47 protein-coding genes (1 of these 47 only partly in view) are annotated in these 57,123 nt (G+C 73.6%); 20 read left to right on the plus strand and 27 right to left on the minus strand.

Annotated elements, in window-relative coordinates; genetic code table 11:
* Positions 1-126: 126 nt before the first annotated feature.
* The 4 genes from AB0924_RS34175 to AB0924_RS34190 form a co-directional block, all read right to left on the minus strand.
* Positions 127-363, minus strand: coding sequence for a chaplin (locus AB0924_RS34175; protein ID WP_358933916.1), 237 nt, complete (start codon positions 361-363; stop codon positions 127-129).
* A gap of 103 nt (positions 364-466) precedes the next feature.
* Positions 467-2,683 (minus strand): catalase, encoded by a 2,217-nt coding sequence (locus AB0924_RS34180; protein WP_366913569.1) that lies wholly within the window; start codon positions 2,681-2,683, stop codon positions 467-469.
* 412 nt (positions 2,684-3,095) lie between these two features.
* The gene (locus tag AB0924_RS34185; RefSeq protein ID WP_366913537.1) at positions 3,096-4,559 is read right to left on the minus strand and encodes an aminotransferase class I/II-fold pyridoxal phosphate-dependent enzyme; all 1,464 of its coding nucleotides are present in this window, start codon (positions 4,557-4,559) and stop codon (positions 3,096-3,098) included.
* Positions 4,560-4,742: 183 nt separating this feature from the next.
* Positions 4,743-5,099, minus strand: coding sequence for an ANTAR domain-containing protein (locus tag AB0924_RS34190; RefSeq protein ID WP_366913538.1), 357 nt, complete (start codon positions 5,097-5,099; stop codon positions 4,743-4,745).
* Positions 5,100-5,230: 131 nt separating this feature from the next.
* On the opposite strand from AB0924_RS34190, the gene AB0924_RS34195 reads away from it, so the two are divergent.
* Positions 5,231-6,187 carry a helix-turn-helix transcriptional regulator gene (locus AB0924_RS34195; RefSeq protein ID WP_366913539.1) on the plus strand — a complete coding sequence of 319 codons (957 nt, stop codon included), beginning with the start codon at positions 5,231-5,233 and terminating at the stop codon, positions 6,185-6,187.
* A 45-nt stretch (positions 6,188-6,232) separates the two neighbouring features.
* Here the strand turns inward: AB0924_RS34195 and AB0924_RS34200 are convergent, their stop codons facing one another.
* From AB0924_RS34200 to AB0924_RS34215, 4 genes are all read right to left on the minus strand, one after another.
* Positions 6,233-8,773, minus strand: coding sequence for a discoidin domain-containing protein (locus AB0924_RS34200; protein WP_366913540.1), 2,541 nt, complete (start codon positions 8,771-8,773; stop codon positions 6,233-6,235).
* Positions 8,774-8,923: 150 nt separating this feature from the next.
* Positions 8,924-9,724, minus strand: coding sequence for an inositol monophosphatase family protein (locus AB0924_RS34205; RefSeq protein ID WP_366913570.1), 801 nt, complete (start codon positions 9,722-9,724; stop codon positions 8,924-8,926).
* A 71-nt stretch (positions 9,725-9,795) separates the two neighbouring features.
* Positions 9,796-10,971, minus strand: a complete 1,176-nt coding sequence (locus AB0924_RS34210) for an FAD-dependent monooxygenase (RefSeq protein ID WP_358933903.1) — start codon at positions 10,969-10,971, stop codon at positions 9,796-9,798.
* A 118-nt stretch (positions 10,972-11,089) separates the two neighbouring features.
* The gene (locus AB0924_RS34215) at positions 11,090-12,178 is read right to left on the minus strand and encodes a GNAT family N-acetyltransferase (protein ID WP_366913541.1); all 1,089 of its coding nucleotides are present in this window, start codon (positions 12,176-12,178) and stop codon (positions 11,090-11,092) included.
* A 412-nt stretch (positions 12,179-12,590) separates the two neighbouring features.
* Between AB0924_RS34215 and AB0924_RS34220 the strand changes: the two genes are divergently transcribed.
* The 3 genes from AB0924_RS34220 to AB0924_RS34230 all read left to right on the plus strand — a co-directional run bounded on the left by AB0924_RS34220 (position 12,591) and on the right by AB0924_RS34230 (position 15,011).
* Positions 12,591-13,019, plus strand: coding sequence for a PaaI family thioesterase (locus AB0924_RS34220; RefSeq protein WP_358933899.1), 429 nt, complete (start codon positions 12,591-12,593; stop codon positions 13,017-13,019).
* Positions 13,020-13,184: 165 nt separating this feature from the next.
* Positions 13,185-14,408 (plus strand): chitinase, encoded by a 1,224-nt coding sequence (locus AB0924_RS34225; protein ID WP_366913543.1) that lies wholly within the window; start codon positions 13,185-13,187, stop codon positions 14,406-14,408.
* Positions 14,409-14,555: 147 nt separating this feature from the next.
* Positions 14,556-15,011: a hypothetical protein gene (locus AB0924_RS34230; RefSeq protein WP_358933895.1), complete on the plus strand. Its 456-nt coding sequence runs from the start codon at positions 14,556-14,558 to the stop codon at positions 15,009-15,011.
* Positions 15,012-15,100: 89 nt separating this feature from the next.
* On the opposite strand, the gene AB0924_RS34235 is transcribed toward AB0924_RS34230, so the two are convergent.
* Positions 15,101-18,475: a pyruvate carboxylase gene (locus tag AB0924_RS34235; RefSeq protein ID WP_358938777.1), complete on the minus strand. Its 3,375-nt coding sequence runs from the start codon at positions 18,473-18,475 to the stop codon at positions 15,101-15,103.
* A 428-nt stretch (positions 18,476-18,903) separates the two neighbouring features.
* On the opposite strand from AB0924_RS34235, the gene AB0924_RS34240 reads away from it, so the two are divergent.
* Positions 18,904-19,131: a hypothetical protein gene (locus tag AB0924_RS34240; RefSeq protein WP_366913544.1), complete on the plus strand. Its 228-nt coding sequence runs from the start codon at positions 18,904-18,906 to the stop codon at positions 19,129-19,131.
* 208 nt (positions 19,132-19,339) lie between these two features.
* Positions 19,340-20,329: an aldo/keto reductase gene (locus AB0924_RS34245; RefSeq protein ID WP_358938775.1), complete on the plus strand. Its 990-nt coding sequence runs from the start codon at positions 19,340-19,342 to the stop codon at positions 20,327-20,329.
* 27 nt (positions 20,330-20,356) lie between these two features.
* Here AB0924_RS34245 and AB0924_RS34250 read toward each other — a convergent pair whose 3' ends face one another.
* The gene (locus AB0924_RS34250) at positions 20,357-20,740 is read right to left on the minus strand and encodes a DUF6343 family protein (protein WP_358938773.1); all 384 of its coding nucleotides are present in this window, start codon (positions 20,738-20,740) and stop codon (positions 20,357-20,359) included.
* 409 nt (positions 20,741-21,149) lie between these two features.
* Between AB0924_RS34250 and AB0924_RS34255 the strand changes: the two genes are divergently transcribed.
* Positions 21,150-22,397, plus strand: coding sequence for an MFS transporter (locus AB0924_RS34255; RefSeq protein WP_366913571.1), 1,248 nt, complete (start codon positions 21,150-21,152; stop codon positions 22,395-22,397).
* 22 nt (positions 22,398-22,419) lie between these two features.
* Here AB0924_RS34255 and AB0924_RS34260 read toward each other — a convergent pair whose 3' ends face one another.
* The 8 genes from AB0924_RS34260 to AB0924_RS34295 form a co-directional block, all read right to left on the minus strand.
* The gene (locus tag AB0924_RS34260) at positions 22,420-23,160 is read right to left on the minus strand and encodes a metallophosphoesterase (RefSeq protein ID WP_366913545.1); all 741 of its coding nucleotides are present in this window, start codon (positions 23,158-23,160) and stop codon (positions 22,420-22,422) included.
* Positions 23,157-23,444, minus strand: coding sequence for a BON domain-containing protein (locus AB0924_RS34265; RefSeq protein WP_358938768.1), 288 nt, complete (start codon positions 23,442-23,444; stop codon positions 23,157-23,159). Before AB0924_RS34265 ends, AB0924_RS34260 begins: the two co-directional genes overlap by 4 nt.
* Positions 23,441-24,127 (minus strand): hypothetical protein, encoded by a 687-nt coding sequence (locus tag AB0924_RS34270; protein ID WP_366913546.1) that lies wholly within the window; start codon positions 24,125-24,127, stop codon positions 23,441-23,443. Before AB0924_RS34270 ends, AB0924_RS34265 begins: the two co-directional genes overlap by 4 nt.
* 164 nt (positions 24,128-24,291) lie before the next feature.
* Entirely contained in the window at positions 24,292-24,789 is a 498-nt protein-coding gene (locus AB0924_RS34275) for a hypothetical protein (RefSeq protein ID WP_366913547.1), read from the minus strand.
* 114 nt (positions 24,790-24,903) lie between these two features.
* Entirely contained in the window at positions 24,904-25,206 is a 303-nt protein-coding gene (locus AB0924_RS34280) for an acylphosphatase (protein ID WP_358938762.1), read from the minus strand.
* Entirely contained in the window at positions 25,203-25,544 is a 342-nt protein-coding gene (locus tag AB0924_RS34285; protein ID WP_366913548.1) for a hypothetical protein, read from the minus strand. Before AB0924_RS34285 ends, AB0924_RS34280 begins: the two co-directional genes overlap by 4 nt.
* Before the next feature lie 34 nt (positions 25,545-25,578).
* Entirely contained in the window at positions 25,579-27,705 is a 2,127-nt protein-coding gene (locus AB0924_RS34290; RefSeq protein ID WP_366913549.1) for an acetoacetate decarboxylase family protein, read from the minus strand.
* Positions 27,706-27,914: 209 nt separating this feature from the next.
* The gene (locus tag AB0924_RS34295; protein WP_358938756.1) at positions 27,915-28,373 is read right to left on the minus strand and encodes an NAD(P)H-dependent oxidoreductase; all 459 of its coding nucleotides are present in this window, start codon (positions 28,371-28,373) and stop codon (positions 27,915-27,917) included.
* 123 nt (positions 28,374-28,496) lie between these two features.
* On the opposite strand from AB0924_RS34295, the gene AB0924_RS34300 reads away from it, so the two are divergent.
* Positions 28,497-29,138 (plus strand): class I SAM-dependent methyltransferase, encoded by a 642-nt coding sequence (locus AB0924_RS34300; RefSeq protein ID WP_366913550.1) that lies wholly within the window; start codon positions 28,497-28,499, stop codon positions 29,136-29,138.
* Positions 29,139-29,153: 15 nt separating this feature from the next.
* Here the strand turns inward: AB0924_RS34300 and AB0924_RS34305 are convergent, their stop codons facing one another.
* Positions 29,154-30,479 carry a lipase family protein gene (locus tag AB0924_RS34305; RefSeq protein ID WP_366913551.1) on the minus strand — a complete coding sequence of 442 codons (1,326 nt, stop codon included), beginning with the start codon at positions 30,477-30,479 and terminating at the stop codon, positions 29,154-29,156.
* A 203-nt stretch (positions 30,480-30,682) separates the two neighbouring features.
* On the opposite strand from AB0924_RS34305, the gene AB0924_RS34310 reads away from it, so the two are divergent.
* Entirely contained in the window at positions 30,683-31,393 is a 711-nt protein-coding gene (locus tag AB0924_RS34310) for a lipoprotein (protein ID WP_366913552.1), read from the plus strand.
* A 26-nt stretch (positions 31,394-31,419) separates the two neighbouring features.
* Here AB0924_RS34310 and AB0924_RS34315 read toward each other — a convergent pair whose 3' ends face one another.
* Complete coding sequence (locus AB0924_RS34315) at positions 31,420-32,052, minus strand: GNAT family N-acetyltransferase (protein ID WP_358938750.1); 633 nt, start codon at positions 32,050-32,052, stop codon at positions 31,420-31,422.
* 140 nt (positions 32,053-32,192) lie between these two features.
* Positions 32,193-34,214 carry a DUF1996 domain-containing protein gene (locus AB0924_RS34320; protein WP_366913572.1) on the minus strand — a complete coding sequence of 674 codons (2,022 nt, stop codon included), beginning with the start codon at positions 34,212-34,214 and terminating at the stop codon, positions 32,193-32,195.
* A 464-nt stretch (positions 34,215-34,678) separates the two neighbouring features.
* On the opposite strand from AB0924_RS34320, the gene AB0924_RS34325 reads away from it, so the two are divergent.
* The 6 genes from AB0924_RS34325 to AB0924_RS34350 all read left to right on the plus strand — a co-directional run bounded on the left by AB0924_RS34325 (position 34,679) and on the right by AB0924_RS34350 (position 45,224).
* On the plus strand, positions 34,679-36,133 hold the full coding sequence (locus AB0924_RS34325) for an NlpC/P60 family protein (protein ID WP_366913553.1): 1,455 nt from the start codon (positions 34,679-34,681) through the stop codon (positions 36,131-36,133).
* Between the two features lie 188 nt (positions 36,134-36,321).
* Positions 36,322-37,686: an FAD-dependent oxidoreductase gene (locus tag AB0924_RS34330; RefSeq protein ID WP_366913554.1), complete on the plus strand. Its 1,365-nt coding sequence runs from the start codon at positions 36,322-36,324 to the stop codon at positions 37,684-37,686.
* Positions 37,687-38,057: 371 nt separating this feature from the next.
* A complete protein-coding gene (locus tag AB0924_RS34335) occupies positions 38,058-39,296 on the plus strand; it encodes a hypothetical protein (RefSeq protein ID WP_366913555.1) in 1,239 nt (412 codons plus the stop codon).
* A 112-nt stretch (positions 39,297-39,408) separates the two neighbouring features.
* Complete coding sequence (locus AB0924_RS34340) at positions 39,409-39,732, plus strand: YkvA family protein (protein WP_358938741.1); 324 nt, start codon at positions 39,409-39,411, stop codon at positions 39,730-39,732.
* A 165-nt stretch (positions 39,733-39,897) separates the two neighbouring features.
* Positions 39,898-42,414 carry a SpoIIE family protein phosphatase gene (locus AB0924_RS34345; protein ID WP_366913556.1) on the plus strand — a complete coding sequence of 839 codons (2,517 nt, stop codon included), beginning with the start codon at positions 39,898-39,900 and terminating at the stop codon, positions 42,412-42,414.
* An 83-nt stretch (positions 42,415-42,497) separates the two neighbouring features.
* Positions 42,498-45,224, plus strand: coding sequence for a SpoIIE family protein phosphatase (locus tag AB0924_RS34350; protein ID WP_366913557.1), 2,727 nt, complete (start codon positions 42,498-42,500; stop codon positions 45,222-45,224).
* 81 nt (positions 45,225-45,305) lie between these two features.
* Here AB0924_RS34350 and AB0924_RS34355 read toward each other — a convergent pair whose 3' ends face one another.
* Entirely contained in the window at positions 45,306-45,539 is a 234-nt protein-coding gene (locus AB0924_RS34355; RefSeq protein ID WP_358938735.1) for a hypothetical protein, read from the minus strand.
* Positions 45,540-45,658: 119 nt separating this feature from the next.
* Positions 45,659-47,500: a glycoside hydrolase family 15 protein gene (locus tag AB0924_RS34360; protein ID WP_358938732.1), complete on the minus strand. Its 1,842-nt coding sequence runs from the start codon at positions 47,498-47,500 to the stop codon at positions 45,659-45,661.
* Between the two features lie 219 nt (positions 47,501-47,719).
* Between AB0924_RS34360 and AB0924_RS34365 the strand changes: the two genes are divergently transcribed.
* Complete coding sequence (locus tag AB0924_RS34365) at positions 47,720-47,926, plus strand: hypothetical protein (RefSeq protein WP_358938730.1); 207 nt, start codon at positions 47,720-47,722, stop codon at positions 47,924-47,926.
* 166 nt (positions 47,927-48,092) lie between these two features.
* Here the strand turns inward: AB0924_RS34365 and AB0924_RS34370 are convergent, their stop codons facing one another.
* Together AB0924_RS34370 and AB0924_RS34375 are read right to left on the minus strand one after the other, a co-directional pair.
* A complete protein-coding gene (locus tag AB0924_RS34370) occupies positions 48,093-48,581 on the minus strand; it encodes a DUF5709 domain-containing protein (protein ID WP_366913558.1) in 489 nt (162 codons plus the stop codon).
* A 114-nt stretch (positions 48,582-48,695) separates the two neighbouring features.
* Entirely contained in the window at positions 48,696-50,201 is a 1,506-nt protein-coding gene (locus AB0924_RS34375; RefSeq protein ID WP_366913559.1) for a hypothetical protein, read from the minus strand.
* Positions 50,202-50,310: 109 nt separating this feature from the next.
* On the opposite strand from AB0924_RS34375, the gene AB0924_RS34380 reads away from it, so the two are divergent.
* Complete coding sequence (locus tag AB0924_RS34380) at positions 50,311-50,694, plus strand: BlaI/MecI/CopY family transcriptional regulator (protein ID WP_366913560.1); 384 nt, start codon at positions 50,311-50,313, stop codon at positions 50,692-50,694.
* 32 nt (positions 50,695-50,726) lie between these two features.
* On the opposite strand, the gene AB0924_RS34385 is transcribed toward AB0924_RS34380, so the two are convergent.
* Positions 50,727-53,069 carry a glycosyl hydrolase family 65 protein gene (locus tag AB0924_RS34385; protein WP_358938722.1) on the minus strand — a complete coding sequence of 781 codons (2,343 nt, stop codon included), beginning with the start codon at positions 53,067-53,069 and terminating at the stop codon, positions 50,727-50,729.
* Positions 53,066-53,806, minus strand: coding sequence for a beta-phosphoglucomutase family hydrolase (locus AB0924_RS34390; protein ID WP_358938719.1), 741 nt, complete (start codon positions 53,804-53,806; stop codon positions 53,066-53,068). The genes AB0924_RS34385 and AB0924_RS34390 overlap by 4 nt, the downstream gene beginning before the upstream one ends.
* Positions 53,807-53,924: 118 nt before the next feature.
* Between AB0924_RS34390 and AB0924_RS34395 the strand changes: the two genes are divergently transcribed.
* From AB0924_RS34395 to AB0924_RS34405, 3 genes are all read left to right on the plus strand, one after another.
* Positions 53,925-54,572, plus strand: coding sequence for a nucleoside/nucleotide kinase family protein (locus tag AB0924_RS34395; protein ID WP_358938717.1), 648 nt, complete (start codon positions 53,925-53,927; stop codon positions 54,570-54,572).
* Between the two features lie 296 nt (positions 54,573-54,868).
* Positions 54,869-56,404, plus strand: coding sequence for a phospholipid carrier-dependent glycosyltransferase (locus tag AB0924_RS34400; protein ID WP_366913573.1), 1,536 nt, complete (start codon positions 54,869-54,871; stop codon positions 56,402-56,404).
* 81 nt (positions 56,405-56,485) lie between these two features.
* Positions 56,486-57,123 carry the 5' portion of a MurR/RpiR family transcriptional regulator gene (locus tag AB0924_RS34405; RefSeq protein WP_358938781.1) on the plus strand. It continues 280 nt past the right edge of the window, so 638 of the gene's 918 nt are visible here — the first part of the coding sequence; it begins with the start codon at positions 56,486-56,488; its stop codon lies beyond the right edge, outside the window.

Consider the following 57,123-nt stretch of genomic DNA (forward strand, 5'->3'; position numbering starts at 1 on the left):
CCTCACCCCTCTCCCCCCCCACACCCCCCCCCCCCACCCCGCCGGCCTGCCCCGCCCCCCCACCCCGGCTAGGCCACCCGCGGGGCGCCGCCCCCCCGCGGGGGGGGGCCGCCCCACACGACGGTGTCACTGCGCGGTGCAGGTGCTCCCACCGGCCGGGTTCAGCAGCCCGATGACATCGATGCTGTCGCCGCACAGGTTGAGGCCGAGGTCGACCGGGACCTGGGTGACGTTGCCCGACAGGACGCCCGGGCTGTTGCTGGCGGTGCCGGTCGTGGGGTCCGGGTCGGCCGCGTGGGCGGCCGTCGTGCCGGCCAGCGCGAGGGAGCCCGCGAGAACCGCCGCCGTGGCAAAGCTGCGCATACGCATGTGTGTTGCCTCACTGGTTGACGTAGGGACCCTCTCATCACACCGGCTGCGCACGCCGGCCGCCTGTTGGGATACGCCGTTGGGAGACCGGCGCAGGTCAGGCGGCGGCGGGGAAGCGTTCCCAGACCCGGTGGGCGCCGAGCAGTCCGCTGAGCTGCTGCAGCACGGCGGGGGCGCCGTCGCCGGCGACCACGCCGGGCGCGTCGAGCGGAATGCCGGCCGCCTCCAGCGCGGTCTCGCCGCCCTTGGCCGCGCCGATGGCCTTGCCGTGCCGGTACGCCTCCGCCAGCAGCAGCCCCACCCGGGGGTCGGGCGTGCCCTGCAGGGCCGTGGGCACGCCTGCCTTGGCGTCGCGGGCGCCGAAGGCGTCGGCGCCGACCCCGGGGGTCCCGGCCACCAGCAGGGCGTCGAACTCCACCGAGCGTGCGGTGGAGTAGGTGCGCTGGACGGTCAGGGCGTCCGCGCCGTCGCCGAGGGTGCCGCCGGTCGGCGCCACGATCAACGGGACCATGCCGCTGTCCAGCACGGCCTGGCGTACGGCCCGGACGCCGCCGAGGTCACCGTCGGGACCGGTGATGACGCCGATGATCCGGCCGTCGGTGGGCCAGGTCCGGCCGACCTGGGAGAGGACGGGGCTGGGTTCGACGTCGGCGAGGGGCACGGTGGGCTCGGGCGCGGGCAGCCCGAGGCCCGCGGCGACGGCCGCGCACAGCTCCGGGTCGACGTTGGCGAGGACCTGCAACGCCCTCTCCCTGATGGCTTGTTCGTAGCACTTGCCGAGTTCGAAGGCGTAGGCCCCGATGATGTGCTCCCGCTCCACGGAGCTCATGCTGAGCCAGAACCGGCGGGGCTGGCTGAAGTGGTCGTCGAACGACTCGGGTGCCTCCCGGACCTTGGTCGCCTCCGGCACCCGTACGGGCGCCTCGATGAACGCGCCCATATCGGCGCCGGCGGTGAACGGGCAGCCCCCGTCGAGGGAGTTGGGCCGGTAGGGGGCGACGCCGCGGTGCACGGCCGTCTGGTGCATGCCGTCGCGCAGCATGTCGTTGACCGGTGCCTGCGGCCGGTTGATGGGGAGTTGGGGGAAGTTGGGGCCGCCCAGGCGGGTGAGCTGGGTGTCCAGGTAGGAGAAGAGCCGGCCGGCCAGCAGCGGGTCGTCGGTGACGTCGATGCCGGGGACGAGGTGGCCGACGTGGAAGGCGACCTGTTCGGTCTCGGCGAAGAAGTTCGACGGGTTGCGGTCGAGAGTGAGCAGCCCGATGGGCTGCACGGGGGCGAGTTCCTCCGGCACGAGGTTCGTCGGGTCCAGCAGGTCGATGCCCTCGAAGGTCTGCTCGGGGGTGTCGGGGAAGGTCTGGATGCCGAGTTCCCACTCGGGGTACGCGCCCGCCTCGATGGCGTCGGCGAGGTCCCTGCGGTGGAAGTCGGGGTCCACCCCGTTGATGATCTGTGCCTCCTCCCACACCAGGGAGTGCACGCCCAGCTTCGGCTTCCAGTGGAACTTCACCAGCGTGGTGCCGCCGTCGGCGTCGACCAGCCGGAAGGTGTGGACACCGAAGCCCTCCATGGTCCGGTAGGAGCGCGGGATGCCCCGGTCGGACATGTTCCACAGGGTGTGGTGGGTGGCCTCGGTGTGCAGGGTGACGAAGTCCCAGAAGGTGTCGTGGGCGCTCTGGGCCTGCGGGATCTCCCGGTCGGGGTGCGGCTTGGCGGCGTGCACGACGTCGGGGAACTTGATGGCGTCCTGGATGAAGAAGACCGGGATGTTGTTGCCGACCAGGTCGTAGACGCCTTCGCTGGTGTAGAACTTGGTCGCGAAGCCCCGGGTGTCGCGGACGGTGTCGGCGGAGCCCCGGGAGCCGAGCACGGTGGAGAAGCGCACGAAGACGGGCGTCTCGACGTCCTCGGCGAGGAACGCCGCCTTGGTCAGCCGGGCGGCGGTGCCGTAGCTGCGGAAGACCCCGTGCGCTCCGGCGCCCCGGGCGTGGACCACGCGCTCCGGGATGCGTTCGTGGTCGAAGTGCATCACCTTCTCCCGCAGGTGGTGGTCCTGCAGGAGCACGGGGCCGCGCGGGCCCGCCTTCAGCGAGTGGTCGGTGTCGTACAGCCGGGTGCCCTGGGCGTTGGTGAGATAGCTGCCGCTCTGGGCCATCCGTGCCTGGTCGGAACCGGTGGGCTGCCCGGTCGGCGAGACGGTGTCCGGGCCGGTCTGGTCGGGCTTCGGGGGCAGCGGCTCGCGGGGTTCGGCCGGCTCGGCGACCGACGGTGTCTCGGGGGCCGGCTTACCGGGGATGCTCTCGCTCATCACTACCATTCCTTCGCTGGTCACTGGAGCGCCCGTGCCCGGCACGGGCGGTCCGCGGTCTTCGGCGCACGGAGGCCGGACCACACCCGGGAAGCGGGCGACCGGCGGTGCGCGGGGGCCACGGCCCAGGTCCACGGCGGGGGCCCCGCACACCGAGGTCCCCGGGCCGGGGCGTCCGAAACCGGGAGCCTCGCGGCTTGTCCCGTGGGGTGAAGTCGGGTCGGGGAGCACGGCGTGTCGTCCGCGCGTCCGGCCCTTCGGACATGCCCGGACCCGGGGACCGTCGGCGGGGTCAACCGCCCCCAGTCGAAAGCGGGTTCGGAGGAGGGCCGTTTCTTGACCCGCGGGCGGCCGGCACGCGGCCGCCCGCACCCGCCACCCTAGGTGCTGCGCGCGGGCCGCGCAGTTCGGCCGGCGCCGGTCAGGAGCGGGTCAGCACCCGGAACGACTCGAGCGAGGGGTCGGCCGCGTCGGAGACCAGGAAGCCGTGCTCGATGCCGCTGCGCAAGTAGTCGACGACCTCCTCGGTGATCACCTCGCCCGGCGCCACGACCGGGACGCCCGGCGGGTAGGGGCTGATCGTCTCGGCGGAGATCCGGCCCACGGCCCGTTCGGCCGGGACCTGTTCGGCGGGGCCGAAGAAGGCCGCACGGGGCAGGACGGCCTGTTCCAGTTCGAGGGCACGGGGCTCCGGCAGGCGGACCGGGCGCTGCCGTTCGATCGAGCCGGCGCCGTCCACCAGGGAGCGCAGCGCATCGAGGAGGATCTTCTCGGTCGCGTCGTCGTCGGAGTGGGTGATCGAGGCGCTGATGCGGCAGCTGTCCGAGCCGCCGACGTCGACGTGCCGCTCGGCCCGCAGCCACTCCGCCGCCTGCATGCCGGTGATGCCCAGGTCCCGTACGTCGATGGCGATCTTCATGGGGTCGAACTCCGCGGCCAGGCCCTCGCGGACGATCTCCTCGCCCATCACCCGCAGCCCGGGGAGTTCGTCGAGCGCGGCCCGCAGCCGCTCGGCGCGGCGCAGGGCGGTTTGGAGCAGCTCGTGCCCCTGTTCGGCCATCTGGCGCCGCCAGCCGTCCAGCGCCGCGTACACCAGGGAGGACGCGCTGGTGGTGCCGAGCAGGTCCTCCCGTTGTTTGAGCACATCGACCGCCACCCGGTCGTGCTGGAGGTGGAAGACCGAGCTCTGCTCGATCGCGCCGCCCATCTTGTGGACGCTGGTGACCACCAGGTCGGCGTCGGCGTCCATGCCCCAGGCCGGCAGGTCCGGGTGGAAGGGCAGGTGGGCGCCCCAGGCCTCGTCCACGATGAGCGGTACGTCGGCGGCGTGGCAGACGTCGGCCACGCCGCGGATGTCGGCGCAGGAGCCCAGCTCGGTGGGCGTGATCAGCAGCATGCCCTTGGCGTCGGGGTGTTCCCGCAGCCGGTCCCGCACGTCGTCGGGCTCGGGCGGATGCGCCATGTGCCGCTCGGCGTCGAACTTGGGGTGGACCCAGATCGGTTCCACCCCGTTGATGATCACGGCCGCGATGACCGACTTGTGCGCGTTGCGGGACAGCAGCAGCTTCTCCCCCGGGCCCGCGACGGAGAGCATCGCGGTCTTCACGGACAGGGAGCTGCCGCAGGTCGAGAAGAAGGCGTGTTCGGCGCCGACGGCGTCGGCCATGAGCTCCTGCGCCTGCTCGAGGACGCCCTGGGACTCGCGCCGGTCGTCCAGTCCGTTCAGGCTGAGCACGTCCGAGCGGAAGACGTCCAGACCGAGGACCTCGGCGACGCGGGGGTCGGTTCCGCGGCCCTGTTTGTGGCCCGGCGGCCCGAACACCACGTCTCCCCGGCGCCGAAATTCCTGCAGGGCCTCCAGCACGGGTGCGCGTGAGTGGTCCATGGCCGTCCTCCTCGTGGTCCGGGTGCGGGCGTGACGCCCCGCGCGCCCGCCGAGCCGGTGTCCGGGCGGCCGTGAACGGGTGCCCGGCCGGCGCCGTGGCGGTACGGCGGTGCGGCACTCACCGTGTTGCACCCGGCGTCCGCTCCAAACCCCGCGACGACCTGCTCCGGATCCTCGTGCCGTTCACTCCGGGGAGCCGCACCGCACCGCCCACGCGTCGTACCCGTCGGCGGGAGCGAGGGCCGTCGCGTCGCGCACCCGCTCCACCGCCTCGCCCAGCGCCCGGTCGATCGGCTCGGGCAGCAGGCCGGAGGCGGGCCACTCCACCAGGCAGCGCGCCACCTCCCGCAGCTTGGTGTTGGTGTGCTGCGAGATCCGTCTCAGTACCTCCCAGCCCTGCCCGGCGCTCACCCCGCCGACGGCGACGACCACTCCGATCGCCTGGTCGATGACGGCATGCGAGACAACGGCGTGCCGCAGCTGACTCACTTCCTCCTGAAGTGCGGTGAGCCGGTCGGCCTGTTCGTCGTGTCCCCTCATACGATCACCGTGCGCATACCGCGCCACCCGCGCCAGCCATCAGGCGAACGCCGTCGCAAGCCCCTGTCCACGAAACGAAAACGTCCTGGTCAGGGACGGATGCCGACGGAGAACGCGGGCATACGCCCTTCATGGCCACGCTCAACTTCGACAGTGCGGACCTGACTGCCACGGAGGCCTTCCTCAGCGACGCCTACGCGAGGATGCGCATCGGCACCAGCACGCCGGGCTCGAGCCGCGCCCGCGTCCACCGGGGCAGCACCGACACGTTCAGCGTCGACGAACTCGCCCTGGACTTCGAGATGAGCTACTCCGTCACTCCGCTGGGCAGGATCTGTCTGTGCGTCGTGCACGACGGCACCGTGCGCGACCATGCCTTCCGGGGCGTCGAGGACGCCTTCGGACCGGGTGACGTGGTGCTGTTCGCACCGCCCGACCTGCCGTACTCGGGGCGGATCTGCAACGCGCGATACAACATCACGATGCTGGAGCCGGACCTGCTCACCCAGGTGGCCGGGGCCGACGGGCCCGGGGAACGGCCGGTCCGGCTGACCGGGCACCGGCCGCACTCGGCGGACGACGCGCGGCGGCTGAGCCGCACCATCGGCTACCTGCGCGACCACGTGCTCGCCGACCCGGACATCGCCGACCGGCCCCTGGTCGCGTCCACGGCCGCGCAGCACCTGGCGGCGAGCGTGCTGTCGGCGTTCCCGAACACCGCGCTGGCGGCTCGCCCGGGCCCGGACGGCGCGGACGCGCACCCGGCGATGCTGCGCCGCGCCCTCGCCTACATCGACGACCACGCCGACCGGCCCGTCACCGTCGCGGAGATCGCGGGGGCGGCACGGGTCACCGTGCGGGGGCTGCAGTACGCCTTCCGCCGCCATCTGGACACGACCCCGCTGGCCCATCTGCGCCGGGTGCGGCTCACCCACGCCCATCACGACCTGCTCGCCGCCGACCCCGCCGGCGGCGACACGGTCACGGACATCGCCGCCCGGTGGGGCTTCTACCACCCGGGCCGCTTCGCGTCCCTGTACCGGGAGACCTACCGGCGCGCTCCCCGTCTGGCGCTGGCCGGGGAGTGAGCCCGCTCCCGCGCGCCGGGCGGGCGCGCGGGAGCGGGGCGTGCGTCACGGGAACGAGGTCACCTTGGAGGGAACGGTGTCCGTCCCCGAGGTGGGCGCGCCCGTGCTGTTGACGACATGGGCGTACTGGCCCTTGCCGCCGAGGGAGATCACCTGCAGGTCGTGCATCCTGATCCCCGAGGTGGCCGGGACCTGGAAGCCGTGCGCCTGCACGATCGTGGGATCGGACGTGTAGTTGCAGTAGCTGCCCAGGCCCCACGCCTCGTGCGTGGTGACCGAGTCGGCGACCTTGTAGGCCGCGTAGCCGACGATGCCGTCGTGGGTGATGGCGGCGGCGTTCGGGGCGTCGTACGCCTTCTCGTTCTGGAAGAAGATCGTGCGGCCGCGTTCGCCGCTCCAGTACACGTCGTACTTGTTGAAGTGCTCGACGAACAGGCCGGTGGCGAGGACGTCGTCACCGTTGACCCGCAGGCCGTAGTCGGCGCGGTTGGTGTCCCAGCCGGTGCCGCTGCCGTGGTCGGCGCGCCAGATCCAGGTGTGGTCGACGATGACGTCGTCGCTGTTGACCACGACGGAGTCGGTGGCGAGGCCGGGGCCGGCGCCGCCGATGCGGACGAACACGTCCTGCATGGTGGTGGGGTTGGCGGAGTGGTCGGCGCCGGCGCCGGGCTCGCCGATCCGCAGCAGGGTGTCGGAGTTGACCGGGCCCGCGTCGATGAGGAACCCGGCGAGCTTCACGCCGTCGACGTCGGCGACGTGCATGGCGTCGACGCCGTTGTCCGGGACCAGGGTGGCGAGGCCGAGTCCGAGGACCACGGTGTTGGCGCGGGTGACGTCGATCGTCCGGTCGAGGTGGTAGACGCCGGGGGTGAAGAGGAGGTCGAGGCCCTGGGCGAGGGCCGCGTTGATGGTGGCCGCGGTGGCGCCCGGCTTGACGACGTAGAACTGGTCGAGCGGCAGGGAGGTGCCCGCGTTGGCCGGCCAGGAGACGCCGCGGGCGTTCGTGCGCTTGGCCGGTACGAACACCTTGTAGGCGGAGCCGTCCAGGTAGAGGAACGGCTTCTCGCGCGAGACCGGCGTGGTGTCGAGGGTGGTGTACGGGCCGTTGTCGAAGTTGGTCGCCGGCGCGCCCTGGACACCGGAGAAGGTCATGTTCCAGACGCCGTTGGTCCAGCCGCCCACCGAGCTGTCACGGGTGTACCACTGCTGTTGGGAGTAGGGGCCGACGGTGCCGTCGATCTTCGAGTCGGCGATGTAGCCGCCGGAGGCCCAGCCGTAGCCGTTGGGGGCGAGGTTGAGGCCGCCCTGGACGTGGACGCGGCGGAACGGGGCGGCCTGGGCGACCGCCCAGCGGTCGGTCCCGTTGGACGGCCTGATGGCGAGGTTCTCCGCCGAACGCCAGAAGTTCTGCGTGGCGTTGCCGTTGAACCAGCCGGCGTCCACGGTGACGTCACCGTTGATCTGGGTGTCGTCGGGGTTCATGCCGAGGCCGGAGATCGAGGTGTAGAAGCCGATCTGGGCGTTGATGCCGTTGTAGGTGCCCGGCTTGAGCAGGAACTGGTAGCGGCCGGTGCCGAACTGGTTCGACTCCTGCTGCTTGAAGACGTCGTCGAACTTCTGCTGCAGGTTCGGCGTGGCGGGGTCGACCACGATGACGTTGGGGCCGAGGTCGCCGCCGCCCTGGACGGGTGGTTCGCCGGTGGAGCCGGTGTGCACGGCGACCTCCCACAGCGAGTAGCCGTAGCCGGTGCCGCGGGCGGCGCCGTAGACCCGGACGTAGCGGCCGGTGCCGCTGACGTCGTAGGAGGCGATGCCGCCGTTCGCGCCGGTGACGCTCTTCAGGGTGGTCCAGCTCTGGCCGTCGGCGGAGGCCTGGAGCTGGAAGTCCTTGCCGTACGCCGCTTCCCAGTCGAGGTCGATCCGGCACAGGTCCTTGACCGAGCCGAGGTCCACCCGCAGCCACTGCGGGTCGGCGGCCTGGCTGGACCAGCGGGTGCCGGTGTCACCGTCGAAGGCGGCGGAGGCGGGGGTGCCGGCGTTCTCGGTGGAGGACGCGGTGGCGGGCCGGCCCTGCGCGGCGTTCGCGGTGCCGCAGCCGGTCTGGCCGCCGCTCGCCGTGCCGTAGACCTGGAACTCCCAGAGGGAGTAGCCCCATTGGATGGCCCGGTGCACGCCGAGCATGCGTACGTAGCGGCCCTGTCCGGAGACGTCGAGGGTGTCGACGCCGCCGTCGGAGCCGGTGACGGACTTCAGGTCGCTCCAGGTGCTGCCGTCCTTGGAGAGCTGGACCTTGTAGTCCTTGCCGTAGGCGGCCTCCCAGTTGAGGACCACCTGGCTGACCGTGGCGGTGGCGCCCAGGTCGACCTGGTACCACTGGCCGTCGGTGGCGGCCGAGGACCAGCGGGTGCCGGTGTCGCCGTCGACGCCCTTGGCGGCGGAGGTGCCGGCGTTCTCCTCGGAGGACGCGGTGGCGGTCTTTCCCTGCGACAGCGGGGTTTCGGCCGCGGCGGCGGGTGGATGGGTGGTGGGCAGGGCGATCAGCGCCGCCGTGGCGGCCAGCGCGATGCCCAGGGATCTCATTCTCATGTGGTGGCTCCATGCGGCTGCGGAGGTCAGCAAGCTGACCCCATGGCTTACTTCATGTTTTGATTTAAGTAGTGAGCCAAGCGGGCGGCAAGCCTTCGGAAGTCAAAACCTGAAATACGCGCGACCTGGGGTGCCCGTACGCCAACTCCGCTAGCGTGTCTGGTTCTTGGCCATGTCCAGCAGCGCGGCATGGGTTTCGGCGTCGGCGGCCGCGATCAGACCGCCGGCGCCGGTGTGCAGGGGCTGGCCGTGGATGCCGGTCACCGTGCAGCCGGCGGCACGGCACAGGGCGATCCCGGCGGCGAAGTGCACGTTGTCGCGCAGGTCGCCGTCGGTGACGTACGCGGCCCTGCGGCCGGCGGCGACCCAGGCGACCGCGAGGGTGGTGGAGACCACCCGGGGCCGGAACCGCCGGCCGAAGCCGGGGTCGGCCAGCAGCCGGACCGCCTGGAAGCCGGGCGCGTTCGGGAACGGCGGGTCGAGGTTGACGTCCACCAGCCGGGACTCCGGCGACGGCGTCAACTCCACGTCCGTGCCGTCGCGGTGGACCAGGGCGCGCTGTCCGTCGGTCCAGAACACCTCGCCGCCGAACGGGTCGGCCGTCGCGGCCGCGGTGATCCCGCCGTCCTCCCGCAGGGCCACGTTCACCCCCACCAGCATGTTCCGCACGGCGTAGTTGAGGGTGCCGCACAGCGGGTCGACCAGCCAGCGGCGCCGGGCGCCCGCGGAGCCGCTGCTGCCGCTCTCCTCGCCCGTGACGGCGTCACCGGGCCGGGCGGTGCGCAGGATGCCGAGGACGGCCTCCTCGGCCGCGAGGTCCGCCGCCGTCGCGAAGTCACCGGCCGCCTTCTCGAAGCGGTCCAGCCGCCCGCCGAACATCTCGCGGACCACGGCGGCTCCCGCCTGGGCCGCCCTGCGGGCGAGGTGGGCGTCCGACCCCGAGCCGATCATCTCCATGCGGGCAGGATAGCCCGCGCTCCCGTCGTCCGAACTTCCGCTTTCGTCGGGCCGGTTGCCCCCGTTCAGCGCTCCGTGAGGGCTACGTCCGCGAGCGGGGTCTCCCAGTCCAGCAGGCGGTTCAGCGTGTCGTCCTCGCGGGGCGCGCCGGGAGCCGCGGAGGCGTCGCGCGCCGGGGTGGGGGTGCCGCGCGAGATGGCGCCGCTGACGGTGATGTTGTGCTCGGTGCGCGGGCGGCGGTGGCGCTCGTACGCGGTGAACGCGGTCCGCGGGTCCGGCAGGTCGCGCAGGGCCTTGGCGAGGACGACGGCGTCCTCCAGGGCCATGGAGGCGCCCTGGCCGGTGGCGGGCGAGGCCGCGTGCGCCGCGTCGCCGAGGAGCAGGACACGGCCGGTGTGCCAGGGGGTGCCCAGCGGCATCTCGGTGGCGTCGGTGGCCATGATGGTCTCGCCGCAGGCCGCGACGATGTCCCCGGCGGGCGTGGCGTCCTCGCGCAGCAGCGGGAGCAGTTCGCCGCGCAGGCCCGCGGGTGCGGGGCCCGTCGCGTCACGGGCGGGCCGGGGGTCGCCGGTGACGCGGGCGAACCAGTACGTCTCCCCCGCCGGCGAGACCGCGTACCCGAACGCGGCCCCGCTGCCGCGCACCATGGTGATGACGCCGTTCGGCCCCGGCGCGGGTGCCGCGTCCGTGTAGCCGTAGTACACGCGCTGGCCCGCGTACCGGGGCCGGGCGGCGGGCGCCACGGCCAGCCGGCGCACGGCCGAGTTCAGGCCGTCGGCGCCGATCAGCAGGTCCCCGGTGGCGCTGCTGCCGTCGGCGAAGTGCGCGGTCACGCCGTCGGCGCCGTCGTCCACGGACACCAGCCGGGCACCGTGGCGCAGCGGCGTTCCGCGCCGGACAGCCTCGGCCTGGAGGGCCGCGTTCAACTCGCCGCGCCGCAGGCACCGGTAGCGCAGCGCGGGGTCGTCGGCACCGGCGAGCGGTGCGCGGGCCACCTCGCCGCCCCCGCTGTCGAGCAGGCGCAGGGAAGTCAGCGGGAAACCGATGGTGGTGACGGCGTCCGTGGCGTCGATCTGGGCCAGGGCACGCATGCCATTGGCCGCGAGGGTAAGGAAGGCGCCGATGTCCTCGGCGGTGTCGGGGTGCGCCTCGAAGACGGCGGCGTCGTGTCCTGCCTTGCGCAGGCCCAGCGCGGCCGCCGTGCCCGCGATGCCGCCGCCGATCACCAGAATGCGTGCCATCGGTACCACCCACCGTTCCGTTCGTGTCCCCGACGGGTGGCAGAGCTACGCCACGGACGACCGGGCGCGCAAACCGGCACGCCCACATCCGGTCGCTTTCGTGAGGGGACGGCAGGCTTCAGGGGCGCGGGCCGCGGGTGCGCAGTTCTCCCACCGTCCTCAGCAGCCGGTCGGCGGGCTCGCGCAGCCGGGGATGGGCCAGGACCGTGTTGCGCAGGCCGCGCACCGGGCGCCGCCACAGGCGCCGCGCGGCGGCCACCGGGTGCCGGCGCGCGGCGAAGCCCTCCCCCACCCGCAGTTCCCGGGTCTTGAGCCAGTCCTTGTACTCCTTGTCGCCCCGTCCCAGGTCGACGAGGGTCACCCCGTGCCGGGCGGCCGCCTCCGCGGTTCGCAGGTGCATCATCAACCCGGGCGAGTAGTAGTGCAGTTCGGGGTCGTAGGCGGTGAACCAGGCGGCCAGTACGGTGCTGGAGCGCGGGCCGAAGTGGGCGGCGACCGGGCGGTCGCCGGCGTAGAGCACGGAGAGCACTCCGGTGAAGTGCTCCTCGCGGACGTGGAAGAGGTGGTCGGTCAGGTCGACGATCCAGGGCCGCGAGAAGCGGTCCATGCGCCCGGTGCGGCGGTACTGGGCGGACTTCCAGCGCATCAGGGTGCGCAGGACGCGTGGATCGCGCTCGTCGAACTCGAACCGCACCGCGCCGTTGTCCCGCCCGAGCCGGCGTTCCTTCTTCAGGGTGGTCTTGGCCAGCCCCGGATAGGCCCCGCGCAGCCACTCGGCGTACGTGCCGTCGCCGGGCTTCACGTCGATCACCGGCGAGGCGAAGGTTCCGGTGACGTGCGGGCCGAACGGGCGCTGTTCCTGGACCAGATGGTCGAACTCGAAGATGCTGAGACCGCAGGCGCGCAGCAGTTCCCCGGCGTCCCAGGTGACTCCGGGCCGGTGCACGAGGGCCTGGCAGTCGGACAGCCCGAGCCCGATGGCCCGGCCCGTGCCGAGAGGGCCGCGCTCGTAGGGGAAGAATCCGACCGGCTGCCCGTCCTCACGCAGTACCGCGACCCGCGCGCCGCCGCGGTGGCGGCCGACCGCGAGGGTGAACTCCGGGGCCAGGAAGGGGTTCGCGTACTCTGGCGACTCGTCCATCGCCCGGTGCCAGGCCCCGCGCAGCGCGGAGGTCAGGTCCCCGGGTCTGTGGATGGTGATGTCCACCTCAGCTCGACCGCCCTTCGGCCCGCTCCGCCGATGACCCGCCGGACCGGGCCGGGGCCGGTGAGGTGTGTGGATCGTGGCTCATGGATCGCATGGGCGACCGCTCCCCCCCATGACGCGCCGGGCGCGTCCTGCCATTCGCCGCTGCCGTGTGCGGGTCCCCGCCGTGCGCCGATGCTCAAAGTTCGCGAAACCGTACGCACCCTGTCAAGGGTGCCTCAGGCGGCGGACGATCCGCCATGGGTACGCGGAATCGGGCACGAGTCCGTACGGACGGCGCGAAGCCGTGACCGGGCGGCCGGGAGCCGACTGGCGCGATGACGACCATGATCCGGGCCCGTGCGGGACACCCGCTGGCACACTGCCTGATCGACGTGCGGAGCAGCACGGCACTTATGAGAGGCGGTACCCCATGTCCCTGTCCGAGCCGGCCGCTCCCCGGCCCGCCGACCTGCTGGCCGCCATGCCGTTCGCGGCGGGCCTGGGCGTCGAGCTGCACGAGGCCACCGCCGAGCGCGCGGCCGGCAGTCTCGCCTGGTCCCCGGAGGTCTGCACGGCGGGTGGCGTGCTGCACGGCGGGGCGCTGATGGCGCTGGCGGACAGCGTCGGCGCCGTGTGCGCGTATCTGAACCTGCCGACGGGGGCCACCGGCACCTCGACCGTGGAGTCCAAGACCAACTTCCTGCGGGCGGTCACCTCCGGGCAAGTGCGCGCCACGGCCCGGCCGCTGCACATCGGCGGCACCCTCCTGGTGGTGCAGACCGATCTGCGGGACGACGGCGGCCGGCTGGTCGGCCAGACCACGCAGACCCAGATCGTGCTGCGGAAGAGCGAGGCCTGAGCCCGGTCCCCACGGCCGCGCCCGCACCTCGAGTAAAGAGATCGAATGGTCTAGTCCAAAGAACTCTTTGGACTAGACCAAGGCATTGACGTGCCCGCAACAGCTCCCGGAGGCTGGGGCGACTCCCCGCTGGGCAACCCCACCCCCACCCCCTGGAGGCACGCAGTGAGACCTCTTCGCGCATGTCTGGGCGCGGCGGCCGCCGTCGGACTGGCCGCCGCGGGCACCACCGCCCTCGTCACCACCAGCGCCTCCGGCGCCACCACCGCGCTGAGCGACCGGTGGTACGCCGCGGCTCCCTATCTGATGCCGCTGGACAACGACCCGCCGAACGCGGCCGCGATCATGGACGCCACCGGCCTCAAGGCGTTCCAGCTCGCCTTCGTCCTCGCCCCGAACGGGGGCGGCTGCTCCCCCACCTGGGGCGGCACCTCCCCCGTCTCCTCCGACACGGCCGTCCAGTCGGTCATCAGCGGCATCCGCGCCAAGGGCGGCGACGTCTCCGTCTCCATCGGCGGCTACGGCGGCACCAAGCTCGGCCAGGTGTGCGCGGACCCGGCCGCCACGGCCGCGGCCTATCAGCAGGTGATCACCAAGTACGGCCTGCACGCCATCGACTTCGACCTGGAGGAGCCGGAGTACGAGAACAGCGCCGCGATCAGGAACGAGATCGGCGCCGCGAAGATCCTCCAGCAGAACAACCCGGGACTGTACGTCTCCGTGACCACCGCCGGCACGGCGGACGGCACCGGCTGGTTCGGCAAGCAGATGCTGCTGGAGGCCAAGTCGCAGGGGTTCACCCCGAACAACTTCTCCATCATGCCGTTCGACGGCGGCTTCAACGGGGCGGCGAGCCAGACCACGGCGCTGACCAACTTCAACTCGATCCTGCGGTCGACCTTCGGCTGGGACCAGGCGACCGCCTACGCCCACGAGGGCTTCTCCGGCATGAACGGCCGCAGCGACACCGGCGAGTACTTCACACAGGCCGACTTCCAGACCGTGCTGGACTACGCCACCGGTCACCACATGGACCGCTTCACGTTCTGGTCCCTGAACCGTGACCGCCAGTGCACACCGGCCGACAACGGCGGCCGTACCTCGGGCACTTGCTCGAGCGTGGCGCAGAACTCCTGGGACTTCGCCAAGTACTCGGTGAAGTTCGCGGGCGTCACCCCGCCCACCACGACACCAACACCCACCCCCACCCCGACTCCGACGCCGACCCCGGGCACCTCCTGCAAGACCGCCTGGAGCTCGACGGCGGTGTACACCAAGGACAACGAGGTCTCGTACGGCAAGCACAACTGGAAGGCCAAGTGGTGGACCCAGAACGAGGTGCCCGGCGCCTCCGAGTGGGGTCCCTGGCAGGACGAGGGCACCTGCTGATCCACTTGACGTGTTCGGTCCAAACCTGACGCCGAACGGCTGTCCGCACCGCGGACACGCGGCGCGACCTGCGCGATTGGTACATCCGGGCGTACGGTCGTAGCGTCGATGCACGCGGTCGGACACGGAACGGCAGTGGGAGCGGCCATGCGCGGATCATTGGTGGGAACGGCAGCCACGCTCGCGGCGGGAGCCATGCTCACGGCGGCCATGACGACGGCCTCCGCGACGCCGCCGGACACGTCGGCCCCGCAGGCCCGGCGCACGCAGCCGGTGCTGGTCGACTGCTCCTTCCAGCGCACCGTCCGCCCGGCCGACTACATCCTGGCCTGCGGCGACGGCAACAGCCGCCTGCTGGGCCTGAACTGGACCAAGTGGGGCTTCCGGGCGGCCATGGCCGAGGGGCTGAACGCGGTCAACGACTGCAAGCCGTACTGCGCGGCCGGCAAGTTCCACTCGTACCGGGTGACGGTGCGGCTGGACAGCCCGGCCCCGTGGAAGAAGCACCCGGGCGTCCAGCGCTTCACCCGGATCACCCTCACCTACGAGGACGCCCGGCCCGAGGGCTTCGACCAGGTCGTGAGCTACCCGCTCCCGAGCTGACCGGCACCTCCCGGCCGGCGCCGAGCCGGTCCCTTGGCGCCCGCTCGTCCGCGGCCGGATGTCCGGCCGCGGACGAGCGGGCGCTGCCGTCAGGCGATCTCCACCAGCAGGTCGCCGCCCTCCACCTGCTGAATCCGGTTGATGGCCAGCCGGGACACCCGGCCCGCCTTCGGCGCGGTGATCGTCGCCTCCATCTTCATCGCCTCGATGGTGGCCACGGTGGCACCGGCCGCCACCTCGTCACCCTCGGACACCGCGAGCGTCACCACACCGGCGAACGGCGCCGCCACATGACCGGGGTTGCCCCGGTCGGCCTTCTCCGTCACCGGGACGTCCGAGGCCGCCGCCCGGTCCCGCACCTGGATGGGACGGAGCTGGCCGTTCAGCGAGGACATCACGGTGCGCATACCGCGCTCGTCGGCCTCGCCGACCGCCTGCAGCTCGATCAGCAGCCGGACCCCGGGCTCCAGGTCGACGGCGTACTCCTTGGCCGGGCGCAGGCCGTAGAAGAACGACTTGCTGTCCAGCACGCTGGTGTCGCCGAAGCTCTGGCGGTGCGTGTCGAACTCGCGGGTCGGGCCGGGGAACAGCAGCCGGTTGAGGGTCGCGCGGCGCTCCTTGGCCAGGCCGTCGCGGTCCCCGGCGGACAGCTCGGGAGCCGGCCTGGCCTCCGCCCGGCCCCGCAGGGCCTTGGTGCGGAAGGGCTCGGGCCAGCCGCCGGGCGGGGTGCCCAGCTCGCCGCGCAGGAAGCCGATCACCGAGTCGGGGATGTCGAACCGGTCGGGGGTCGCCTCGAAGTCCTCCGGCGAGACCCCGGCGCCGACCAGGTGCAGGGCGAGGTCGCCGACCACCTTGGACGACGGGGTCACCTTGACCAGCCGGCCGAGGATCCGGTCGGCGGCGGCGTACATCGCCTCGATGTCCTCGAAGCGGTCGCCGAGGCCGAGGGCGACGGCCTGGGTGCGCAGGTTGGACAGCTGACCGCCGGGGATCTCGTGGTGGTAGACCCGCCCGGTCGGGGAGGCGAGGCCTGCCTCGAACGGGGCGTAGATCTTGCGCACGCCCTCCCAGTAGGGCTCCAGGTCGCCGACGGCGCCCAGGTCGAGGCCGGTGGGCCGCTCCGAGTGGTCGGTGGCGGCGACGAGCGCCGACAGCGAGGGCTGCGAGGTCGTACCGGCCATCGAGGCCACCGCGCCGTCGACGGCGTCGGCGCCCGCCTGGATCGCGGCGAGGTAGGTGGCGAGCTGGCCGCCCGCGGTGTCGTGCGTGTGCAGGTGCACGGGCAGGTCGAACTCGCGGCGCAGCGCGGTGACGAGCTTCGCGGCCGCCGGGGCGCGCAGCAGTCCGGCCATGTCCTTGATCGCCAGGACGTGGGCGCCGGCCTCGACGATCTGCTCGGCGAGCCGCAGGTAGTAGTCGAGGGTGTAGAGCCGTTCGGCGGGATCGTTGAGGTCGGCGGTGTAGCAGAGGGCGACCTCGGCGATCGCGGTGCCGGTCTCGCGCACGGCCTCGATGGCGGGCCGCATCTGGCCCACGTCGTTCAGGGCGTCGAAGATGCGGAAGATGTCGATGCCGGTGGCGGCGGCCTCCTGCACGAAGGCGTCGGTCACCTCGGTCGGGTACGGGGTGTAGCCGACGGTGTTGCGGCCGCGCAGCAGCATCTGGAGGCAGATGTTGGGCACGGCCTCGCGCAGGGCGGCCAGCCGCTCCCAGGGGTCCTCGGCCAGGAAGCGCAGCGCGACGTCGTAGGTGGCGCCGCCCCAGCACTCCAGGGACAGCAGCTGCGGCAGGGTGCGGGCGACCACCGGGGCGACGGCGAGGAGGTCCTTGGTGCGCACCCGGGTGGCCAGCAGCGACTGGTGGGCGTCGCGGAAGGTGGTGTCGGTGACCCCGATGGTCGGCGACTCGCGCAGCTGCCGGGCGAAGCCCTCGGGACCGAGTTCGACCAGCCGCTGCCGGGAGCCGGGCGCGGGCTCGCCGGCCGGGAGCGAGGGCAGCTTGGTGACCGGGTCGAGCAGTTCGGGCCGTTCGCCGTGAGGCTTGTTGACGGTGACGTCGGCGAGGTAGGTGAGCAGCTTGGTGCCGCGGTCGGCGGAGTGCCGGGAGGTCAGCAGGTGCGGGCGCTGCTCGATGAAGGAGGTGGTGACCCGGCCCGCCTGGAAGTCGGGGTCGTCCAGGACCGCCTGCAGGAACGGGATGTTGGTGGCAACACCGCGGATGCGGAACTCGGCCACGGCACGCCGGGCGCGTCCGACGGCGGCCTGGAAGTCCCGCCCCCGGCAGGTCAGTTTGACCAGCATCGAGTCGAAGTGGGCGCTGATCTCCGTACCCGCGTGGGTGGTTCCGCCGTCCAGGCGGATGCCGGAGCCGCCCGGGGAGCGGTAGGCGCTGATCCGGCCGGTGTCCGGGCGGAAGCCGTTGGCCGGGTCCTCGGTGGTGATGCGGCACTGCAGGGCGGCACCGCGCAGGGTGACGGTGTCCTGGGAGAGGCCGAGGTCGGCGAGGGTCTGACCGGAAGCGATGCGCAACTGCGCCTGGACCAGGTCGACGTCGGTGACCTCCTCGGTGACCGTGTGCTCGACCTGGATGCGCGGGTTCATCTCGATGAAGACGTGGTTGCCGTCACGGTCCAGCAGGAACTCCACGGTGCCCGCGTTGCGGTAGCCGATCTCGCGGGCGAAGCGCACCGCGTCGCCGCAGATCCGCTCCCGCAGCTCCGGGTCGAGGTTGGGCGCGGGCGCCAGCTCGATGACCTTCTGGTGGCGGCGCTGGAGCGAGCAGTCGCGCTCGAAGAGGTGGATGACGTTGCCCTCGCCGTCGGCGAGGATCTGCACCTCGATGTGGCGCGGGTCGACGACGGCCTTCTCCAGGAAGACGGTCGGGTCACCGAACGCGGACGCGGCCTCGCGGGAGGCGGCCTCGATGGACTCGCGCAACTGGGCGGGGTCCGCCACCCGGCGCATACCGCGCCCGCCACCGCCGGCGACCGCCTTGACGAAGACCGGGAAGCCGATCTCCTCGGCCGCCCGCACCAGTTCGTCCACGTCGTTGGAGGGCGCGGAGGAGCCGAGCACGGGTACGCCGGCGGCGCGCGCGGCGGCGACCGCGCGGGCCTTGTTGCCGGTCAGCTCGAGCGTCTGCGCGTCCGGGCCGACAAAGGTGATGCCCGCCTCCTCGCAGGCGCGTGCGAGTTCGGGGTTCTCGGACAGGAATCCGTACCCGGGGTAGACGGCGTCGGCGCCCGCCCGGCGGGCCGCGCCCACGATCTCCTCGACGGAGAGGTAGGCCCGCACGGGATGTCCCGGTTCCCCGATCTCGTACGCCTCGTCGGCTTTCAGCCGGTGCAGTGAGTTGCGGTCCTCGTGCGGGAACACGGCGACCGTGCGCGCACCGAGTTCGTAGCCCGCGCGGAACGCCCGAATCGCGATCTCTCCACGGTTGGCGACCAGCACCTTGCGGAACATCCTGGATCCCTTCAGCTGCCTGGCGGCGACAAACACCATGGTGTCAGCCATGCCCTGCCGTACGTCGCGGCAACATTAGGGGGTGCCCATACGTCTCGACGTGCGAGAACCATCACACGGACGAGGTGGGCGGCGCCACAGGCGGCACCGGTCGCTGCTCCAGGCCGGTGACCGTCCGGCACCCGGAACGCACCCGGATTCTTTCCTTTCCGATCACTAACTCACGCATAGTGACCGGCACTTCACCCCCGAGTGCCCCCTCCCCCCACCCGGACGTTTCCGCCCGCCCTCCCTTGCCCCTCTCTGCCGCGAGGATCCCCCCGGACCGATGACCCCGCGCACGCATCCCGGCGACCGTCCCGTCCCCCGCACCGCTCGTCCCGCATGACATCCTCGCCGGCCCCGCCCCGGCTGCCCGCCCGAAGCCCGTGAAGGCCGCTCCGGTCCCGGCTCCCCCGGACACCGACGTGGTCCACGACGCGGCCGCGCCGTCCGCCGCCGAGGGCCCGGCCGGGCTGCCGAAGCGCCGCCGGGGCCGTACCCTCGCCGCCGCCGAACGCTCCCGGCCGGCGCCCCGCGCCGACGGCCCCCGGGTCCCGTCCGGCACCGAGCAGGGCGCGCCCGGCGGCCGGCGGCGCCTCCGGCTGGGCGTCTGACACCCGGCACCCCGCGCTTGCGTTCGAGCGCACTTCAGGTCGTAGCGTCATGAACGTCCCACCGCGCGGGACCGTGTCACCCGGCGTCCCCCCACGGGATGCCGGTCGGCCCGATCCGTCGCTGAATGGTGGGGTGTCTCTCTCCGTCCGTAGGCCGTGACGGCCGTACGGACGCCGACCGAAGTGTGCGGAAAGGCTGGGACAGCACATGCGACAGCGCAGTCTGCGGGATCTCCAGGTATCGGCCATCGGCCTCGGCTGCATGGGAATGTCCGCCTTCTACGGCACCGCCGACCAGGACGAGGGCATCGCGACCATCCGCCGCGCCCTCGAGCTGGGCGTCGACTTCCTCGACACCGCCCAGATGTACGGGCCGCTGACCAACGAGTCCCTGGTCGGCGAGGCGATCCGGGGGCACCGGGACGAGTATGTGATCGCCACGAAGTTCAACTACCGGATGGACAGCGCGGTGCCGGGCGACATGAGCTCGGTGGGCCGGCAGGACGGCTCCGCCGAGCATGTGCGCAGCTCGGTCCACGGCTCGCTGGAGCGCCTCGGCACGGACCACATCGACCTGTACTACCAGCACCGGGTCGATCCGCAGGTGCCGATCGAGGAGACGGTGGGTGCCCTGGGAGAACTCGTCGCCGAGGGCAAGGTGCGGTACATCGGGCTGAGCGAGGCGAGCGCGGAGACCATCCGGCGGGCGAACGCCGTCCACCCGGTCACCGCCGTGCAGAGCGAGTACTCGCTGTGGAGCAGGGACGTGGAGGCCGAGGTGCTGCCGGCCTGCCGGGAGCTCGGCATCGGCTTCGTGCCGTACTCGCCACTCGGCCGCGGCTTCCTCGCCGGCCGCTTCTCCTCCCCCGACGAGCTGGACGCCGACGACTACCGTCGCAGCAGCCCCCGTTTCACCGACGCCCACCTCCAGGCGAACCTGCGGCTGGCGGCGAAGGTGAAGGAGATCGCCGCGGAGAAGGACGTGACCCCGGCCCAGCTCGCGATCGCCTGGGTGCTGGCCCAGGGCGAGGACCTGGTCCCGATCCCGGGCACCAAGCGCCGCACCTATCTGGAGCAGAACGCGGCCGCGGTGGACATCGAGCTGTCCAAGGAGGACCTCGCCCGCATCGACGCCGAGCTGCCGCAGGCGTCGGGCGAGCGCTACGACGAGGCCGGGATGCGGTCGGTCAACCGCTGAGGCGGTACGGCCGACCGCCGGAACCTCTCATCGGGCGGCGGGACCTCTCGCGGGGCGCCGGGACCTCTCGCCGGGCTCCCGCCGCAGACGGCGGGTCACGACGGCGAGGTCCAGCGCCGCCGCGAGCGCGAGCACCCCGCAGATCACGGCGAGGACGGTCAGCGCGCCGCTGCCGGGGCTGTCACCCGGGCCCGAGTGCGCGGCCCAGACCGCGAGGACGGCGGTCTCCGCGGCGAAGAGCGGCAGGAAGACCGCGGAGAGCAGCAGCCGCAGCCGGAGGGGGCTGCGGGCGGTGACCGGTTCGGTGCCGGTACGGGACGAGCCGCGGCCGGGCGTGCCGAAGCCCGAGCGGGGCTCGGGCGCCGCCGCGCGCCCGGGACGGCCGCCCCCGGCCTGGTCGTTGTCACGCATGTCACACCTCCGGCGGCCGGACCACGCGATCCGCCGCCCTCCGCGTAGCCCGCGCGGGCGCCCGGCAAACGCCCTCCGCACAGGGGCGTGACGCGAGCCTGTGAGGAAGCCCACCCGGGGGCCAAGTCCGTTGCGGGTGCCGGACTTTGGGGCTCCCCGTGCCGCTCCGGGAGGCGGAGCGGCGGCGACTCGCCCGTCCCGTCTGCCACCATGGTCGGCGCCCTCCCGACCGGGCGGACCAGCCGTGCAGCGAAGCCGGTTCAGCCGTACCGCCGGTCGCTCTTCCGACTCCCCCGGATGTCGAGTAGCCGCCTTGTCCTCTCCCTCTGCCCTGTCCACGCCCGGAACCACTCCCACCGCGCGCCCGGATGCCTCGCGTTCGCCGTGGCGGTCGCTGCGTCACCGCGGCATGCGCTGGTGGTCGGTCGCGAACCTCGTCTCCAACGCCGGCACCTGGATGCAGCTCACCGTGCAGAACCTGCTGGTGCTGCAGATCACGGGGTCCGCCGCGGCGACCGGTCTGTCGATGTCGGTACAGGCGGCGCCCGCGCTGTTCGTGAGCCTGCTGGGCGGCGCCGCCGTCGACCGCTGGCCCCGGAAGCTGACGGTCGCGGTCAGCCAGGCCCTGCTCGGCGCCGTCGCCCTCACCACGGCCCTGCTCGTGGCGCTGGACCGGATCGACATGACGTCGCTGCTGGTGCTGGCCGGGGTGACCGGTGTCATCGCCACCGTCGACGGACCCGCCTGCGCGCTGCTCGGCAACGATCTAGTGCCGGTGGAGGACGTGCCCTCCGCGATCGGCGTGGGCGCCCTCGTGCACAGCGCGGGCCGGCTGGCCGGTACGGGGCTGGCCGGAGTGACCGTCGGTTTCCTCGGCACCTCCGCCGCGTACGCCGCCAACGCGCTGTCGTTCCTGTTCGTCGCGGCGGTCGTGCCGTTCCTGCGCCCCGCGCACGGAACGGTCCGGGAGCGGGCGGCCACCGAGCGCGCCGTACCGGACAAGGCGGAGATGGGCATCAGGCAGGGCCTGGCCTTCTTCGTCCGCCGTCCCCGGCTGGTCGCGCTCGCCGCGGTCACCGGTCTCAGCTCGGTCTTCGGCCGCAACTACGGCCTCACCCTCGCCGTTCTCGTCACCGGGCCGCTCGCGGGCGGTGCCGGGGCGTTCGGCACGGTGTCCACGGTGCTGGCCGTCGGCGGCATCCTCGGCGCGGTCCTCGGCGCGCGGCTGCGCAGCCCCTCGGTGCGGACCGTGGGCGTGCTCGCGGCGGCCGGCGGGCTGCTCCAGGTCGCGGCGGGCCTGTCGCCGTCCCTGGCCGTCCTGCTGGTACTGGTGCTGCCGATGGCCGTGGTGGAGTCGGTCTCCGACACCGCCGGCACCGCGCTGCTGCAGACCGATCCGCCGGCCCATATGCGGGGCCGGGTGCTCGGCGTGTGGAGCAGTATCGGCACCGCCTGGGGCCTCGGCGGGCCGCCCGCCCTGGGTCTGCTGATGGAGTGGGCGGGAGCACGGGGCGCCCTGGTCGCGGGCGGGCTGCTGATCGCCGGTGCGATCGGCGCGGGCCTGCTGCGCCGCCGGGTCGCGGTCCCCGCCACGCTGAAGCTGCCCGCGAAGGACGGCGACGTCACGGGCCGCGAGGCCCTGGGCACGGCGGCCTGAGACCGCGCCGGCCGCCGCCCGGTCAGGCCGCCGCCGGCTCGCGCCCCGGCAGGTTGTAGACGTGGAACGCCTGGCCGATCACCGGCTGCGCCACGTTGCGGACCCGGACGCCCCCGCTGGTCATCCCGTGCTCGGTGCCCGCGTGGGCGTGCCCGTGCACGGCGAGGTCCGGGCAGGTCGTGTCGATGGCCTCGGCGAGGAGATAGCTGCCGAGGAACGGGTGGATCTCAGGCGGCTCCCCGGCCAGGGTGTCCGGCACGGGTGAGAAGTGGGTCAGGGCGATCCGTACGTCGCAGTCCCACTCGTTGAGCTGCTTCAGGGCGGCCAGCAGCCCCTCGGCGCACCGGCGGCTGTAGCGGACGAACTCCTTCATGATCGGCTCGCCGAACTCCCCGGCGCAGCGTCCCACGAATCCCCCGCCGAAGCCCTTGGTCCCGGCCACCCCGATGCGTGCCCCGTCGCGGGTGACGACGGCTGCCTGGCCCTCGAGGACGTGTGCGCCGGCGTCCCGGAGGATCGCGGTGACCTCCTCGGGGTGGTCGTCGTGGTGGTCGTGGTTGCCGAGCACGGCGACGACGGGGACGGCGAGGTCCTTGATCTCCCGGGCGACGACCCGCGCCTCCTCCGGCGTGCCGTGCCGGGTGAGGTCCCCGGCGAGCAGCAGGACGTCGGCGCACTCGGGCAGGGTCTCGAAGGCGGGGCGCAGCGTGCCCTGGCTGTCCGGCCCCATGTGGATGTCTCCCACGGCGGCGACGCGGATCATGTGAGGTCCTCCCCGTGATCGGGCGACGAGGTCCCGGCGACGAGGATGTCGCAGTGGACGGGGTGCCCCGCCAGCACCTCGCGGGCCATGCCGAGGATCTGGTCCCGGCACTCGGTGGAGGGCACGGTGCCCGTCAGGAGTACGGAGTCGCCGTGCGGGACCAGCCGTACGCCCAGTTCGCCGAGCGGTCCGGTGGCGATCCGTTCGGCGAGATGGGCGACGCGGTAGTCCAGGTTCTCGGCGGCCGGGGGGTCCGGCGGCCTGTGTGCGTCTCGGTCGGTCATGGCTGCCCCCTCCGGGGTGCGATCACGTTCAGCCGTTCCAGCAGGAAGAGGAAGGCCGCGGGCATCGGCTGGTCCCCGCAGGTCTGCCGCACCTCGTCCCAGTCGACCTTCTCGCGCACGGCGCGGGCCACCGGCAGAACCGCCCCGAAGTCGCAGTAGTGCTCCGAGAAGGCGCTGATCAGGCTGCGGATCAGATCGGTCGGGGACAGGACGGGCATGAGCACGGAGTCGACCGGCAGGCAGGTCGCCCGGGCCAGCACGCCCTCGGTGACGGGCTCGTGCGCCAACTGGAAGATGATGTCGATGTCCTGCCCCCGGCAGGCCGTCTTCAGCAGCCAGTCCTCCGGCGGGGTGCGCACGGGGAAGCCGGCCTCGTGCAGGCTCGCGGCCACCGCGTCGGAGTCCTCGGGCAGCACGGCGAAGTCGGCGTCGTGCTGGAGGTCGCGGCTCCCGCCGTGGGCGTAGACCGCCACGCTGCCCGCGAGGGCGAAGGCGTGGCCCTTCCTCTTCAGCAGGGCGCCGATCTGCTTGGCGGCCTCCAGGATCGCCTGGCTGCGGTCGTGCGGCAGGGGTTCCGTGACCGGTGCGGCCGGTACCGGCGGTTCCGGTCCGTCACCGGCGAGGCGGAGCCCGGTGACCTCCGTCCGCCGGGCGGGGGTGGTTCCCTCCCCGTTCTGCGTCATGGTCTCTCCATTCGCGGCGCCCTGCGCTCCCGGGCGGCCGGGACGGCCCCCCGGGGGGGCACACCGGGTACCCGGGCCGGTGCCGCTCAGTCCTGGCCGCCGAGGACGACCGCGCGGGCCCGCCCCGGGTGGGGCGGGGCGGGACCGCGGGCCCGCTCGCGGGGTCAGTCCGTCGGCTTCAGCGCGGTGATCTTCAGGGTCCGCAGATCGGACTGGACGTCGATCCTGGTTACCTGGGCGTCGCCGCCGTCGCTCCAGGTCAGCGTGACCCTGCTGGTGGAGTGGCCCATGCCGGAGCCGGTGTAGTCGACCTTCCACCTGACCGGCACGTTCTGCGCGAAGAGGACGCCGTCGGCGTGGTTCTTCTTCTCGTAGGCGCCGGCCTTCTTCTGGGCGGCGGCCGACAGGTAGAAGGCGCGCAGCGCCTTGGCGTTGGCGGCGGCCGCCGGGTCGTCGGCGGCCCAGACGGAGTCGATGTAGGCGCCGTAGAAGTCGGCCACGCGCTGGGTGGCGTTGCGCGGGTCGCCCTGGGCGGCGGACACGGCGGCGGGGCGGGCGTGGCTCGCGCCGGTGCCGGCGAGGGCGGGCGTGACGGCGGCCAGGGTGAGGCCGGCCGTGACGGTGACGGCGGTCAGAAGAGTCCTGCGGCTGCGGACGGGCATCTTTCTCATTCCCCCGTTTTATTCGCGACCGGGCCGATCCCCGGCGCCGACGGACCGTAAGACCCCGATTGCCTTCCGCCGGTTCCCTTTCCTCTGCCTCTCTTTCCCGCCGGCCTATCCATGGGGGCCGTCGCCGGGCGCGGCGTCGGGCAGTACCCGGAAGCCGGACAGTCCCTCGGGCTCCTCGGCGGTGCCCGTGCAGTGCGTCACCGTGGCCGTCGGCGGGCCCTGCGCCGCCCAGCGCGCGAGGTGGGCGACGTCGTCGGGAGGCCCCTCGAACACGGCCTCCACGTCTCCGTCGTGCAGGTTGCGCACCCACCCGGCCACGCCCCGCTCCTCCGCGAGCCGACGGCAGGTGTCGCGGTAGAAGACCCCCTGGACACGGCCGCTGACGCGCACGTGCTGCCGGACCGTCATCCGCGCACACCCCTGTCCTCGCCGGGTTCCGTCCACGTCACGTCCCGGCCGGTGCGGGCCGGCGATCCGCTCCGGCCGGCTCCGGCGGCCCGCCGGTGTGCGAGCAGCGCCGCCGCGGCGGCGCGCAGTTGCCGTGCCGACGAACGGCAGGCGGCCGCCTGCCGTTCCAGGGCGGGGCGGCTCGGCTCGGGTGCCGCTGTGCCGGTCAGTGCCTCGGCGGTGGCGAGCAGTCGCCGGGCGTAGCCGTCCAGCAGGTCGGCGTCGGCGCGCAGCGCGATCGCCCGGTCGAGGAGTCCGGCGGGTGACGGCATCGTGCGGGGCAGTAGCTCGGTGACCACGAAGGCTCCCAACTCATGGATCAATGCGTTCGGTTCAGCGCGGCAGGACGGCGCCGGCGCTGCGGTGGGCCGTGAACCGCGGGTTGTGCAGTACGAGGAGCGGCCTGGCCGCGTCGATGCCGAGCCGGCGCAGCTGTCCGGCCATGGGTTCGGCCGCCGCGGTGTCCAGGCGCAGCCGTACCCGGGCACCGGCGTGCAACCGTGGCGCACCGTGCGCGCGGACCAGGGTGCGGACCGTGCTCTCGTCGCGCCGGCCGTACAGCACCCAGTCCGCCTCCGGGCAGCGGACACCGGGGCCGAGGCGGCCGGCCACGACGAGCCCGATCTCCATGGTGGCGAACCGTATGTGATGGCCCATCAGATCGGCCACGGCCGAGCTGAGGGTGGCGGGCTGGCCCCAGATCTCCCGGGCGACGGACCGTGCCTCCTCGCTGCTGACGGCGAGCGAGAGGACGTGCCGTCCGGTACGGCGCAGGTCGGCGCGGCGCAGCAGGTCCGCGGCGATGTCGTAGGGGCGCGGCCGCCACAGGTCGGCCACCGGTAACGTCAGGGCGACCTCCGTGTAGGGGCCGATGGTCGAGCAGCGGTGCTCGTACAGCGACAGCACCGCCAGCGCCCGGCCGCCCAGCCGGCTCGGGACCGTCCGGGTGCCGGCGGGCAGCAGGCCGTGCGCCGCGTCGGCGTCGACGAGGTAGCACAGGTGGGCGGCGGAGGAGTCGTAGTAGCGCACCGGCACGTCCACCGGGCCGGTCGCGGTGGGGACGGAGGCGGTCGGCAGGGTGAGGAAGGGGTGGCCCTCGGGCGGGTGGGCGCGGTCGCGGAGCCGGTAGGCCCGGGTGCGCACGACCGGGCCCCGGTAGGGCGTGAGCGCGTCGTCGACGATCTCGCGGGCCTGCGGGACGACGGACCGCAGATGTTCGATGTAGTCACGGACCGTGTGGCGCAGCGGGTACGGACCGGCGGGTCCGGGGTAGCGGAGCTCGTACCGGTTGGGGTGCGGGCCGGCGTCCGGGCCGTCGGGGACGGGCACCATGTCGTGCTGGTCGGTGATGGCGGCGACCCAGGTGCGCGGGTCGGCGGTCCGCCGCCCGGCGGCCGGGGAGCCGACGGTTATGACATGGGTGACCTGGTAGGCCCGGCAGAAGTCCGGGTCCCGGGCGAGGTTGAGCAGCGCGGTGCCGCCCTCGCCGTGCCCGATCAGGGCGAGGTCGGCGCCGCGCGGTATGCCGTAGTCGGCGAGGGCGAGCCGGATCGAGCGGGTGTGGGGCGAGTCGGCCGCGAAGAGGTCGTGCCAGGCGTCGGCGAAGTCACGCGGGCCGTCGTCGCGGGGCCGGCCGGGTGAGGTGCCGGGGGCCTGGACGACGTAGCGGACGACGCCGTCGGGGCCGCGCACGTTCTGCACCAGGATCCGCCCGTCGGTGGACAGCGCCCTGATGTTGCGCAGGAAGCCCAGGAAGGACCCCTCGGTGGCGATGGTCTGCCGCTCCCGCCCGGTGAGGTCGACGGCCTCGGCGTCGGCCCCGCCCCCGTCGCGGGCCTCGGTCAGGGGCACGGGGCCGGCGGACGGCGGCCCGTCCGGTGGTCCGGGTGCGAGCGCCCAGCCGGTTCCGCCGCCGGCCCGGGCGTCCTCCTCCAGCAGCCGCCGCACGGCTGTGAGTTCGGCCATCAGCGGGATGAGGCCGGACAGGGCGCGCTGCGCCCCCGGGTCCCGGAACAGGCTGCGCAAGGAGCGTACGGCCGCCGGGTCGCGGCCGGTCGCGAGGGCGTCCGTCAGCCGCCGCATGCCCGGGTCACGGGCGAACTCCGGGTGACCGGCCAGCACGGCGGCGACCCTCAGCCGCAGCGCGCCGACCGCCACCCACGCGGGCAGGCCCGGACGGCCGGGCAGCCGCGCCGGGCCCTTCGGGAGCGGGACCGCCGGGCGGCCGAGGCCCTGCCCGCCGGTCAGGGCGCGCAGCAGCGCCCAGCGGGCGGCGAGGGCGGTCCGGGGCCGGCGGTCCGGGGAGCCGGTGAGCCGCGGGTCGAGCAGCGCGGCGCCGGTCCGCGCGGACACCGCGCGGATGCCCTCGGCGACGTCCAGGACCTCCTGTGCGCACCGGCGGAGCAGTTCCCCGGCGTCCTGCTCGTCCGGCGGTCCGGGGGCGTGGCCGTCCGCTCGCATACGACGCTCCCTCGGCTCGACGACATGCGTGCACGACCGGATCCGCGAAGGCCGGCCGCGGTCCCATCGTGGGCGAGGGACCCCACGCCCGCACCTTCACCCGCCGGGCGGCCCCCTCCTGACCGGGCGGAACGGAATCCGGCCCGGCCACCGGGGCACCCGAACGGCCCATCGGCGGGCGGGGCGGCCGCACCGGTACGGTGGCGCCGTCAGGCGTCGCCCATGAGCCCGGCGGCGACCGTGGCGCCCAGTTCCCAGCAGGCCTCGACGTCGGCCTTGCCGGGTGCGCCGGTGACGGTCACCGCATCGGCCGAACGGCGCCAGCCGAGGCCCGTGGTGACCGACTCGACGGCGCGGACGGCGCCCGTGACGTCGTTGCCGCCGTGCACGTAGTAGCCGAAGGGCCGGCCCCGGGTCGCGTCGAGGCACGGGTAGTAGATCTGGTCGAAGAAATGCTTCAGGGCTCCGGACATGTAGCCGAGGTTGGCCGGGGTGCCGAGGAGGTAGCCGTCGGCCTCGAGGACGTCGGTGGCGGTGGCGGACAGCGCCGCCCGCCGCACGACGCGCACGCCCTCGATCTCCGGTGTGGTCGCGCCGGAGACGACGGCCTCGAACAGCGCCTGGCAGTTGGGCGAGGGGGTGTGATGCACGATCAGCAAGGTGGGCACGCCCCGAACCCTGCCCTGCCGGTGCCGTGCCCCGCAAACCGCGCCCGGCGCGCGGCGTTGTGGGGCACGGGCCCGGGGTGCGACGATGCCCGGCACCCGCAGGGGACGACGGAAGGGGCCGTCTTGGCCGAGGACGATCACCGGGCACCGGCAGCCGTGCTGTTCGACGCGCTGGGTCTCAACTACGAGAAGGCGTTCGCCGCCTCCGAGGCGCACCACGACTCCCTGCGGTGGCTGCTGGACCGGCTGGAGCCGGGCAGCAGGGTGCTGGACGTGGGCAGCGGCACCGGACGGCCGACCGCGCGGACACTCAGCGACGCGGGGCACGAGGTGCTCGGCGTCGACGTCTCCCCGGTCATGGTCGACGTCGCCTCCCGGCAGGTGCCCGAGGCGGACTTCCGGCTCGGCGACATCCGTGAACTGCCGCTCGGCGAGGAGTCGTTCGACGCGGTGTGCGTGTACTTCTCGCTGCTGCAGATGTCCCGCGCCGAGCAGTCGGCCGTGGTGGCGCGGCTGGTGCGGGCGCTGCGGCCGGGCGGGTACGCCGTGCTGGCCACCGTGCCCCTCGACCTGGAGGCCGTCGAGGGGCTGTTCATGGGGCAGCCGGCCCGGGTGACCAGTTTCGCGGCCGGGGACTTCACTGCGCTGGTGACCGGGGCGGGCCTGACGGTCCTGGCGGAGGAGCACGCCGTGTTCGCCCCGGCCCATCCAGGCGCCGTGCCCGAGCCGCACCTGTTCCTGCACTGCCGGCGCGCGTCGGGCTGAGCGCGCCGGCCGCGGTCAGGGCCGGACGGGCAGCGACCAGCAGGTGGAGCTCGCCGGCCTGCCGGAGAGCCGGTCGGTCAGCCAGTCGATGGCGTCGCCCTGATCGGTGATCAGCGGGGTGAAGTGGTTGAGCAGGGAGCGGCCCAACGGGGGCACAGTGACCGGGACGTAGGTGATGTCGGCGCCCTTGCGGCACCAGTCGACGGCGAGCGTGCGGGCCTGCGCGTGCGGCACGAGGTCGTCGTTTACGCCGGTCGCCACCCGGACCGGGCTCGCCGGCTTCGTCCGGCCGACGCGCTGACGGTCGAGGAAGTCCTGGAGGGCCGGCTCGGTCTTGATGACGTCGCTGAGGGAGGAGCCGTCGGCCGTCCAGGCCGTGCTGTGGGCGGAGTTGTAGGAGAGGATCGCGTCTCCGACGCACATCGTCGACAGGTCGGCCAGCGCGGCCTTGCCCGCCGCGTTGAGGCGCTTGTCGGCGATCGGCCGCAGGGCGGGGTCGGCCTGCAGGAAGCCGTTGACGGCCCAGCCGAGGGCACCGGCCAGGTCGCTGCCGTCGATGGCCTTGGTGACGGCGGTCAGATCGGCGGGCGGCGCGCCCGAGTAGGTGCCGGCCAGGGCGATGTCGGGGGCGTAGGCCGGCTGGAGTTCGGCGGCGGAGGCCGTGGCGCCGCCGCCCTGGCTGTAGCCGTACAGCCCGACGGGCGAGGCGGCCGTCACGGAGGTGCCCGCCAGGTTCCGGGCGGCGCGTACGGCGTCCAGCACGGCGTGTCCGCCGTCGAGGCGGTTGACGTAGGTGTGCAGCCGGTCGGTGGCGCCCAGGCCCGCGTAGTCGGTGACCACGACGGCGATGCCCTTGGCGAGCATCCGGTAGATCGCGAGATCCTCGTACCCGACCGACACTGTCTGGCCGTTGATGCTGAGCGGGTGTTCCAGGCCGAGTGAGGCGGCGCACTGGTCGCCCTGCCCCATGGTGCCGGGTGCCACGGCGACGAGGGGGCGTGGTCCGCCGTGTTTCCAGGCGGCGGCCGGCTCGATGTAGGCACCGGTAACGGCGACCGGATTCCCGCCCGAGTCGGTCGACTTGTACATCAGCCGGGTGGCCCGGCCCGGCAGGGGGCCGTCGAGGCCGGGCAGACTCAGCGCGAGCGGGAGGTGCTCGCTGCGGACGAGGGTGCCGTCGGCGGCGGGCAGGCCGGCGGGCGGGTCGTAGAAGGCGGGGATGGTGACGCCCCGGGACACGACGGTGTCCGAGGCCGTGGCGGGGAGCGCGGCGGCGGTCTGTGCGCCCAGGCAGGCGGCGACGGCGACGGCGAGCACCGGAAGACGGGTGTGTGCGGGCATGGCGGACCTCCCGAGTGGCGGGGCAGGGGGTACCGAAGTGGGTGGCACGGACCTTACTTTCGAGTAAGTTACCGGCGGTAGCCCACGGAAGGTCACGGTTGGGTAATGAGACACCTCGTCAGCAAGGGCCTCGCGCCGTTATTCCCCACGGCGCCGCGGACCCCTCGGATACAGTGTCCGGCCGGACCAATGGGGAGTGGACGGTGCAGGTCAAGGTGGGGAACGTGCGCGGCGGAACAGTGGGACTGACGGCCGGAACGGCGCTTCTGGCGGCGGTAATGAGCGGGTGCGCCGGGTCGTCCGGAGCGGACGGCAAGGGCCGTTCGGATTCGCCGGCGAAGGCGGAGGCGACGACTGGGGCGGCGGCCGGAACCGCGGCGAGCGCAGGCACGATCGGCGCCGCCGGTTCGGCCTGCGAACTGCCCGTCAGCTTCGACCTCGCCAAGCACTGGAAGGCCAAGGGCATCGACGCCGGGGCGGAGATGTCGAAGGCGTCCAAGGGCTCGGACAGCCTCTCCGGCGACCTCGCCGAAGCGTTCCTGCGCCAGGGGCCGGTCACCACCGCCTGCGAGATCGACGCCAAGCCGGCCGGCAACATCGGCTTCCTGCGCGTATGGACCGGCAAGCCCGGCGACGCGGACGCACGCACCGTACTGCGGGAGTTCCTCGCGGCCGAGGACAACGTCAGCGAGGAGAAGTACCACTCCTTCAGAACGGCCGCGGGGGTGGCCGGCGTGGAGGTCGAGTACCTCTACACCAGCAAGCTCCTCGAGGAGACCAAGAAGGAGACCGCTCTGGCGGTCGGCACGCCCGACGGGCCGGTCGTGCTGCACCTCGGCGGCATGGACACCGCGGAGCACGAGGAGATGCGGCCCGCCTACGAACTCGCCAAGCGGACCTTGCGGGTTCGCTGACGGACCGGTCCGGCCGGCGGCCTGGTTCAGCCTTCCGCCGTGGCCCGGCCCAGATAGGTGAGCGGGCCGGGGTCGGGGACCGGGATCTCGTGGAAGCCGAGACGGTCGTAGAAGACACGGGCGCCCGTGTTGACGGTGACCATGCCGAGATGGACGGCCGGTACCCCCTGCTGATGCAGGGCGTTGAGCAGCGCGCCCATCAACCGGCGGCCGTGTCCGCGCCGCTGCCACGCCGGCAGCAGGTCGATGTGCAAGTGAGCCGGGTATGCGGCCAGTTCGGGGACGAGCATGCGCTCGGGGTGGTGCAGGAGGCTGGTCATCTCCTCGCTGGGCGTGCGCGGCGGCGCGGCCGGGGCCGGGTAGCGGCCGGTCAGGCGGGGGATCCAGGTCCGCCGGAAGTCCTGGACGAAGCGCTCGGTGTCCGCCGTACCGACCACATAACCCACGGCCCGGCCCGTGCCGTCGTCCAGGACGAAGGCCAGGTCCGGGTCGAAGTGGCAGTAGGGCTCGGCGAAGAGCGCCGGCATGAGGTGCTGATCGGGATACAGATGCCGGGAATCGCCGCCGTTGTGCGCGGTGCGGACGCAGACGTCGGCGACCGCGTCCCGGTCGGCGGGGCGGTAGGGGCGGACGAACGGGCTCGGGGCGTTGGTCGGCATGGAATCATTCTCGACCCCCTGGGAGCGCTCCCACAACTGGTTCGGCCGGGCTGGAGCGACGGAACGGCGACCCACCCGCAGAGGGTGGGCCGCCGTCCGTGGATCGGAGTCGGAGTCGGAGTCGGAGTCGGGCGGGATGGTCAGTGGGTCAGGCGCTTGGCCTTGACCAGCATGAACAGGCCCCCCAGTGCCAGCAGGATACCGATGCCCGCGGGCCACAGGTTGGCCCCGGTCTCGGCGAGTCCGCCCTGCCCGGCGGCCTGCGGTTCGGTCTGGGCGACCGGCGCCTGGGACTGCGCGTCCTGGGCCTGGGCGGCCGGGGACTGGGCGCCGCTGCCGCCGTCGGCCGCGGGTGCGGTCCGGGTGGCCTTGCCGACCTCGCCGGTGCCGTCCGATCCGACCGTCGCCGCCGGGTCGTCCTCGGCCTTGGTGCCGTCACCGGCCGGGGCGGTCTTCCCGCCGTCACCGGCCGACCCGGTCCGCTTGCCGTCCTCGGCGGGCTCGGTCAGCCTGCTGTCCTTGGCCGGCTTGCTGTGCTTGGTGGTGTTCGCCGGTGCGGTCGTCGCGTCGGTCCTGGGCACCTCGGCCGGGGCGGAGGAGGTCGGTTCGGCCGTGGCCGTGGCACCCGTGCCGGGGTCCTCCGAGGCACCGCCACCCGGGGCCTCCGTCGCCCCCGTGCCCGCGCTCTGACTCGGGGCCGCGGTGGCACCGGAGCCGTCGTCGCCACCTGGACCGCAGGTGCGGCCGGAGTTGATGCAGTCGACCAGCTCGCGCATCAGGTCCTCGTCGAAGACGTTGATGAAGTCGCCGTGGTCGGTGACCGGCTTGTGCAGCTGCTCCGGGAAGGAGTCCACGGCGAACAGCGGCACCGTCCGCCCGCCGTCGTTCAGGCTGGGCGCCTTGACGTCGTAGACGATGCGCTGCACCAGTTGCGGGATCGCCTGGAAGCCCGCGGGGCACGCGCCGTCGGGCGTCGCGAACGCCACGTGCGTACGGTGGTTGGCGCTGTCGATGTTGCGGCCGTCCCAGCAGCTCTGGAAGTGGAAGGTGCGCACGACGTCGCTGCCCGACGGGCACAGCGGGTACTTGTCCTTGAGCTGCCGGTCCTCGAACCCGGTGCAGCTCCAGGAGGCGTTGGCGTTGGTGGGGCCGTTGACGAAGGCCTTGGCGTCACCGGTGATGATGCGCAGCAGGCGCGGCATGGCGGTCACCTTGCCCTGAGGGCTGCCTACGAAGGTCAGCGTGACGTCCTTGGGCGTGACGATCTGGCCCGCGTTGCCTTCCGTACCGCCGCCGGGTGCACCGGCGTCCCGTTCCTGCGTGCCGTTCTGCAGGCGCACCACCGGCCAGTAGTACGTCGACCTGTCGCCCTTGTCCACGCAGCTCGTGTCGGCCTTGGCAAGGTCGTCGTCGCTGGCGAAGGCGGTGTTGGACTGGTTGCCGACGTAGTCGTGGAAGTGGTGGGCGCCGTTGGAGACACCGGGGGCCACGATGACGTTGTCGGAGTTGAACAGGCCGTTCGCGTTGACGCCGCACTCGGTGGTGAAGGTGCCGCGCGAGGCGCCGTCACCCTGGGGCGGCTTCGGCGCGTTGGGCTGTACGGCGGTGATGTCCGCGTAGTCCGAGGCGACGGGCCCGTTGCCGCCCTGGCCGGTGCCCGCCTGCCCGGCGCCGTTCTGCCCCTGGCCGCCGGCGCTCGGTGAGGCGGTGGCCTGGCCGGTGCCGTCCGAGCCGCCGCCCGTGCCGTCCTGGCCGGGGCGCAGGGTGCAGGCCGCCAGGGCCTCCAGCCCCTCCGGCCGGTCCCCTGCCCGGTCGATGGCGACCGCGATGCGCTCGATCGTCGCCGCCCGCTTCTCCTTCAGCGGGTTCATGATCGAGTCGTCGGCGGCGTCCGGATCCTGGCGGATCTCCTGTGCCGACGCCTGGAGTTGCCGGTAGGCGCCGGTGGTCTGCTGGTCGAGCTGGGCGAGTTCACGGTCGACGTCGGCGCGGGCGTCGTCCGGGACCGATGTCAGCCGGCTGCCCACGTCCGGGCAGTCGATCGTGGCCATACCGGCGGACTTGACCTGTCCGGTGGCGTCCTGGCCGGAGCCGCCGCCCCAACCGCCTTCCGTGGCCGAGGCGTAGACGTTCGCGGCGACGAGGCCGCCCCCGCCCAGCATCAGGGCGACTGCTGCGAAGGTCGCGCGTCGTGCGCCGGTCGGGCGTCTGCGCCTGGTGCGTACCACGGTGGTCCCCTTGTGTGGAGCGGTCGGTCGGGCATGGAGTTCCCGCGTCCCATACGCAGGGCGGCCCCGAAGCGTTCAACCGAATCGGTGATTCACCGGGATCTCACAGGAAACCGTGGTCACGCCGGCGGCGGCAGCGTACGGCAACGCCAATCGGGTGGCAGGGCCACGCAAAAGGGCCGAAGAGCCTTCCCGTGCGGGCGGCGCCGCGAACATCACAAATACGTATCGGACATTCCACCCTGCAACCTTCACACCCAGCACACAAGTTGGCTAGGTTGACCGCCAGGCCGCCCGGCCGCCCCCCAGCGAACTCGCCGTGGCGTCCGGGGCCGGGGCTCGACCGACCCCGGGATCGGCCCAACTGCCCCGCGGGGCAAGGAAGGAGCACGTCTTCCATGGTGCCGGAGGGCCGCGACGAGGTTCGGCAGCGGATCGACTTCCTCTACGAACAGGCCGAGAACGCGACCGGGAACTACAACGCCACCCGGGCGATGTCGGCGGCCGGCAGGAACCGGGGGGTCGCGCTGTCCAAGAGGTCCGGGCCCCGTCAGGATCCAGGTCTCGACGCGGTGGCCCGGCAGTGGTTCGACGTGGCGCGCGCCAAGCTCGGCCCGACGGTTCCGGCCGTGCTCCCCGCCGACCGCCTGCCCGAGCCCCCGGCCGGCCCGGCCCGTGCCCGGGACCGCGCGAACGACGGTGACCGGGACGCCCTGAGCGTCGCGCTGCCCGAACTGGCCCCCGGCTCAGCCGGTCGGGCTTCCGACCGGGCGGTGGCCGAGCTGACGGGCGGGCCCTCGACGGGGCAGAACGGCCGCCCCCGGGCCGCCCTGGAAGCGGGCACGTCCGCCGTGCTGGGCGCCCGTCCGGAACTTCCGGCCGCGCGCCCCGCCGAGCTCCCGGCAGGGCGCCCTGCCGAACTTCCGGCCGCGCGCCCTGCCGAACTTCCCTCGATGCCGACCGAGTTGTCCGCTCCGATGCCGCTCGGGCCGACCGCATGGGGTACGGCGGAACCGGCTCTCCCCGGCGTCCCGGACGCGAGCGGCCCCGGCCCGGTGGAGACGGCCGTACTGCCCGTCGCCACCCTTCCCGTGCCGCAGACGGGCCCGGCGCCGATGCCGAGGGAACTGCCCGCCTCCGGGACCGCACCCCGGCACCCCTCTCCCGCCGAGTCCAAGGCGAGCCACCGCCGCAAGCTGACCGCGGCCCGCGACCTGCTGAGCCGGCACGCCGCCCGACTCACCCTCTCCGCACCGGCGTTCCAGCCGCTCACCGATCAGTGGGAGCAGCCCCGGTGGGCGGCGTCCGGCACTACGGCGACACCGGGCACGCCCACTCCGGTAGTGACGCCCGACCTCGCCGACCCGCTCGGCGGCACGGGCTCCTTCATGCGGCCCGTCACCGACGCCCTCATGGACACGGGCGCGTTTCCGCAGCCCGCCCTGACCGGCACCGGCTCCTTCACACCGTTCCCCGCCCCCGTCACCACCGACACGACACGCGCCGCCAGGGCCATCGCGTTCGCCCGGGCGCAGATCGGCAAGCCCTGTGTCTGGGGGGCCACCGGGCCGGAGTCCTACGACTGCTCCAGCCTCACGCGGGCCGCGTGGCAGGCCGCCGGGGTCACGCTGCCACGTGCCGCGCACGAGCAGGCCCTGGCCGGCACACCGGTCACCCTCGCCGGACTCGAACCGGGCGACCTCGTCCTGTTCTTCGAGGACGACCGGCACGTGGGCCTGCACATCGGCGGCGGCATGATGATCCATGCGCCGGGACCGGGATCCACCATCCGCGAGGAGTCGGTCTACGGCGCCGGGGAGTCCGCGATCCACCGGGTGATCCGGCCCGCCTGACCCGCCTCGCGGGCGCCCCGGCCCCGGCCCGGGCCGGGGCATAAGCGGCTCCTTGGTGCCTCATAAGATCAGCTTATGAGGTCATAGACGGGACCCGCGTACTAACTTAGGGCTGCCTTAGCTTAGGCTTCCCGATCGAGCGAGTCTCCTGTTCAGGCTCGAATGTTCACGCTCGAAGGGAACTGATCATGCCGCGCCCCCTGCGGGTAGCCATCGTCGGAGCCGGCCCCGCCGGGATCTACGCCGCCGACGCCCTGCTCAAGTCCGAGGTGGCCGCCGAGCCCGGTGTCTCCATCGACCTCTTCGAGCGGATGCCCGCCCCGTTCGGCCTGATCCGCTACGGCGTGGCGCCCGACCACCCGCGTATCAAGGGCATCATCACCGCCCTGCACCAGGTGCTCGACAAGCCGCAGATCCGCCTCTTCGGCAACGTCGACTACCCCACCGACATCAGCCTGGACGACCTCCGGGCGTTCTACGACGCGGTGATCTTCTCGACCGGCGCCACCGCCGACCGCGACCTGTCCATACCCGGCGTCGAACTGGACGGCTCCTACGGCGCCGCAGACTTCGTCTCCTGGTACGACGGCCACCCGGACGTGCCGCGCACCTGGCCGCTGGACGCCGAGAAGGTCGCCGTGCTCGGCGTCGGCAACGTGGCGCTCGACGTGGCCCGCGTCCTCGCCAAGACGGCCGACGAGCTGCTGCCCACCGAGATCCCGCCGAACGTGTACGACGGCCTGAAGGCGAACCGGGCCAAGGAGATCCACGTCTTCGGCCGGCGTGGCCCGGCGCAGGCGAAGTTCAGCCCGATGGAGCTGCGCGAGCTGGACCACTCCCCCAACATCGAGGTCATCGTCGACCCCGAGGACATCGACTACGACGCGGGCTCCATCGAGACGCGGCGCGGCAACAAGCAGGCCGACATGGTCGCCAAAACCCTGGAGAACTGGGCGATCCGCGACGTGGGCCACCGGCCGCACAAGCTGTTCCTGCACTTCTTCGAGTCCCCGGCGGAGATCCTCGGCGAGGACGGCAGGGTCGTCGGCCTGCGCACCGAGCGCACCGCCCTCGACGGCACCGGGAACGTCAAGGGCACCGGCGAGTTCAAGGACTGGGACGTCAGCGCCGTGTACCGCGCGGTGGGCTACCTCTCCGACAAGCTGCCCAAGCTGCCCTGGGACCTGGATTCCGGCACGGTCCCGGACCAGGGCGGCCGGGTCCTCGAGGAGAGCGGCGGCCACCTGCAGTCGACGTACGTCACCGGCTGGATCCGGCGCGGCCCCATCGGCCTCATCGGCCACACCAAGGGCGACGCCAACGAGACCGTGGCCAACCTGCTCGACGACCACGCCAACGGCCGCCTGCACGCCCCCGCCTCACCGGCGCCGGAGGCCGTGGACGCCTTCCTCGCCGAGCGCGAGGTCCGCTTCACCACGTGGGAGGGCTGGTACAAGCTGGACGCCGCCGAGCGCGCGCTGGGCGAGCCGCAGGGCCGTGAGCGCGTGAAGCTCGTCGAGCGTGAGGACATGCTGCGGGAGAGCGGCGCGTAACTCGCGCCGGCGGACGGGGCCCGCCCCGAGCGGATGGGTGGGCGGGCCCCGTCCGACGCACCATTGTGTGCGTCCGGTCACGGCGCCGGGACGTGTGAACGGCGGTCGCGTGACGCGTGCGGCGCGCGCCCCGGGTGATCGGCGCGCGCCTCGGGTGAGCGGCGTGCGTCGCGGCAGACCGGCGCGCGCCCTGTACGCGGGAGCGTCGGGCCCGCGCCGGGCGCGCGGGCGTACCACCGCCGGCCCGTCCGTGACGCGCTCCGCGCCCGTGCCACCGGTGGCGCGGCGCGCCGCGCGGGGCCCCCTCGACGCGATCCGCCCCCCGGCGGTGATACTGGGTAGCTCACCTGACCCCATCAGCAGATTGGCCCATGTCGAACTCCGCCACCGACCACGTCGCCATCCCGCAGACCCTCTGGGCGGCCCGGGGCCGCCACCCCGGACCCGCCGCCGAGGACGTCGTCCGCCGCACCCTCGGACGGCACAAGGAGAGCGGGGACATCGACGACTTCGCCGAGCCGCCCGTGCCCGGCGACTCCCCCGAACGGATCTTCGAGGCCCGCTGGCGGGCCGGCGGCACCGTGACCGTACGGGCCCGGCTCACCCTCGTACCGCGGGCCACCCGGCCCGAGGGGCAGGAATGGACGCTCGTCGCCGAGGCGGAGCGCCCGTGGGACGAGGCGTGGCCCTCCCCCGCGACCCTGTTCTGGCCCGAGGCCGGACCGGCGGAGGGCGCCGACGGCGACTGGGACCACCACCCCACCGTCGCGGGCCTGCGCTTCCGCCAGGTCAACCCGCTGCCCGACGACGACAAGGAGACCCGGCGCCGGCTGAAGGACGCGGCCCGTGACTCCTGGTGCGCCCATGTCGTCGTGCACGAGGCGATGACCCCCGACGAGCAGGGCAGGCTGCCCCTGGCCCGGCTGCTGCCGCCCGGACTCCGGCACCGTGTGATGGAGCACCGGGCCGCGCCGCAGCAGTTCCGCGCCGTCAACTGGGCGCTGAAGGACCTCGGCGTCGAGGTGCCCCGAGGCGGTGCCGTACTGCTGCCGCCGGACCCGAGGCCCGAGGACTACGACAGCCGGGAGCACAGCGTCCGCACCGTCTTCCTGGACGGCTCGGAGCCGGCCGGGCTCGTGGCCGCGCTGCGCCACTTCGTGGCCCTCCCCCGGCCCCTGCCGCGCGGTGCCCAGCAGGCGCTGACGGACCTGCGCGAGAACTGGACCCTGACGACGCTCCAGGAGGAACTGGAGCGGCAGCGGGAACTCGTCGCCATGTACGCCGACGCGCTGGAGGCGATGACGATGTCCCGGGACCTGTACCGGGAGGCCGCCGAGCAGGCCCACCAGGCGCTGGCCGCCCTCCGCGACGCGCCCGCCCCCGCCGAACTGCCGCAGCAGCAGCGGTCCGGCGCCCGGACGCCCGCCGCGCTCCAGCAGCTGACGCGGACCTTCGAACGGCTGCGGTTCACCGTCAGGGGCCCGCGCCCGGCACCGGCCACAGGCCCCTCCGAAGCCCCAGGAGTGCCCGGCCTCCCCGAGGTCCCGGAGGTTCCCGAAGTCCCCGGCATCGAGCGCGCCGACAGCGCCGGCGCGGTGGAGCCGCGGTAGTGGATCCGCACGCGACGCGGTACGGCGGCCGGGACCGGGCAGAGGGAGGAGAAGGGGAAGTGAAGGGGGCCGCACCGGCCCGCCCCGTCCGTCACGAGGGACTGGAGGCCGCATGGATTCCACCGCGACCTGGCTGGTGATCGGCGCCGTCGTCGCGGCGGTGCTGCTCGCCGTCGCCGTCGGCCTGCTGGTACGCCTGGTCCGCGCCCGGCGCACCCTGCGGCGCGCCGGGCTGCCGACCGGACCGCGGTGGGTGTTCTGGGGTGCGGTCGTGTACCTGGTGCTGCCCACCGATCTGCTGCCGGACCCGGTCTACCTGGACGACATCGCCGTCCTGCTCCTCGCCCTGCGCAGCCTGCGGGCCGGCCGCGTCCTGCCGGAGGGCACCGGGCCTAGGGCCGGCCGGGTCCTGCCGCCGAAGACCAAGGAGTCCTGACCGGCCGCGCGCCCCCCTCCCCCCACGGGTCCGCCGGCGTCCCGATGGGTGTGCGGGCCGCTCCCCCCGCCGCCCGTTCCGCTCCGCCCAGGTGCGGTCCGCAGCCCGGGGGGCGCATTCTTGCTGTGTCATCCACCCGGGCGGCGGTACGGGAGGCAGGCACCCATGGCGGTGAGCGGCGAGCGCACGGCCGGTACGCGGGCCCGGCTGGCCACGCTGCTGGTCGACGCCTCGACCGCCGCGCTCGACGCGGCCGGCGGCCGCGTGGCCGGTGTCTACCTGCGCTCCAGCACCCCGGGGCTGCTGCGCCTCGCCGTGCTGGTGGGACTGCCCGGGCCGCTGTTCCGGCCCTGGTGGCGGCTGCACGTCGGCCGGCCCTTCCCGGTGGCCGACGCCTACCGTCTCGGCGTCCCGGTGGTCCTGCCCGACGCCACGGAGACGGTGCGCCGGTATCCGCAGTTCGCGGCGGGGCTGCCGTTCCCGTTCGGCTCGGTGCACGTGCCCGTGCCGGGCGGGGCGGAGCCGCTCGGGGTGCTCACGGTGCTGCGTCCGGCGGTGCCGGCCGCGGTGGACGAGCTGCTGGACCAGGAGCTGCTCGGACGGCTGGCCGAAGGACTGGGCGCCGAGCTGCTCGGTCTCGCGGACGGGGCGGAGGCGGCACTCGCCTGGGACGGGGACCCGCTGTGCGCGCGGCCGCCCGTCACGTGTCCCGCGGAGACCCGGGTGGGCCGCTTCACCTGGGACCCGGCGACCTCCTCGGTGGACGCCGACGACCGGCTGAGCGCGCTGCTCGGGGTGCGGCCGGGCGACTCCCCGGGCACCGGCCCGGCGCTCGCGGACGCCTTGTCCCGGGACGAGGCGGAACGGATCCTGGCCGCGCTGCGCGGGACCGCCGCCGGGAAGCCGCCGCCCACGCCGCTGAGCGTCAGATCGGTGGCCGGTGTCCTCCGGCTCCTGGACCTGTGGCCGAAGGCGGACCCGGGCGCGAAGGTCCTGGTGGGCGGCATCGTCTTCGAGCCGGGTCCCGCCGCGGCGGCGGACGGCGCGGCCGATCTGCTTCCCCAGGGGGTGTTCTGCCTGGACCGGATGGGGCTGGTCGTGTACGTCAACCCGGCCGCGGCCCGGCTGGCGGGCCGGGAGCGGCGGGCGCTCCTCGGCCGTCCGCTGTGGGAGGCGATGCCGTGGCTGACGGGGCCGCCGTACGACGACCATCTGCGCGGTGTGCTGCTGTCGCACGAACCGGTGCACGTGCACGTCCGGCGCCCGCCGCGGGGTGCCGCCGGGCCCGCCGGGGGTGACTGGCTCGCGCTGACGGTCCATCCCGGCCCGGACATCCTCACCTGCACGCTCGTCCCGGCCAGCCACGTGGACGCGGCGGCGGAGCCGGAGGCCGGCGGACAGCCGCCGGGCGAGCCGCACCCCCCGGAGGACACGGTGCTCGGCGATCACTCGCTGGCCCCGCTGTACCGGCCCATCGCGCTGGCGATCGCGCTGGCCGACGCGGTCACCGCCCGGCAGGTGTCGGCGGTGGTGATGCGGGAGCTGCTGCCCGCGTTCGGCGGCCGCCGCCTGGCCATCTACCTGCTTCAGGACCGCCATCTGTACCTGGCCTGGGAGACCGGTTTCCCGCAGGGCTTCCTCGCCCCGTTCGACGGCGTCGGCCTGGACGAGCGCATACCTGGCGTGGAGACCCTCACCACCGGGCGCCCGTTGTTCTTCGAGTCCATGCGGCTGCTGGCGGACATGTACCCCGGGCTCGCCCTGGACGCCGAGGAGGGAGCCCGTGCCTTCCTTCCGCTGATCGCCTCCGGCCGGCCCGTCGGCTCCTGCATCCTCGGGTTCGACCGCCCGCGCCGCTTCAGCACGCAGGAGCGCTCCGTGCTCACCTCGCTCGCCGGACTGATCGCGCAGGCGATGGAGCGGGCCCAGCGCTACGACAGCGAGGCCGCGCTGGCCCGGGGGCTCCAGCAGGCCCTGCTGCCCCGGCGGCTGTCGGCGCATCCCCGGGTGGAGACGGCCGGCCGCTATCTGCCCGGCACCCAGGGCATGGACGTGGGCGGCGACTGGTACGACGTGGTGGAGGCGGGCAGCGGGCTGGCGCTGGTGATCGGCGATGTGCAGGGACACGGTGTGCAGGCGGCGGCCACCATGGGCCAACTGCGCAGCGCGGTGCGGGCTTTCGCGCTCGGGGACCGGCCGCCCGACGAGGTGCTGAGCGGCACCAACCGGCTGCTGATCGACCTCGACCCCGGCCAGTTCGCGAGCTGCTGCTACGTCCGGCTGGACCCGGCCACCGGACGGGCCCGGGCGGCCCGGGCGGGGCATCCGCCGCCGCTGCTGCGCCGCCCCGACGGACGGACCACCGTGCTGGACATTCCCGGTGGTGTCGTCCTCGGGGTGGATCCGCGGGCCCAGTACCCGGTGACCGGGCTGCGGCTGGAGCCGCGGGCGGTCCTCGCCCTGTACACCGACGGGCTGGTGGAGCGGCCCGGCACCGACATCGACGACGGCATCGCCGCGCTGGCCCTGGCGCTGTCGCGGGCCGGGGCGGCCGTCGGACGGCGGGGCGGCTCCCTCGCCGGGGTCGCCGACCGGCTCACCGCCACCGCCCGGACCGCCTCCGCCCGGCCCGACGACGTGGCCCTGCTGCTCGCCACCCGGCGCCCGGCGCAGGGGCGGTGACCGCGGCACGCGCGCGGCGCCGGCGGCGGCCGCCTCGGCCGACGCCCTCGCCACCCAGGGCCGCGCAGTGTAGACATGGGCTCATGGTCCGACTGCCCGGCCGGCCCGAGACTCGGCCGCCCCGTTCCTTCGGGCATCCGCGCGCACCGGGGCAGCGGGCACCCGGCGTCAACGGCGCACCGCCGGGCGTGCTGCGGTCGGCGGTGACCGGACGCAGCGTCGCCGGGCAGGTGTTCCTGCTGCAAGTGGTGATCGTGCTGCTGCTGGTCGTGTCGGCCGTGGTGGCCCAGGTGCTCCAGGTACGGCACGACAGCGACCAGGAGGCCCGCAACCGCTCGCTCGCCGTCGCCGAGTCGTTCGCCAACGCGCCCGGCACGGCCGCCGCGCTGCGCGCCCCGGACCCGACGGCGGTCCTGCAGCCGCGTACCGAGGCCACCCGCAAGGCGACCGGCGTGGACTTCGTCGTCGTGATGTCGACCGACGGCACCCGGTACACCCATCCCAAGCCGGACCGGATCGGCAAGAAGTTCGTCGGGACGATCGCGCCGGCCGTCGCCGGCGGCACGGTCGTCGAGGAGGTCAACGGGACGATCGGCCCGCTGGTGCAGGTCGTGGTGCCGGTCAAGGACAAGTCCGGCAAGGTGGTGGGCCTGGTGTCGTCCGGCATCACCACCGCGCACGTGGGCGGCACGGCCGACCAGCAGCTTCCCCTGCTGCTCGCGGCGGCCGGGGCGGCGATGATGCTGGCCACCGCGGGAACGGCCCTGGTCAGCAGACGGCTGCTGCGCCAGACGCACGGCCTCGGGCCGTACGAGATGACCCGGATGTACGAACACCACGACGCGGTGCTGCACTCCGTCCGGGAGGGCGTCCTCATCGTCGGCGGCGGTGGCCGGCTGCTGCTCGCCAACGACGAGGCGCAGCGGCTGCTGGACCTTCCGGAGGACGCCGAGCAGCGGCATGTGCTGGAACTGGGGCTGGACGACGAGACGGCCGGGCTGCTCGCCTCCGGCCGGGTCGCCACCGACGAGGTGCATCTGGTCAAGGACCGGCTGCTGGCCATCAACCAGCGTCCCACCGACCTGCGCGGCGGGCCGCCGGGCAGCGTCACCACGCTGCGCGACTCCACCGAGCTGCGTGCCCTGTCCGGCCGCGCGGAGGTGGCGCGCGAGCGGCTGAACATGCTGTACGACGCCGGGGTGGGCATCGGCACCAGCCTGGACGTGGCCCGTACGGCGGAGGAGCTGGCCGGGCTGGCCGTGCCCCGGTTCGCGGACTTCGTCACCGTGGACCTGTTCGACGCGGTGCTGAAGGGCGAGGAGCCGAAGCCCGGCACCGCGCTGCGCCGGGCGGCGTTCAGCGGCATCCGCGAGGACGCCCCGCTGTATCCGCTGGGGGAGCGCATCCGGTTCGTGTCGACGTCACCGCAGGCCCGGAGCCTGACGACGGGGCAGTCCGTCGTGGAGCCGGTGCTCCGTGAGGCGCCGGGCTGGCTGGCGCAGGACGCGCGGCGCACCGGCCAGGTCGTGGCGTACGGGATCCACTCGCTGATCACCGTGCCGCTGCGGGCGGGCAGCCTGGTCCTGGGTCTGGCCAACTTCTGGCGTTCGGAGAAGCCGCAGCCGTTCGACGCCGAGGAGCTGGCCCTCGCCGAGGAACTGGTGGCGCGGGCCGCCGTGTCCATCGACAACGCCCGCCGCTACACGCGTGAGCACAGCATGGCGGTGGCCCTGCAGCGCAGCCTGCTGCCGCGCTCCCTGCCCGAGCAGGGCGCCCTGGAGATCGCCTACCGCTATCTGCCGGCGCAGGCCGGGGTGGGCGGCGACTGGTTCGACGTACTGCCGCTGTCCGGCGCCCGGGTGGCCCTGGTGGTGGGCGACGTCGTGGGGCACGGGCTGCACGCGGCGGCGACGATGGGTCGGCTGCGCACGGCGGTGCACAACTTCTCCGCCCTCGATCTGCCGCCCGACGAACTGCTCGGCCTGCTCGACGAGCTGGTGGGCCGCATCGACCAGGACGAGACCCCGGCCGACGGTGCCGCGGTCACCGGCGCGACCTGTCTGTACGCGGTGTACGACCCGGTGTCCCGCCGCTGCACCGTCGCCCGGGCCGGGCATCCGCCGCCGGTGCTCGTGCGCCCGGACGGCGAGGTGGAGTTCCCGGAGGTGCCCGCGGGTCCTCCGCTGGGCCTGGGCGGGCTGCCGTTCGAGACGGTCGATCTGGAGCTGGCGGAGGGCAGCAGTCTGGTGCTCTACACCGACGGTCTGGTGGAGGACCGGGACCGGGACATCGACGTCGGCCTCGAACTACTGCGCGACGCGCTGCGCCGGGCGCCCGGCGCGGCGCCCGAGGAGACCTGCCGGAGCGTGCTGGACGTCCTCCCGGCCCGGCCCAGCGACGACGTGGCGCTGATCGTGGCGCGCACCCGGGTCCTCGGCACGGACCGGGTCGCCGAGTGGCAGGTGCCGTCCGATCCGGCGGCCGTGGCCGAGGTGCGGGCGTCGGTGGTCCGGCGGCTCGACTCCTGGGGCCTGGAGGAGCTGTCGTTCACCACGGAGCTGATCCTCAGCGAGCTGGTGACCAACGCCATCCGCTACGGGCGCGCCCCGATCGGGGTACGGCTGCTGCGCGAGCGGACGCTGATCTGCGAGGTCTCCGACGGCAGCACCACCTCCCCGCATCTGCGGTACGCGGCGAGCACCGACGAGGGCGGCCGGGGCCTGTTCCTGGTCGCGCAGCTCGCCGAGCGCTGGGGTACCCGGTACACCCCCAACGGGAAGATCATCTGGGCGGAGCAGCCACTGTCCTGAAGGCGGGAGCCGGAGTACTCCCGGCCGGCGCATCCGCCGGGCACGCGGGCGAAGCGCTGCGCGCGCCCGGCGGGGGTCCGGTCAGCCGCCGAGCCGCGAGCGCAGCAGCTGCTTGCCCAGTTCGGCGCCCTTGCGGCTGTCCGACTGGGCCTTGCGGAACAGCTCCACGACCTCGTTGTCCTTCTCCCGGTCGGCGTCCTGGATGTACTGCTCCAGACGCAGGGCGTTGCTCAGGCACGCCTCGACGTACCAGATGAGGTTGTAGTCCTTGTCACGGGTTCCGGTGACATCGCCGGTCTCGCTGGTGCTGGTCATGCGGGGTCTCCTCCTTCGACGGACCCTGGGTCCATTGCCCTTCGCAGGGCCCCCGGGTACCCGTGCGGTCCGCAGACACACGGCATCCGCCGCCTGTGCGCGTGTCCCGCCGGGGCGGGTCAGCCGAGGACGCGGTCGAGGTTGAAGGCGGCGCTGATGAGGGACAGATGGGTGAAGGCCTGCGGGAAGTTGCCCTGCTGCTCGCCGGTGCGGCCGATCTCCTCGGCGTACAGGCCGAGGTGGTTGGCGTAGGTGAGCATCTTCTCGAAGGCCAGCCGGGCCTCGTCGACCCGTCCGGCCCGGACCATGGCCTCGACGTACCAGAACGAGCAGATCGAGAAGGTGCCCTCGTCGCCGCGGAGTCCGTCGGGGCTGGCCTGCGGGTCGTAGCGGTAGACGAGGGAGTCGGAGACCAGGTCCTCGGTGAGGGCGTCCAGGGTGGACAGCCATTTGGGGTCGGTGGGCGCGATGAACTTGGCGAGCGGCATCATGAGCACGGCCGCGTCGAGCACCTCGCTGTCCTCGTGCTGGACGAAGGCGCCGCGCCGCTCGGACCAGCCGCGGTCCATGATCCACCGGTAGATGGTGTCGCGGGACTGGCGCCAGCGGGGCAGGTCGGCGGGGAGGCCGCGCCGGTTGGCCAGGCGGATGGCCCGTTCCACGGCGACCCAGCACATCAGCCGCGAGTACAGGAAGTTGCGGCGGCCGCCCCGGGTCTCCCACACGCCCTCGTCGGGCTGGTCCCAGTGGTCGCACACCCACGCCACGAGGTGGCACACGTCGTCCCACTGGCCACTGGAGATTGGCTGTGCCCACTTGTCGTAGAGGTAGATGGAGTCGATCAGGGCGCCGTAGATGTCGAGCTGGAGCTGGTCGGCGGCGGCGTTGCCGACCCGGACCGGGGCGGAGCCGAGATGGCCCTCCAGGTGGGTGAGTTCGCGTTCGGGCAGCTCGGTGCGGCCGTCGATGCCGTACATGATCTGCAGTGGTCCGGAGTGGTCGCCGCAGCCGGGGCTGATGTGCGTGGTCAGGAACCGCATGAACGCCTCGGCCTCGCCGGTGAAGCCGAGCCGCAGCAGCGCGTAGACGGCGAAGGCTGCGTCGCGCACCCACACGTAGCGGTAGTCCCAGTTGCGCTCGCCGCCGAGCTGCTCGGGCAGGCTGGTGGTGGGGGCGGCGACGATGGCGCCGGTGGGGGCGTAGGTGAGCAGCTTGAGGGTGAGCGCGGAGCGGTGGACCATCTCGCGCCAGCGGCCCCGGTAGCGGGACTGGTGGAGCCAGCGCCGCCAGTAGGTGACCGTGGCGTTGAACTCGTGCTCGGCCTCCATGTGGGGGCAGCCACGCGGTGGCACCTCCTCGCCGGCCAGGTCCAGGGCGAACACCGCGGTCTCGCCCTCGCCGAGTTTGAAGTCGGCCCACGCGTCCCGTCCGTCGCACTCCATGGCGACGGTGGAGGTGAGCGCCAGGGAGCGTTCGGGGGACTCGAAGAAGAGCAGGCCGTTCAGCCTGCGCACGGTGTGCGGGTCGGCGCCGTAGTTGAAGCGGGGCGCGACCCTCGCCCGGAAGGGGACGGTGCCGCGCACGCACATCACGCGCCGGATCAGCCGGTGCCGGGCCGACTCGGCGGCGCGCCCGTCCCCGGTGACAGGCATGAAGTCCTGCACCTCGCCGACGCCGTCCTCGGTGAAGAAGCGGGTGATCAGGACGTTGGTGTCGGGGAAGTAGAACTGCTTGGTGCGCCCCGGTACGGCGGCGGCCAGCTCGAAGCTGCCGCCGCGCTCGGCGTCCAGGATCGACGCGAAGACACTGGGGGCGTCGAAGGACGGTGAGCAGTACCAGTCGATCGTGCCGTTGGTGCCGACCAGCGCGACACTGCGCAGGTCGCCGATGAGACCGTGCTCGGCGATCGGCAGGTAGCGGGGGCTTCGGGACGACTCCTGCTGGAAGGGCATGTCGGCCATCGTTGAGGCCTCCCCGGTGCGGAACGCTGCTGTTTTCCAGGGTATGGGCGGATTTCCAGCTTACGGGCGAGTGCTTCGGCGCGGGCTGGGCAGGCGGTCCTCACCCCGCTCTGCGGCCCCTTCCGGATGCAGGGTCCGGCGCGGCGGTGAATGGTGAGAATGTGCCCCGTTCGGCGGCACCGGCACGGATGCGGTCATCCGGACCGAGGAGGAGGCATCATGTCGACATCCACACCCGAAGGGTCCCGGTCGTCCGACGACCACCGCACCCCGGACGCTCTGCTCCACACCGCTCCTTCCCGGGGTCTGACCCCGGAGGACCTGGTGATGGCGACGGGCAGGGACGTCACCCCGGCGACCCTCGACTGGGCGCGCCGCAAGCTGGAGACCGAGGGTCCGTCGGCCATCGAGAAGCTGCTGCCCTGACAGGGCGGTCCGGGAAGCAGGCAGGACACCAACGGGGAGGCGCCGGGCGGGCACGCCCTCGTTGAGGGGGCGCGCCCGCCCGGCGCCGAGTCGTGTCCGCGTCGCCGAGCCGGCGCGGACGGCCGTGGGCCGGCCGCGGACGCGGCCGGCCCGGGATCAAGTCCCGCTAAGGCGCTCCGCGTTCGGGTTCCTCGGTGACGTGCATGGCCGCCTCCTCCGCGCCGGCCGCTCCCCCGTCGATCCCCACGTCGAAGGCGACCTCCTCCTTCGTGGTGTCGGTGTGGGCGCCCTCGTCGGGGGCGACCAGCCGGCCCGCTCTGGCGTCGCCCGCCTCGGGGTCGACCGGTTCGCCCTCGCCGCCGGGGAGGTCGCCGGTCGCGTCGCCCACCGGTGCCTCCACGTCCGGCACCTCCTGGCGGAGCCGCTCGTCGAGCGTCTCGCCCTCGTGCTGCTCGGCGGCGGTGGTGCCGTACTTGGTGACGCCCAGGGGCCGCTCGGGCGGGGAGTAGCCCTCGTCGAGGACGTCGTCGTAGTCGCGCTCGTCCACCGCGTCCTGAAGATCCAGGGGACCGGCGTCCTCCTGTTCCTCGTTGGTCCCGGTGGGCTGGTAGACGTCGTCCGCCATCGGGCTTCCGCCTGCCTGCTGATCGCTCATCATCGCCTCCGTCTCGGCACGCGCTCGGTCCCGGTCCGCGTTTCCCGCAGGTCGCGTACCTAACCTCGCCCGTCGATCCCGTCGATCCCGTCGATCCCGTCGATGCCGTCGGCCCTAGGGGCCGGTCCTCGGCAGGGCGTAGTAGAGGCGCTGCCCGGTGAGCGGCACGGAGGGCCAGGTGCGGGCGTACCCGGGTGGGCGGGAGCCCGTGGGCACCAGCGCGGCCACGGGCGTGTGGCGGGCGGTGCGGGCGATCGTCGAGGCCGTGGTGTTGGCGTTGTGGCCGGACGTCGCCGCCGAGGAGCAACCGGCGTAGTACGCGACCGGGATGGCCTCGTTCCCGGTGAGCAGACAGGGCGGGCGGACGCCGAGCCGGTGCAGGGTGGCGGCGGTGCGGGACCACTCGCGGTGGGCGGCGGTCGTGCGGCTGACGACGGCGGTCAGGACGGCCAGCTGAACGGCGAGGTGAGTGGCGAGGCCCAGCGCCACGAGGGTCAGGGCCGTCGTCCGCCGGGCCCCCGGTCGCGTGGTCAGCGGATGGAGCAGCGCCTCGGCGACGGGGATGGCGAGCAGGGCGTACGCCGGGAGCAGGAAGCGGGGCGCCGCGTAACCGATCATGAACAGGTAGGGGAAGGCGGCCGTCGCCCCGCAGGCGAGCGGCAGCAGGGTGGGCGCGGTCCGCCGGGCCCGGACCGCGAGCGCCAGGCCGAGCCCGGCGGCCAGGGGCAGCGCGAACCACCAGGCGGTGACCAGCGGGTGGGGCAGTGCCCCCGTGCAGGGCCGGCACAGGGCCCGCCCGCCGAGGCTGCGGAGCTGGTCGACGACGGCCACATGCAGGCCCAGTCCACCCTGGATCGCCGACGCGTCGGCCAGGCGCCGGGTGAGACCGCCGTAGCCGGCGTACGCCTCGATCACCCATTCGAGGGCCCCGGCGGCGAGTCCCGCGAGCAGGGCCAGGAGGGACCGCCAGTGGCGGCGCGGCAGGCCGAGGGCGAGCAGCGGCAGGGCGGCCCAGACCGCGTCCATCGGCCGCATCCAGGCCATCAGCGCGCCGCTCGCGGCCAGGCCCCACAGCGCGGCCCGGTCCCGGTGGTCCGCACGGACCCGCAGGAAGCAGGCGACGGCGGCCAGGGCGCCGACGGCCACCCAGTAGTTGGGCATGGCCTGCGGGCCGTAGAACAGGGTCACCCACAGGGAGGCGAACAGGGCCCCGGCCAGGGCGAGGACGCGGTCCGGGAACAGACCGCGCCAGGCCCGCAGGGCCAGGTACAGGGCGAGGCCGGACAGCAGGGCGAGGTGGATCCGCAGCAGGACCGTGGACGAGGACCAGGCCGCCACGGGCGCGACGAGCAGGGAGACGCCGCGTGCGCGGGGCGCGCTGAAGAAGGCCGCGGGAGCGTGTCCGGCGACCTGGCTGACGTACACCGTCTCGTCCCAGCCGAGGCCCATGCCGGGCCGGACGAGCAGCAGTTGGGCCAGAGTGAAGGCCACGGCGACGGCGGCGAGCGGCGGAGCGAGGCCGGCGCGCCGGGCGGACCGAGCCCCTCGGGGCCGGGCGGACTCGCGGCGCGTGCGCGCACGCCGGGCCGCCTCGCGTGTCCTGTGCGCGCTGTCGGCCATGGTCACCTCTCCCTCGGGCAAAACACGGCCAAAGTAACGTGAACCACCTGGACATGCCCGGCAGGCGGGACCGTCCGGCCGACGGCCCTACGCGCTGTAAGGTTGGGGCATGGCTGGCAGAGGGTCCCCTGACCGGGCGGAGCGGCGCAGCGCCGGGGAGCTGGAGCACGAGGTGCTGGCCGTGCTGTGGGCCACCGACCGGCCGCTGACCCCGGCGGAGGTGCAGGCCGGGATCGACGGGGCGCTCGCCTACAACACGGTGCACACCATCCTCAAACGCCTGTACGACAAGGGGCTGGTGCTGCGGGACGCCGGCGGCCGGCGCGGCGCTTACCGGCCGGCGAAGGACGCGGCGCAGCTGACCGCCGAGGCGATGCACGAGGCGCTGGACCGGGGGCCCGACCCGATCGGCGCGCTCCGGCGGTTCGTGACCGGTCTGAGCGCCGACCAGGAGCGGGCGCTGCGCGAACTGCTCACCGCGGACGGCGCCTGAGGCCCGGCGGGCACGGCCCGCCGGGCCGGGATTCAGCGGGCGTGCGGCGCCCGGTGCGCGGGCTGCGCCGGGGCGGAGCGCGGGCCGAGCGGCGGCACCGCGCGGACGGCCGGCTCGTCGGCGCTGACCGTCAGCGCCTCACCGTGGTGGTGGAGCCTGAGCGGGGGCCCGGCGAGGAGCGTGTAGGTGGCCTTGTCGGCGCCGATCTCCACGCGCAGACGGCGGGTGCGGTACTGCAGGTGAAAGGCCACCCGGCGCAGCCGCTCCGGGAGGCGGGGCGCGAACCGCAGGCCCTCGCCGTCGCGCCGCATCCCGCCGAAGCCCGCGACCAGTGCCATCCACGTACCGGCCAGCGAGGCGATGTGCAGCCCGTCCCGGGTGTTGTGCTCCAGGTCCGCGAGGTCCATCAGGGCGGCCTCGGCCGTGTAGTCGTAGGCGAGCCGCAGATGGCCGGCCTGGGCGGCGATGACGGCCTGCACGCAGGCGGACAGGGAGGAGTCGCGCACGGTCAGCGGCTCGTAGTAGGCGAAGTTGCGGGCGACCTGCTCGTCGTCGAAGGAGGCGCCGCAGGTGTACATCGCCAGCACCAGGTCGGCCTGTTTGACGACCTGTTTGCGGTAGAGGTCGAAGTAGGGGAAGTTCAGCAGCAGCGGGTACTGCTCGGGGCGGGTGCCGGCGAAGTCCCAGCGCTGGTAGCGGGTGAAGCCGGCGTGCTGCTCGTGCACACCGAGTTCGTCGTTGTAGGGGATGTGGATGGCCTCGGCGGCGTCCCGCCAGGCGGCGCTCTCCTCCTCGTCCACGCCGAGGCGCTGTGCCTCCCGCGCGTGCCGCTCGGCGAAGTCCGCCGCCGCGAGCAGATTCTGACGTGCCATCAGATTGGTGTACGTGTTGTCGTCGGCGACCGCGCTGTACTCGTCGGGGCCGGTGACGCCGTCGATGTGGAAGACGCCGTGGTGGTCGTGGTGGCCCAGCGAGCGCCACAGCCGGGCCGTCTCCACCAGCAGCTCCACGCCCGTCTCGCGCTCGAAGTCGAGGTCGCCGGTGGCCTCGACGTAGCGCAGGACGGCGTCGGCTATGCCGGCGTTCACATGGAAGGCGGCGGTGCCGGCCGGCCAGTAGGCCGAGCCCTCCGCGCCCTGGATGGTGCGCCAGGGGAACGCGGCGCCGCCGAGCCCGAGTTGGGCGGCGCGCTCGCGGGCCTCGTCCAGGGTGTTGTGCCGCCAGCGCAGCGCTTCGGCGACGGCGTCGGGGGCGGTGTGGGTGAGGACGGGCAGCACGAACATCTCGGTGTCCCAGAAGGCGTGCCCGTCGTAGCCGGAGCCGGTGAGTCCCTTGGCGGGTATCGCCCGCCGCTCGGCGCGGGCCCCGGCCTGCAGCACGTGGAAGAGCGCGAACCGTACGGCCTGCTGGATCTCCTCGTCGCCGTCCACCTCGACGTCCGCGCGGTCCCAGAAGTCGTCAAGGTGGGCCCGCTGGTCGTCCAGCAGTCCCTGCCAGCCGTCGTGCGCGGCGGCCGCGAGGGCCGCGTCGACCTGGTCGGCCATCGCGGGCAGCGAGCGGGCGCCGGACCAGCCGTGGGCGACCAGCTTCTCCACCCGCAGGCTCTGGCCGGGCTCCAGGACGGAGGTGACGGTCAGCCGGGCCACGTCGATGTCGGCCTCGCTGCGGGTCGTGGTGCGGTCGGGGCCGCTGACCACGTGGTCGGCGGCCACCGCCACCCGCAGGCCGCTGCGCCGGGTGCGGTGCACCAGCCGCAGCCGGTCACCGGAGGCGAAGCCGTCCTCCTGCTCCAGCGGTGACTGCAGGGCCATCGCCGCGCGCGGATCGCCGTTCGCCCCGGGCAACTGCTCGTTGGCGACCAGCTCCGACTGGATCACCACCCGGCTGCGGCTGCCGACCGCCTCCACCTCGTACGCCACCGCGGCGACCGCCCGCTGGGTCAGCGACACCAGCCGGGTCGAGCGCACCCGGACCGTGGAGCCGGCCGGGGACGTCCACTCGCAGGTGCGCTCCAGCACCCCGCGGCGCAGGTCCAGCACCCGCTCGTGCCGGACGAGACGGCCGTAGCGCAGGTCGAACGGCTCGTCGTCGACCAGCAGCCTGATGACCTTGCCGTTGGTGACGTTGATGACCGTCTGTCCGGACTCCGGGTAGCCGTACCCGGCCTCGGCGTAAGGCAGCGGGTGCAGCTCGTGGACCCCGTTGAGGTAGCTGCCGGGCAGGCCGTGCGGTTCGCCCTCGTCCAGATTGCCGCGCCAGCCGACGTGCCCGTTGGACAGCGCGAACACCGACTCGCTCTGCGCGAGGACGTCGAGGTTCAGGTCGGTCTCGCGCACGGCCCACGGCTCGACCGTGTACGACCGGTGGGTGATCACCGCTTGCCTCCCAGCTCGGCGAGGTCCTTGACGACGACGCTCGCGCCGTGCGCGTACAGCGCTTCGCCCTGTCCGGTCCGGTCGACGCCGACGACGTATCCGAAGCCGCCCGCCCGGCCCGCGTCCATGCCGGCCAGCGCGTCCTCGAAGACGGCCGCCCCGGCCGGCTCGACGCCCAGGTCGCGGGCGGCGGCGAGGAACGTGTCGGGGTGGGGCTTGCCCGGCAGTCTCCGTTCGGCGGCGACGACGCCGTCGATGCGTACGTCGAAGAAGTGCTCGGCGCCGACGGCCCGCAGCACGTCACGGCAGTTGGCGCTGGAGGAGACGATCGCGGTGCGCAGGCCCGCGGCGCGGACCGCCTCCAGATAGCGCAGGGTGCCCTCGTACGCCTCCACGCCGCCGGTGCGGATCTTCTCCAGCAGCAGCACGTTCTTGCGGTTGCCCAGGCCGTTCACGGTCCCGGCGTCCGGCGGGTCGTCGGGACCGCCCTCGGGCAGGTGGATGCCGCGCGAGTCGAGGAAGGCGCGGACCCCGTCGGCGCGCGGGCGTCCGTCGACGTACTCGTCGTAGTCGGCGACCTCGTCGAACGGCCGTCCCCGCTCGCCCTCATAGGCGCTGAGGAAGGCGTCGAAGGTCTCCTTCCAGGCGGCCGCGTGCACGACGGCGGTCCTGGTGACGACCCCGTCGAGGTCGAAGAGGCAGGCCTGGATGGTGTCGGGCAGACCGAGCTGAGTCATACTCAGCACTGTTCCCCGAGAGGCGCCGTCCAGTGGGTGGCGAGCGCCACACGCGCGATACTTTCGCACCTTCTCACCCGGGGCTCACCGTTCGAGCCCGGGTGACAGACTCTGCGGTGTGCCGCTGACCTTCGACGACCTCCTCGACCGCGCCCGCGCCCTCACCCGGGACGGGCGGCGCGCCGTCCTCGGTGTCACGGGTGGCCCGGGCGCCGGCAAGACGACGCTGGCCGAGCACCTGGTGCGGGCCCTGAACGCGGGCGGGCCGCCCTGGGTGGCGCACGTGCCGATGGACGGGTTCCATCTGGCCGACGCCGAACTGGACCGGCTGGGCCGCCGGGACCGCAAGGGCGCGCCGGACACGTTCGACGCGGCCGGGTACGCGGCCCTGCTGCGGCGGCTGCGCGAGGAGACCGGCGAGGTGGTGTACGCGCCCGGGTTCGAGCGGGTGCTGGAGCAGCCGGTCGCGGGCTCGATCCCGGTGCCGCCGAGCGCGCGGCTGGTGGTGACCGAGGGCAACTACCTGCTGCTGAGCGAGGGTTCGTGGGCGCGGGTGCGGCCGTGCCTGGACGAGGTGTGGTTCTGCGAGATCGACGAGGAGGAGCGGATCCGGCGGCTGGTCACCCGGCACGTGGAGTTCGGCAAGGAGCACGGGGCGGCGGTGGCCTGGGTGCTGGGCACGGACCAGCGCAACGCCGACCTGATCGCTATGACGCGGGACCGGGCGGACCTGGTGGTGCCGGCCGGCGCGCTGCCGACGCCGTAGGCGGTGCCCCCCGCGGGCGGCGCGGTTGAACCACGGCGGGCCGCCGGCCGTACCGGTGGGCGGGGCGGAAGGTCGGCCGGTGCGGCCCGGGCAGCGGTGACGTCCTGGTGGCGGGAGCGGTGCGGATGACGGCGCGCGAGCAGCACGGGACCGGCACGGGCGGTGCGGTCCTGGCACCGGAGGTGCCCGGCGACGGCGGCCCCGAGCCGGCCCCGGCGCGGCCGGGCGGGCTCGCCGGGCTCTCGCGCCACCGGCGGTGGCTGGTGCCGCTGCTGGCGGCGCTGCTGCTGGCCCAGATGGCGGCCGCGATGGTCACCACGGCCGTCCGGCAGACGCCCACCATCGACGAGCCGGTGTACGTGGCGACGGCCACCGACTACCTGCGCGAGCACCGGGTGCGGTACAACCCCGAGCATCCGCCGCTCGGCAAGCTGCTGATCGCGGCCGGGGTGGCGGTGGCGGATCCGCGCTACGACCCGGCGTACTCCGGCACCCAGGGCGAGGTGGGCCGGCATCTGCTGTACGAGTCGGGCAACGACCCCTGGCGGCTGATGGGGTGGGCGCGGCTGCCGGTGATCGCGCTGACCCTGCTGTTCGGTGCGGTGGTGTTCGCGTTCGCGCGGGACGTGGCGGGCACCGGGGGCGGTCTGGCGGGCCTGGCGCTGTACGCCTTCTCCCCCGATGTGATCGCGCACGGCTCGCTGGCCACGCTGGACGTGCCGGCGGCGGGTTTCGTGCTGACGTCGGCGTGGCTGGTGTGGCGGGCGCGGCGCCGGCCCCGGCTGTGCCTGCCGTTGTCCGGTGTGGCGCTGGGGGCGGCGGTGGCGACGAAGATGAGCGCGCTGCCGGCCGTCCCGGTGGTGGTGCTGCTGGCGGTGCTGTCGGTGTGGGGTACGGGCCGCCGCGGGAGGGCGCGGCGGTGTGCCGTGGCCGCGGCGGTGGTGTTGGCGGCGGCGGTCGCCGTGGTCTGGGCGGCGTACCTGGTGGTCGATCCGCGGCTGCGGTTCGACCCCGCCGAGCCGGTGCCGGCCGTGCACGGGCTGCGCGGGCGGGTCACGGACCTGCTGCCGCTGCCGCCCGCGTACCGGGCCGGGATGCGGGTGCAGTTCGGTTTCGAGGACCAGCACTGGCAGGGCTTTCTGTTCGGGCACCTGTACACGGGCTCGCGCTGGTACTACCTGCCTGCCGCGCTGCTGGTGAAGACGCCGCTCGGGCTGCTGGCGCTGGGCGCGGCCGGTGCCGTGCTGGCTCTGGCGGTGCGGCGGCTGCGGCCGGTGGCGCCGTATCTGCTGCTGCCTCCCGCGGTCCTGCTGGCGGCGGCGATGACGGGCTCCCGCGACCTCGGCACCCGGTACGCGGTGTTCGTACCGGTGTTCCTCGCGGTGGCCGGGGCCTGCGTGCTCACGGTGCGCCGGCACCGGACCGAGGTGCCGGTGGGGCTGCTGGTGCTGCTGGTGGCGGTGAGTTCGCTGCGGACCTTCCCGTACTACCTGCCGTACGCCAACGAGGCGTTCGGCGGTCCGGCGCACACGCACCGGCTGCTGCACGACTCCAACGTGGACTGGGGCCAGGACCTGGGCCGGCTCGCCGACCGGCTGCGGCAGCGGTACCCGGGCGAGCGGGTGTGGCTGGTCTACAAGGGCAGCGGGATGCCCTCGTACTACGGGATCACCGCCCACGATCCGCGCGGGGTGGCGCCGGAGCGGGTGCACGGGCTGCTGGCCGTGTCCGACTCGGCGGCCGCCAAGGCGCGCGGCGACCTGGCGGACCTGATCGGTTCCAGCCGTCCGGTCGGCGAGGTGGGGCATTCCATCACCCTGTACCGGCGGTGAGCCCGCCACCTCGTAAACCCCCTGCTCATGACGGCCGGTGAGCTATGTTGAGTGGTCGTGGGAGACAATGGAGGCGGACCGGTGCCCTCGCCGCAGCAGGCACGCGCCCAGGCATCAGCGATCACCTCGGGCAAGACCGTGCCGGAGGCCGAGGCGGCACCGACCTCCCAGCTCAGGGAACTCTTCGACGGCCCGCAGCTGTCGCCGGGGCAGCGCCGGGTCGCCCAGTACCTGATCGAGCACATCACCGAGGCCGCGTTCCTGTCGATCACCGAGCTGGCGGACCGCGTGGGCGTCAGCCAGCCCTCCGTCACCCGTTTCGCGGCCGCCGTCGGCTTCAGCGGCTACCCGGCGCTGCGGGAGAAGCTGCAGTCGATCGCGCTCAGCAGCCTGGCCGGCGGGCCCGGCGAGGAGAACCGGGCCAACGAACTGCAGGCCGCGGTGGACGCCGAGATCCAGAACCTGGAGAACCTGCGCCGCGACGTCGCCGACCCCGACCGGGTGATCCGCGTCGGCCGGGAGCTGTCCCGCTCCACCCCGCTGACCGTCCTGGGCCTGCGCATCTCCGTGTCGCTGGCCGAGTACTTCGGCTACGCCGCCCGGCGCATCCATCCCGACGTGCGGCTGGTGACGCGTGGCGGCAGCGTGGCCTACGACACCCTGCTGCAGGCCCGCGAGGCGGGCGGCACCTGGGTGCTGGCGTTCTCCATGCCGCGGCA

It is taken from the genome of Streptomyces sp. NPDC047869, assembly GCF_040704065.1.
Taxonomy (GTDB): domain Bacteria; phylum Actinomycetota; class Actinomycetes; order Streptomycetales; family Streptomycetaceae; genus Streptomyces.

Excerpts from the sequence above, each read along its gene's own strand:
- AB0924_RS34175 (WP_358933916.1), bottom strand. The coding sequence starts at position 363 with ATGCGCAGCTTTGCCACGGCGGCGGTTCTCGCGGGCTCCCTCGCGCTG.
- AB0924_RS34180 (WP_366913569.1), bottom strand. The coding sequence starts at position 2,683 with ATGGTAGTGATGAGCGAGAGCATCCCCGGTAAGCCGGCCCCCGAGACA.
- AB0924_RS34185 (WP_366913537.1), bottom strand. The coding sequence starts at position 4,559 with ATGGACCACTCACGCGCACCCGTGCTGGAGGCCCTGCAGGAATTTCGG.
- AB0924_RS34190 (WP_366913538.1), bottom strand. The coding sequence starts at position 5,099 with ATGAGGGGACACGACGAACAGGCCGACCGGCTCACCGCACTTCAGGAG.
- AB0924_RS34195 (WP_366913539.1), top strand. The coding sequence starts at position 5,231 with ATGGCCACGCTCAACTTCGACAGTGCGGACCTGACTGCCACGGAGGCC.
- AB0924_RS34200 (WP_366913540.1), bottom strand. The coding sequence starts at position 8,773 with ATGAGAATGAGATCCCTGGGCATCGCGCTGGCCGCCACGGCGGCGCTG.
- AB0924_RS34205 (WP_366913570.1), bottom strand. The coding sequence starts at position 9,724 with ATGATCGGCTCGGGGTCGGACGCCCACCTCGCCCGCAGGGCGGCCCAG.
- AB0924_RS34210 (WP_358933903.1), bottom strand. The coding sequence starts at position 10,971 with ATGGCACGCATTCTGGTGATCGGCGGCGGCATCGCGGGCACGGCGGCC.
- AB0924_RS34220 (WP_358933899.1), top strand. The coding sequence starts at position 12,591 with ATGTCCCTGTCCGAGCCGGCCGCTCCCCGGCCCGCCGACCTGCTGGCC.
- AB0924_RS34230 (WP_358933895.1), top strand. The coding sequence starts at position 14,556 with ATGCGCGGATCATTGGTGGGAACGGCAGCCACGCTCGCGGCGGGAGCC.
- AB0924_RS34235 (WP_358938777.1), bottom strand. The coding sequence starts at position 18,475 with ATGTTCCGCAAGGTGCTGGTCGCCAACCGTGGAGAGATCGCGATTCGG.
- AB0924_RS34245 (WP_358938775.1), top strand. The coding sequence starts at position 19,340 with ATGCGACAGCGCAGTCTGCGGGATCTCCAGGTATCGGCCATCGGCCTC.
- AB0924_RS34250 (WP_358938773.1), bottom strand. The coding sequence starts at position 20,740 with ATGCGTGACAACGACCAGGCCGGGGGCGGCCGTCCCGGGCGCGCGGCG.
- AB0924_RS34255 (WP_366913571.1), top strand. The coding sequence starts at position 21,150 with ATGCGCTGGTGGTCGGTCGCGAACCTCGTCTCCAACGCCGGCACCTGG.
- AB0924_RS34260 (WP_366913545.1), bottom strand. The coding sequence starts at position 23,160 with ATGATCCGCGTCGCCGCCGTGGGAGACATCCACATGGGGCCGGACAGC.
- AB0924_RS34265 (WP_358938768.1), bottom strand. The coding sequence starts at position 23,444 with ATGACCGACCGAGACGCACACAGGCCGCCGGACCCCCCGGCCGCCGAG.
- AB0924_RS34270 (WP_366913546.1), bottom strand. The coding sequence starts at position 24,127 with ATGACGCAGAACGGGGAGGGAACCACCCCCGCCCGGCGGACGGAGGTC.
- AB0924_RS34275 (WP_366913547.1), bottom strand. The coding sequence starts at position 24,789 with ATGCCCGTCCGCAGCCGCAGGACTCTTCTGACCGCCGTCACCGTCACG.
- AB0924_RS34280 (WP_358938762.1), bottom strand. The coding sequence starts at position 25,206 with ATGACGGTCCGGCAGCACGTGCGCGTCAGCGGCCGTGTCCAGGGGGTC.
- AB0924_RS34290 (WP_366913549.1), bottom strand. The coding sequence starts at position 27,705 with ATGCGAGCGGACGGCCACGCCCCCGGACCGCCGGACGAGCAGGACGCC.
- AB0924_RS34305 (WP_366913551.1), bottom strand. The coding sequence starts at position 30,479 with ATGCCCGCACACACCCGTCTTCCGGTGCTCGCCGTCGCCGTCGCCGCC.
- AB0924_RS34315 (WP_358938750.1), bottom strand. The coding sequence starts at position 32,052 with ATGCCGACCAACGCCCCGAGCCCGTTCGTCCGCCCCTACCGCCCCGCC.
- AB0924_RS34320 (WP_366913572.1), bottom strand. The coding sequence starts at position 34,214 with ATGCTGGGCGGGGGCGGCCTCGTCGCCGCGAACGTCTACGCCTCGGCC.
- AB0924_RS34325 (WP_366913553.1), top strand. The coding sequence starts at position 34,679 with ATGGTGCCGGAGGGCCGCGACGAGGTTCGGCAGCGGATCGACTTCCTC.
- AB0924_RS34330 (WP_366913554.1), top strand. The coding sequence starts at position 36,322 with ATGCCGCGCCCCCTGCGGGTAGCCATCGTCGGAGCCGGCCCCGCCGGG.
- AB0924_RS34335 (WP_366913555.1), top strand. The coding sequence starts at position 38,058 with ATGTCGAACTCCGCCACCGACCACGTCGCCATCCCGCAGACCCTCTGG.
- AB0924_RS34340 (WP_358938741.1), top strand. The coding sequence starts at position 39,409 with ATGGATTCCACCGCGACCTGGCTGGTGATCGGCGCCGTCGTCGCGGCG.
- AB0924_RS34345 (WP_366913556.1), top strand. The coding sequence starts at position 39,898 with ATGGCGGTGAGCGGCGAGCGCACGGCCGGTACGCGGGCCCGGCTGGCC.
- AB0924_RS34350 (WP_366913557.1), top strand. The coding sequence starts at position 42,498 with ATGGTCCGACTGCCCGGCCGGCCCGAGACTCGGCCGCCCCGTTCCTTC.
- AB0924_RS34355 (WP_358938735.1), bottom strand. The coding sequence starts at position 45,539 with ATGACCAGCACCAGCGAGACCGGCGATGTCACCGGAACCCGTGACAAG.
- AB0924_RS34360 (WP_358938732.1), bottom strand. The coding sequence starts at position 47,500 with ATGGCCGACATGCCCTTCCAGCAGGAGTCGTCCCGAAGCCCCCGCTAC.
- AB0924_RS34365 (WP_358938730.1), top strand. The coding sequence starts at position 47,720 with ATGTCGACATCCACACCCGAAGGGTCCCGGTCGTCCGACGACCACCGC.
- AB0924_RS34370 (WP_366913558.1), bottom strand. The coding sequence starts at position 48,581 with ATGAGCGATCAGCAGGCAGGCGGAAGCCCGATGGCGGACGACGTCTAC.
- AB0924_RS34375 (WP_366913559.1), bottom strand. The coding sequence starts at position 50,201 with ATGGCCGACAGCGCGCACAGGACACGCGAGGCGGCCCGGCGTGCGCGC.
- AB0924_RS34380 (WP_366913560.1), top strand. The coding sequence starts at position 50,311 with ATGGCTGGCAGAGGGTCCCCTGACCGGGCGGAGCGGCGCAGCGCCGGG.
- AB0924_RS34390 (WP_358938719.1), bottom strand. The coding sequence starts at position 53,806 with ATGACTCAGCTCGGTCTGCCCGACACCATCCAGGCCTGCCTCTTCGAC.
- AB0924_RS34400 (WP_366913573.1), top strand. The coding sequence starts at position 54,869 with ATGGCGGCCGCGATGGTCACCACGGCCGTCCGGCAGACGCCCACCATC.